At 50.0% G+C, this 57671-nt stretch carries 57 protein-coding genes, 1 tRNA gene and 1 riboswitch (2 of these 59 cut by a window edge); of the genes, 45 read left to right on the forward strand and 13 right to left on the reverse strand.

The genetic code is table 11. The features are described from left to right. From PGL02S_RS04000 to PGL02S_RS04050, 11 genes are all read left to right on the forward strand, one after another. A protein-coding gene (locus tag PGL02S_RS04000; protein ID WP_036641498.1) for a glycine C-acetyltransferase crosses the window boundary here: on the forward strand, nt 1-207 show its 3' portion. Its footprint begins 984 nt before the window's first position; 207 of the gene's 1191 nt are visible here — the last part of the coding sequence; its start codon lies beyond the left edge, outside the window; it ends in the stop codon at nt 205-207. An 18-nt stretch (nt 208-225) separates the two neighbouring features. Beyond that, on the forward strand, nt 226-1194 hold the full coding sequence (locus PGL02S_RS04005) for an NAD-dependent epimerase/dehydratase family protein (protein ID WP_036641500.1): 969 nt from the start codon (nt 226-228) through the stop codon (nt 1192-1194). 33 nt (nt 1195-1227) lie between these two features. Then, nucleotides 1228-1797 carry a helix-turn-helix domain-containing protein gene (locus PGL02S_RS04010; RefSeq protein WP_006211849.1) on the forward strand — a complete coding sequence of 190 codons (570 nt, stop codon included), beginning with the start codon at nt 1228-1230 and terminating at the stop codon, nt 1795-1797. Between the two features lie 1264 nt (nt 1798-3061). After that, the gene (locus PGL02S_RS04015; protein ID WP_006211778.1) at nt 3062-3709 is read left to right on the forward strand and encodes a TetR/AcrR family transcriptional regulator; all 648 of its coding nucleotides are present in this window, start codon (nt 3062-3064) and stop codon (nt 3707-3709) included. 9 nt (nt 3710-3718) lie between these two features. Further along, entirely contained in the window at nt 3719-4237 is a 519-nt protein-coding gene (locus PGL02S_RS04020) for a DUF4188 domain-containing protein (RefSeq protein WP_036641513.1), read from the forward strand. A 229-nt stretch (nt 4238-4466) separates the two neighbouring features. After that, nucleotides 4467-6725 (forward strand): helix-turn-helix domain-containing protein, encoded by a 2259-nt coding sequence (locus PGL02S_RS04025; RefSeq protein WP_036641514.1) that lies wholly within the window; start codon nt 4467-4469, stop codon nt 6723-6725. Nucleotides 6726-6969: 244 nt separating this feature from the next. Continuing rightward, nucleotides 6970-7938, forward strand: coding sequence for an ABC transporter permease (locus PGL02S_RS04030; RefSeq protein WP_006211775.1), 969 nt, complete (start codon nt 6970-6972; stop codon nt 7936-7938). Between the two features lie 10 nt (nt 7939-7948). Beyond that, nucleotides 7949-8845, forward strand: a complete 897-nt coding sequence (locus tag PGL02S_RS04035; RefSeq protein ID WP_036641517.1) for a carbohydrate ABC transporter permease — start codon at nt 7949-7951, stop codon at nt 8843-8845. Nucleotides 8846-8991: 146 nt separating this feature from the next. Beyond that, on the forward strand, nt 8992-10620 hold the full coding sequence (locus tag PGL02S_RS04040; RefSeq protein ID WP_036641518.1) for an ABC transporter substrate-binding protein: 1629 nt from the start codon (nt 8992-8994) through the stop codon (nt 10618-10620). Nucleotides 10621-10642: 22 nt separating this feature from the next. Further along, nucleotides 10643-12067, forward strand: coding sequence for an alpha-L-fucosidase (locus tag PGL02S_RS04045; RefSeq protein ID WP_036641519.1), 1425 nt, complete (start codon nt 10643-10645; stop codon nt 12065-12067). A gap of 127 nt (nt 12068-12194) precedes the next feature. Further along, on the forward strand, nt 12195-13859 hold the full coding sequence (locus PGL02S_RS04050; RefSeq protein WP_036641521.1) for a DUF4091 domain-containing protein: 1665 nt from the start codon (nt 12195-12197) through the stop codon (nt 13857-13859). A 93-nt stretch (nt 13860-13952) separates the two neighbouring features. Here the strand turns inward: PGL02S_RS04050 and PGL02S_RS04055 are convergent, their stop codons facing one another. Further along, nucleotides 13953-15239: an acyl-CoA thioesterase/bile acid-CoA:amino acid N-acyltransferase family protein gene (locus tag PGL02S_RS04055; RefSeq protein ID WP_235187418.1), complete on the reverse strand. Its 1287-nt coding sequence runs from the start codon at nt 15237-15239 to the stop codon at nt 13953-13955. A 197-nt stretch (nt 15240-15436) separates the two neighbouring features. Here PGL02S_RS04055 and PGL02S_RS04060 point away from each other — a divergent pair, with 197 nt between their 5' ends. From PGL02S_RS04060 to PGL02S_RS04070, 3 genes are read left to right on the forward strand one after another with little or no spacing between them, the layout of a single operon-like run. Then, entirely contained in the window at nt 15437-16894 is a 1458-nt protein-coding gene (locus PGL02S_RS04060) for an aminotransferase-like domain-containing protein (RefSeq protein WP_006211769.1), read from the forward strand. Between the two features lie 48 nt (nt 16895-16942). Further along, complete coding sequence (locus PGL02S_RS04065; protein WP_036641523.1) at nt 16943-17941, forward strand: D-alanine--D-alanine ligase; 999 nt, start codon at nt 16943-16945, stop codon at nt 17939-17941. After that, complete coding sequence (locus PGL02S_RS04070; RefSeq protein WP_036641524.1) at nt 17868-19076, forward strand: aminotransferase class I/II-fold pyridoxal phosphate-dependent enzyme; 1209 nt, start codon at nt 17868-17870, stop codon at nt 19074-19076. The genes PGL02S_RS04065 and PGL02S_RS04070 overlap by 74 nt, the downstream gene beginning before the upstream one ends. Here the strand turns inward: PGL02S_RS04070 and PGL02S_RS04075 are convergent. Next, complete coding sequence (locus tag PGL02S_RS04075; protein ID WP_036641525.1) at nt 19062-19967, reverse strand: AraC family transcriptional regulator; 906 nt, start codon at nt 19965-19967, stop codon at nt 19062-19064. The two genes, PGL02S_RS04070 and PGL02S_RS04075, sit on opposite strands and share 15 nt — an antisense overlap. Nucleotides 19968-20225: 258 nt before the next feature. On the opposite strand from PGL02S_RS04075, the gene PGL02S_RS04080 reads away from it, so the two are divergent. Both PGL02S_RS04080 and PGL02S_RS04085 read left to right on the forward strand, forming a co-directional pair. Further along, nucleotides 20226-21113 carry a sugar phosphate isomerase/epimerase family protein gene (locus PGL02S_RS04080; protein WP_036641527.1) on the forward strand — a complete coding sequence of 296 codons (888 nt, stop codon included), beginning with the start codon at nt 20226-20228 and terminating at the stop codon, nt 21111-21113. A gap of 24 nt (nt 21114-21137) precedes the next feature. Next, nucleotides 21138-22169 (forward strand): Gfo/Idh/MocA family protein, encoded by a 1032-nt coding sequence (locus PGL02S_RS04085; RefSeq protein WP_036641528.1) that lies wholly within the window; start codon nt 21138-21140, stop codon nt 22167-22169. Between the two features lie 148 nt (nt 22170-22317). Here the strand turns inward: PGL02S_RS04085 and PGL02S_RS04090 are convergent, their stop codons facing one another. Genes PGL02S_RS04090 through PGL02S_RS04100 form a run of 3 tightly spaced genes read right to left on the reverse strand, consistent with a single transcriptional unit; the run spans nt 22318 to nt 25165 of the window. Then, the gene (locus tag PGL02S_RS04090; protein WP_006211763.1) at nt 22318-23214 is read right to left on the reverse strand and encodes a sugar phosphate isomerase/epimerase family protein; all 897 of its coding nucleotides are present in this window, start codon (nt 23212-23214) and stop codon (nt 22318-22320) included. A gap of 38 nt (nt 23215-23252) precedes the next feature. Further along, nucleotides 23253-24110 (reverse strand): sugar phosphate isomerase/epimerase family protein, encoded by an 858-nt coding sequence (locus PGL02S_RS04095; RefSeq protein ID WP_036641529.1) that lies wholly within the window; start codon nt 24108-24110, stop codon nt 23253-23255. Then, entirely contained in the window at nt 24107-25165 is a 1059-nt protein-coding gene (locus PGL02S_RS04100; RefSeq protein ID WP_006211761.1) for a Gfo/Idh/MocA family protein, read from the reverse strand. The genes PGL02S_RS04095 and PGL02S_RS04100 overlap by 4 nt, the downstream gene beginning before the upstream one ends. A gap of 126 nt (nt 25166-25291) precedes the next feature. Here PGL02S_RS04100 and PGL02S_RS04105 point away from each other — a divergent pair, with 126 nt between their 5' ends. From PGL02S_RS04105 to PGL02S_RS04125, 5 genes are all read left to right on the forward strand, one after another. Further along, nucleotides 25292-26149: a helix-turn-helix domain-containing protein gene (locus tag PGL02S_RS04105; protein WP_036641530.1), complete on the forward strand. Its 858-nt coding sequence runs from the start codon at nt 25292-25294 to the stop codon at nt 26147-26149. Nucleotides 26150-26363: 214 nt separating this feature from the next. Continuing rightward, nucleotides 26364-28127 (forward strand): glycerol-3-phosphate dehydrogenase/oxidase, encoded by a 1764-nt coding sequence (locus PGL02S_RS04110; protein ID WP_006211759.1) that lies wholly within the window; start codon nt 26364-26366, stop codon nt 28125-28127. A 335-nt stretch (nt 28128-28462) separates the two neighbouring features. Next, a complete protein-coding gene (locus PGL02S_RS04115) occupies nt 28463-29275 on the forward strand; it encodes an HAD-IIA family hydrolase (protein WP_006211758.1) in 813 nt (270 codons plus the stop codon). A 66-nt stretch (nt 29276-29341) separates the two neighbouring features. Next, nucleotides 29342-29947: a glycerol-3-phosphate responsive antiterminator gene (locus tag PGL02S_RS04120; protein ID WP_036641597.1), complete on the forward strand. Its 606-nt coding sequence runs from the start codon at nt 29342-29344 to the stop codon at nt 29945-29947. 42 nt (nt 29948-29989) lie between these two features. Then, nucleotides 29990-30703: an MgtC/SapB family protein gene (locus PGL02S_RS04125; RefSeq protein ID WP_006211755.1), complete on the forward strand. Its 714-nt coding sequence runs from the start codon at nt 29990-29992 to the stop codon at nt 30701-30703. Nucleotides 30704-30806: 103 nt separating this feature from the next. Here PGL02S_RS04125 and PGL02S_RS04130 read toward each other — a convergent pair whose 3' ends face one another. Then, the gene (locus tag PGL02S_RS04130) at nt 30807-31490 is read right to left on the reverse strand and encodes a lysoplasmalogenase (protein WP_036641532.1); all 684 of its coding nucleotides are present in this window, start codon (nt 31488-31490) and stop codon (nt 30807-30809) included. A 144-nt stretch (nt 31491-31634) separates the two neighbouring features. Here PGL02S_RS04130 and PGL02S_RS04135 point away from each other — a divergent pair, with 144 nt between their 5' ends. Genes PGL02S_RS04135 through PGL02S_RS04145 form a run of 3 tightly spaced genes read left to right on the forward strand, consistent with a single transcriptional unit; the run spans nt 31635 to nt 35716 of the window. Then, the gene (locus tag PGL02S_RS04135) at nt 31635-33320 is read left to right on the forward strand and encodes a spore germination protein (RefSeq protein WP_036641599.1); all 1686 of its coding nucleotides are present in this window, start codon (nt 31635-31637) and stop codon (nt 33318-33320) included. A gap of 15 nt (nt 33321-33335) precedes the next feature. Next, complete coding sequence (locus PGL02S_RS04140; protein ID WP_006211752.1) at nt 33336-34550, forward strand: Ger(x)C family spore germination protein; 1215 nt, start codon at nt 33336-33338, stop codon at nt 34548-34550. 17 nt (nt 34551-34567) lie between these two features. Further along, complete coding sequence (locus PGL02S_RS04145) at nt 34568-35716, forward strand: GerAB/ArcD/ProY family transporter (protein WP_051449250.1); 1149 nt, start codon at nt 34568-34570, stop codon at nt 35714-35716. Between the two features lie 22 nt (nt 35717-35738). Here PGL02S_RS04145 and PGL02S_RS04150 read toward each other — a convergent pair whose 3' ends face one another. Beyond that, complete coding sequence (locus PGL02S_RS04150; RefSeq protein WP_006211749.1) at nt 35739-35975, reverse strand: hypothetical protein; 237 nt, start codon at nt 35973-35975, stop codon at nt 35739-35741. Between the two features lie 253 nt (nt 35976-36228). On the opposite strand from PGL02S_RS04150, the gene PGL02S_RS04155 reads away from it, so the two are divergent. Next, nucleotides 36229-36312 (forward strand) — tRNA-Leu (locus PGL02S_RS04155). 202 nt (nt 36313-36514) lie between these two features. Then, nucleotides 36515-37213, forward strand: a complete 699-nt coding sequence (locus PGL02S_RS04160; protein ID WP_051449251.1) for a WD40/YVTN/BNR-like repeat-containing protein — start codon at nt 36515-36517, stop codon at nt 37211-37213. Between the two features lie 144 nt (nt 37214-37357). Here PGL02S_RS04160 and PGL02S_RS28670 read toward each other — a convergent pair whose 3' ends face one another. Both PGL02S_RS28670 and PGL02S_RS04170 read right to left on the reverse strand, forming a co-directional pair. Then, nucleotides 37358-37687: a hypothetical protein gene (locus PGL02S_RS28670; protein ID WP_231888225.1), complete on the reverse strand. Its 330-nt coding sequence runs from the start codon at nt 37685-37687 to the stop codon at nt 37358-37360. A 32-nt stretch (nt 37688-37719) separates the two neighbouring features. Next, entirely contained in the window at nt 37720-38322 is a 603-nt protein-coding gene (locus PGL02S_RS04170) for a helix-turn-helix domain-containing protein (RefSeq protein ID WP_036641533.1), read from the reverse strand. A 285-nt stretch (nt 38323-38607) separates the two neighbouring features. Continuing rightward, nucleotides 38608-38707: riboswitch (purine riboswitch) on the forward strand. Between the two features lie 74 nt (nt 38708-38781). Here PGL02S_RS04170 and PGL02S_RS04175 point away from each other — a divergent pair. The 6 genes from PGL02S_RS04175 to PGL02S_RS04195 all read left to right on the forward strand — a co-directional run bounded on the left by PGL02S_RS04175 (nt 38782) and on the right by PGL02S_RS04195 (nt 42292). Then, nucleotides 38782-40218, forward strand: a complete 1437-nt coding sequence (locus tag PGL02S_RS04175; protein WP_036641534.1) for an NAD(P)/FAD-dependent oxidoreductase — start codon at nt 38782-38784, stop codon at nt 40216-40218. Nucleotides 40219-40223: 5 nt separating this feature from the next. Continuing rightward, complete coding sequence (locus tag PGL02S_RS28050) at nt 40224-40379, forward strand: hypothetical protein (RefSeq protein WP_155984616.1); 156 nt, start codon at nt 40224-40226, stop codon at nt 40377-40379. A gap of 46 nt (nt 40380-40425) precedes the next feature. Next, a complete protein-coding gene (locus tag PGL02S_RS04180) occupies nt 40426-40713 on the forward strand; it encodes a Dabb family protein (RefSeq protein WP_006211743.1) in 288 nt (95 codons plus the stop codon). 45 nt (nt 40714-40758) lie between these two features. Next, complete coding sequence (locus tag PGL02S_RS04185) at nt 40759-41181, forward strand: DUF86 domain-containing protein (protein ID WP_036641536.1); 423 nt, start codon at nt 40759-40761, stop codon at nt 41179-41181. A gap of 277 nt (nt 41182-41458) precedes the next feature. Continuing rightward, nucleotides 41459-41911, forward strand: coding sequence for a DUF948 domain-containing protein (locus PGL02S_RS04190; RefSeq protein WP_036641537.1), 453 nt, complete (start codon nt 41459-41461; stop codon nt 41909-41911). 15 nt (nt 41912-41926) lie between these two features. Next, nucleotides 41927-42292, forward strand: coding sequence for a YtxH domain-containing protein (locus tag PGL02S_RS04195; protein ID WP_006211740.1), 366 nt, complete (start codon nt 41927-41929; stop codon nt 42290-42292). Nucleotides 42293-42416: 124 nt separating this feature from the next. On the opposite strand, the gene PGL02S_RS04200 is transcribed toward PGL02S_RS04195, so the two are convergent. Continuing rightward, nucleotides 42417-43544 carry a nitric oxide synthase oxygenase gene (locus PGL02S_RS04200; protein WP_051449252.1) on the reverse strand — a complete coding sequence of 376 codons (1128 nt, stop codon included), beginning with the start codon at nt 43542-43544 and terminating at the stop codon, nt 42417-42419. A gap of 199 nt (nt 43545-43743) precedes the next feature. Between PGL02S_RS04200 and racE the strand changes: the two genes are divergently transcribed. From racE to PGL02S_RS28515, 10 genes are all read left to right on the forward strand, one after another. After that, a complete protein-coding gene (racE, locus tag PGL02S_RS04205) occupies nt 43744-44550 on the forward strand; it encodes a glutamate racemase (protein ID WP_006211738.1) in 807 nt (268 codons plus the stop codon). 186 nt (nt 44551-44736) lie between these two features. After that, complete coding sequence (locus tag PGL02S_RS04210) at nt 44737-45939, forward strand: M14 family metallopeptidase (RefSeq protein WP_036641539.1); 1203 nt, start codon at nt 44737-44739, stop codon at nt 45937-45939. Nucleotides 45940-46140: 201 nt separating this feature from the next. Continuing rightward, entirely contained in the window at nt 46141-46389 is a 249-nt protein-coding gene (locus PGL02S_RS04215) for a hypothetical protein (protein WP_036641541.1), read from the forward strand. A 127-nt stretch (nt 46390-46516) separates the two neighbouring features. Continuing rightward, nucleotides 46517-46819 carry a hypothetical protein gene (locus PGL02S_RS04220; protein ID WP_006211735.1) on the forward strand — a complete coding sequence of 101 codons (303 nt, stop codon included), beginning with the start codon at nt 46517-46519 and terminating at the stop codon, nt 46817-46819. 30 nt (nt 46820-46849) lie between these two features. Further along, nucleotides 46850-47071 (forward strand): YuzB family protein, encoded by a 222-nt coding sequence (locus tag PGL02S_RS04225; RefSeq protein WP_036641544.1) that lies wholly within the window; start codon nt 46850-46852, stop codon nt 47069-47071. 124 nt (nt 47072-47195) lie between these two features. Next, nucleotides 47196-47462, forward strand: a complete 267-nt coding sequence (locus PGL02S_RS04230; RefSeq protein ID WP_006211733.1) for a hypothetical protein — start codon at nt 47196-47198, stop codon at nt 47460-47462. 130 nt (nt 47463-47592) lie between these two features. Further along, nucleotides 47593-47958: a PadR family transcriptional regulator gene (locus PGL02S_RS04235; RefSeq protein WP_051449253.1), complete on the forward strand. Its 366-nt coding sequence runs from the start codon at nt 47593-47595 to the stop codon at nt 47956-47958. Beyond that, on the forward strand, nt 47955-48509 hold the full coding sequence (locus PGL02S_RS04240; RefSeq protein WP_006211731.1) for a hypothetical protein: 555 nt from the start codon (nt 47955-47957) through the stop codon (nt 48507-48509). The genes PGL02S_RS04235 and PGL02S_RS04240 overlap by 4 nt, the downstream gene beginning before the upstream one ends. Next, nucleotides 48506-49966 carry a serine hydrolase domain-containing protein gene (locus PGL02S_RS04245; protein ID WP_051449254.1) on the forward strand — a complete coding sequence of 487 codons (1461 nt, stop codon included), beginning with the start codon at nt 48506-48508 and terminating at the stop codon, nt 49964-49966. The genes PGL02S_RS04240 and PGL02S_RS04245 overlap by 4 nt, the downstream gene beginning before the upstream one ends. 52 nt (nt 49967-50018) lie before the next feature. Further along, nucleotides 50019-50249: a hypothetical protein gene (locus PGL02S_RS28515; RefSeq protein WP_155984617.1), complete on the forward strand. Its 231-nt coding sequence runs from the start codon at nt 50019-50021 to the stop codon at nt 50247-50249. A gap of 67 nt (nt 50250-50316) precedes the next feature. Here the strand turns inward: PGL02S_RS28515 and PGL02S_RS04250 are convergent, their stop codons facing one another. Then, on the reverse strand, nt 50317-52302 hold the full coding sequence (locus PGL02S_RS04250; RefSeq protein ID WP_036641546.1) for an LTA synthase family protein: 1986 nt from the start codon (nt 52300-52302) through the stop codon (nt 50317-50319). A gap of 119 nt (nt 52303-52421) precedes the next feature. Further along, a complete protein-coding gene (locus PGL02S_RS04255; RefSeq protein ID WP_006211727.1) occupies nt 52422-53570 on the reverse strand; it encodes a THUMP domain-containing class I SAM-dependent RNA methyltransferase in 1149 nt (382 codons plus the stop codon). Nucleotides 53571-53732: 162 nt separating this feature from the next. Here PGL02S_RS04255 and PGL02S_RS04260 point away from each other — a divergent pair, with 162 nt between their 5' ends. Next, the gene (locus PGL02S_RS04260) at nt 53733-54365 is read left to right on the forward strand and encodes an O-methyltransferase (protein WP_036641548.1); all 633 of its coding nucleotides are present in this window, start codon (nt 53733-53735) and stop codon (nt 54363-54365) included. A 311-nt stretch (nt 54366-54676) separates the two neighbouring features. On the opposite strand, the gene PGL02S_RS04265 is transcribed toward PGL02S_RS04260, so the two are convergent. After that, nucleotides 54677-55888, reverse strand: a complete 1212-nt coding sequence (locus PGL02S_RS04265; protein ID WP_036641549.1) for an MFS transporter — start codon at nt 55886-55888, stop codon at nt 54677-54679. A 236-nt stretch (nt 55889-56124) separates the two neighbouring features. On the opposite strand from PGL02S_RS04265, the gene hemE reads away from it, so the two are divergent. Further along, the gene (gene hemE, locus PGL02S_RS04270; RefSeq protein WP_036641552.1) at nt 56125-57183 is read left to right on the forward strand and encodes a uroporphyrinogen decarboxylase; all 1059 of its coding nucleotides are present in this window, start codon (nt 56125-56127) and stop codon (nt 57181-57183) included. 35 nt (nt 57184-57218) lie between these two features. Next, nucleotides 57219-57671, forward strand: the start of a protein-coding gene (gene hemH / locus PGL02S_RS04275; protein ID WP_036641555.1) for a ferrochelatase. Its footprint extends 489 nt past the window's final position; 453 of the gene's 942 nt are visible here — the first part of the coding sequence; its start codon is at nt 57219-57221; its stop codon lies beyond the right edge, outside the window.

Genomic DNA, 57671 nt, shown 5'->3' on the forward strand with positions numbered 1-57671 from the left:
TGCATCATTGGAGATGAAGCAACGACACAGAAATTCAGCACTAGATTGTACGAAGAAGGCGTGTATGCCAAAGCGATTGTATTCCCGACGGTGCCAAAGGGCACGGGAAGAGTTCGCAACATGCCGACCGCTATCCATACACGGGAGATGCTGGACCGTGCACTTTCGGCATATGAAACCATCGGACGCGAACTGGGTCTGATCTAACTTAAGGGGGCACGAACAATGAAACGAATTATGGTAACGGGTGCACTCGGTCAGATTGGTTCAGACCTGGTAGCAACATTGCGGCAGATTTACGGCGAAGAGGCGGTTCTTGCAACAGACATACGACAGATCCAGCATGAAACGGTACAGTCAGGACCGTTCCGAATACTGGATGTGACCGATCATCATGCATTTCACGAGGCGGCTCAAGCGCATCGGGCCGATACGATCATTCATCTCGCAGCCCTGTTGTCGGCTAAAGCCGAATCCAATCCGGCGCTTGCCTGGAACTTGAACATGGGCGGACTGTTAAGTGCCCTGGAGACGGCTCGCGCATTATCCTGCCAATTCTTTACGCCTAGCTCTATCGCGGCATTCGGGGCAGATACCCCAAAAAGCGCAACACCGCAAGACACCCTGCAGCGTCCGCACACGATGTATGGAGTCAGCAAGGTGTCAGGTGAACTACTGTGTGACTACTATTATCACAAATATGGAGTGGACACCCGGGGGTTGCGTTTTCCGGGACTGATCTCCCACTCCGCGCCTCCGGGAGGAGGTACCACGGATTATGCGGTTGAGATGTTTGGTGCCGCCATCCATAAAGGCAGCTATATCTCCTACATTAATCAAGGGACGTACCTTGATATGATGTATATGCCGGATGCGATTCGGGCTGTCATTGCATTAATGGAGGCCGATCCGGCAAAATTAAAGCACCGCAATGCCTTCAACGTAACGGCGATGAGTGTCGATCCTGAAGGTATTGCGGCCAGCATCCGCCGTCATATACCGAATTTTAGCCTTGGCTATGAGGTGGATCCTGTCCGCCAAGCGATTGCAAACGAGTGGCCGGATTCAATCGATGCAACTGCAGCACGCGAAGAATGGGGTTTTGATGTACAATATGATTTGAACCATATGACCGATGATATGGTGTCAAAGCTTATGGAGAAGTCGCAGGCTGATCAGAGCAAGATCAGTTAACGGCTTAGCATCAGAAGGAGGATATTGTTACACTTGGAACCCATTCATAAAAAGGTAGGGAGAAATCTGCAAGCCATTCGTAAATCCCGAGGCCTCAGCCTCGATAACGTAGCCGAGTTGACCGGCGTAAGCAAAGCCATGCTGGGACAGATCGAGCGCGGTGATTCCAACCCAACGATCTCCGTGCTGTGGCGTATCGTTAGCGGTCTTGGCATTTCATTCACCACACTCATTGAAGAGACGGAAACCGAGGTGACCGTGGTATCTCCGGATGACCTGGAGCCTTTTCACGAGGCAGAGGGCGCGTACCGGGTGTACCCGCTGTTCTCTTACAACCTGCGCACTAAATTCGAGTCGTATATGGTTATGATGGATCCGGGCTGCGACCATGGATCTGAAGCACATAATGAAGGCGTGGAGGAGTATATTTTTGTCCACCAGGGAGAGTTGGAACTCTGGCGCGAAGACGAGAGCTATACCGTTCCTGCCGGAAGTTCCGTTCACTTCTCTGCCAACCGGCCGCATCGTTACGTCAATCCAGGCAAAGAGACAACGAAGTTCTACACCATTATTTTCTACGCGGATGCCGCAGCCCGGGGGTGATCACCACGTGCTGCTTGGGGTAGCCGTTCCTTCGGGGGCGGTGAATGACCAAGCGGACCCGCAGGGTGCTGTTCAACCTTTTGGTGGCTCAACTGGTAGGCGAGTGTCCAAGCATGTTGCTGGGTCAGGATAGTGGACGAGTGTCCGGGTAGCGGGATGGGTCAGAAGGTAGGCAATTGTCCGAGCAGTGCGCGGGGTCAGAAGGTAATTGAGTGTTGAAGTAGCGTGCTGGGATCAGAAGATAGACGAGTGTTGAAGTAGCGTGCTGGGTTATAAGGCAATCGAGTGTCCGAGCAGTGCGCGGGGGTAGCAGGTAATCGGATGACTCCAGCAGTTTAACGGACCCAGGATACCCTATTTCCTGAAAAAAGGGGTTTTGGCGAATCCAATGGACATGAGAGCCGTTATTCTCTATAACAGACGACTTTTTGGTCGCTTTCAAGCTGAATAGCGGCTGTGGAGTCCGTTAGATAGTCGGATGGGCATAAATCGGGTGAATAACGTACCTGAGGTCCGTTAAGCCTCGGAGGTATGTTCATCCACCGTCGTCAAGGTGACTACCGTGGCAGCAACGGTTGCCAACAGTGGCTGGAACCGCCGAATCTTGAGAATTTTCGAGAATTATAAAGGCACCTGTTTGTGCCATACCAAAAATGTACTGAGGTAAGTACAGGAATATGTCCTGAACTTGCCTTTTTGTTTGTTCTTAAGCATTCCCATTCAACGTGTTTCCCGCCTTCACCAAGCGAGTGGTCCAAGCAGCGTGCGGGTTCAGAAGGTAAGCGAGTGGTCCAAGCAGCGTGCTGGGATCAGAAGGTAATCGAGTGACGAAGCAGCGTGCTGGGTTAGAAGATAGACGAGCGTTCAAGCAGTGTGCTGGATCGGATAAGGTAATCGAGTGTCCGAGCAGTGCGCGGGGGCAGCAGGTAATCGGATGACTCCAGCAGTTTAGCGGACTGAGGATACCCTATTTCCTGAAAAAAGGGGTTTCGGCGAATCTATCGGACATGAGAGCCGTTATTCTCTATAACAGACGACTTTTTGGTCGCTTTCAAGCTGAATAGCGGCTGTGGAGTCCGTTAGAAAGTGTGATGAGCATAAATCGGGTGAATAACGTACCTGAGGTCCGTTAAGCCCCGGTGGTATGAACATCGACACGTCTGCTGGCACATTAAGCAAATAGCCCCTCTCACTTTACTTTGACAAAATAAATTAACTTATGTTAATTTATTTACATAGGTTAATCTAAAAGGTGGTGCGAGCATTGACAACACATTCAGATATCCCATTAAGAGAATTAAAAAAAGCCAAAAACAAAATCACGCTGTATGAAGCGGGATTGTCCCTGATGCAGGGGCGGATGTTCAGCCAAGTCATGCTGGAGGACATCTGCCGGAGGGCAGAGCTATCAAAGGTTACCTTTTTCAAGTTCTACCAGCGCAAAGAGGATATCCTGGTTTATTTCATGCGGATATGGCTGACCGAGCGGATCATTGAGATTGAGACGGAAGGTAAAAAGGGATTTCAGGCATTTCGCCATCTGTTGTCCCAGGTGGCGAAGGAACATCAGGTGAGGCCGGGGATGATGCCGAGCCTGATCTCCTTTCTGGCCGAGCAGAACATGCAGCCCAGCATGCCTGAGCTTAGCCCGGCGGAGGTGACGCTGCTCTTTCCCGGCCAAGAGGAAGCCGGTAGCTTATCGCCCAATATGTACGAATTGTTCCAGCAATTCATGAAGGAAGAAGCCCAGGCCGGTAACCTCAATAAAGCCTTGACCTTGGAGCAGGCCGTGCAGATAGGTTTCACGGTTTTTTACGGCGCATTTCTAACGGCACAGCTGTACAATTCAACAGACATAGAACGTTTTTACGAGACCCATCTGGGCCTGCTGGAAACGAAAAAAGAGGAGTGATACACACGTATGAGCAAGGTAATCCCAGGGCGTTATACCGCACACATAGATGGACCCTTCGTTGTATTTGTGATCGGGATGCGGATTAATAAATGGTGGTCGGTGCATAAATGGCTGCCTGTGGTGAACGCCATGTCCCCCATGATTCAGGAGCTGTACCGGAACAAAGAGGAGCTTGGATTTTTGGATGGCACTTTTCATTTGTCGTGGCGGGGAGTTACCCTCATTCAATATTGGAGAAGTTTCGAACACCTGGAGCATTATGCCCGTCATGGAGCCAAACATCTGACCGCCTGGAGGGACTTCAACCGCAAGGTTGGAACGGGTGGGGACGTTGGTATTTTTCACGAATCCTACCTCATCGATCAAGGTCAATACGAATGTGTATATAACAATATGCCGAGGTTCGGTCTGGCGAAAGCCGGAGCCCATGTTCCAGCAACGGGACGCAGGGAAACGGCAAGCCGGCGGCTGGGCCGCGAGGGAGAACCCGCTGTGCCCACTCCTCCCAATCCTCCCAATCCGTAGTCTCCGAATATCGGCGGTGGGCGGATCCTCTGAATTACCACACAGCTAAGGGTAAGGATAAATACCATAGGATTAAGATCCAGTCCATGCTATGCAAGTAGTGATGCTTTAGATGTGTTTTTCATGACTTGTCCAAAAAAGTGTTGGTAAACCCCGGGCGTTCTTCTATGATGAAATTACTTCCAATCGATGAATCGGATTAGGAATTCTATCACTCAGGGGGATGCCTATGGGAAGAAAAGCGTGGTTTTACCGACAGCTTTTATCGTATATGCCGGTCTTCTTTATCGTGATTTCCTTTGTGTTTTTTGTATTTTTCCAAATGCTCGGCGAACAGTCGCGGCAAGGCGCGATTCAGGCCAATGAGATGATGATTCAGCAGGCGATGCGCTCGGTGGATAATTCGCTGAAAGCGATTGACCAGATGCTGGTGCAGGAACTGTTATTCAACCCGGATATGTCCGAGTTTTTCAATCATGAAGATCAGGATAATGTTTATTTAAACATGCAGGCGCTGAAGGCGATGAAGCAGTTCAAGGTCTCCAACCCGCTCGTGGATTCTATGGTGCTTGTTCGGGCACAGGACGAGTTTGTCTTAAGCACTTCATCCACCTTCAAATTACAGGATTATGCTGATTATAGCTTTCTCAGGCCCTATTTAAGTCAGGCCAACAGCGAAGCCAAGTGGAGTGGCGTCAGGGATTTTCATGAATTCAGCTTTCATAACGCATCGAAGGTGCTGACCCTTGTACGTGAAGCGCCCTTCGTTACGCATGGCAAAGGCATCATAACGATTAATATCAAGGCAGATGCCATACATCAAATGATACGCAGCATGGTTAATCCCGAGGTGAGTTTTATTCATGTGTTGGATGCGGCAGGTCATGCCATGAATGCAAGCACCTCCGCCTCGGAGGATGGGGAAATGGTCTCCCGTGCGGTGTCTCCGTATACCAATTGGGTTTATGAGGGAGGATTAACCCGGGGCAAGATGGCGGATTTCGTCAGCCAACTATACAATGTATGGTTTATGGTCGGCCTACTCATGTGCGCAGCCGGTATCGTCTGGATTATATGGGTGACCCGTAGAAATTATAAACCCATTGAGGCCATCGTGTCCCGGATTCAGAAATATTCGCAGTCCAAGACAAGCTCCTTGCTCCATGGCAGTAAACAGGATGAATTTGCTTTTATCGAATCTGCGCTGGAGAGCATTCTGGAGCAGTCGAACAGCTTCCAACAGCAGCATCGGGAGGATTTGCATCTGCGAAAAGCGTATTTGTTTCAGCAGTTGATGGAAGGGCAGTACCCGTCCAGCCTGGAGCAATGGAACGTGCAGCACGATGTCATGGGATTGCCTGACTTGTCCAAACCGCTAACGGTTCAAGTGATCGAGATCGACAAATACACACTGTTCTGCGATCAATACCTGCAGCAGGACCAATATTTGATGAAGTTTGCCCTGAAAAGCGCAGTCCAGGAAATTGCTGCAGGACAGGGAGCGGTCATATGGACAGAATGGATATCTGCCTCCAAGCTGGGCGTCATAACGGAAGCACGGGAGCAGAACGCTGAACAGCAGATGGTTGCGCTGTTTGAGCATGCCCGCCTGTGGACGGAAGAGTATCTTAAACTGACCATTACAATTGGCATTGGGGAGATAGCAGAGCGGTACACGGACATCACGGAGTCCTACGAGCAGGCACTTACCGCATTGAAGTACAAAATGATCCTCGGCGAGAACCGAATCATTCATTATACACAAGTAACCGGCGAGGAGCGGGGCCATGCCTTTGATTTTCTGAACCTGATCCGGTCCATGGCTCAATCTTTCCGGCTTGTTAACGGGGACTGGCAGGCGAAATACGATACCCTCATCCATAACATTGAACAGAATATGCTGGACCGGGACGGCGTGGTGAGTTTGGCCGATTACATGATGTATTCGCTGGGTCGGGAAATGTCGTGCATGGCCAAAGAGTTTCAGGATTTGTGGATACAGGAGGGACAGCCGGCCTTAAGGAGGGCTCTTCAATCTTCCGAGACGCTGGAGCAGCTGGAGCATAGCTATGGGGAAGCTTTATCCAGCCTGTTCAAGAGGATGTCAGCCCTGATGCAAGGGCGCAATCATGCGGATGCGATTTTGAAAATACGCTTGTTTATGGAGCAGAACTCGAGCAACCCGGACCTATCACTCCATTATTTGAGCGAACGCTTCGATATAAACTGGAAGACGCTGAGCAAGCTGTTTCGCGAGGAGACTGGACAGAAATTTGTGGATTATTTAATCGAGCTGCGGATGAATCATGCCCGGAAACTGCTTCAAGAGACATTGCTTCCCGTGCAGGATATAGCCACCGAAGTCGGATATTCGAATGCCATCTCGTTTGGGCGGATGTTCAAAAAAATGACGGGAATGTCGCCGGGTGACTACCGGGAGCAAGCGGCTTCAGACACTCGGACTACGGGTGCCGACCGTTCGATCTAACCCTTCTAATACATGACCTTGCCATTTAGAAAGTCCTGCGGATTTTGCGGTCCTGCCGGGCTTTTTTGCTATAACGCGAGATTGGTTTAGTGGAGAAAAAGGTTTATCGCTCGACGTTACATGTATGGATTGTGCTGCGTCTCTTTTAGCGGAAATACGTTGATCCGGAGAATCTTGTTTATTGAACGGGGCGAGGCGTTCCCTCTAAACTTGAGGTCATCACGAAGTGAAGGAGGGTGACCTGATGGCTCGTATGAGCAAAGTCATGACATTACCTGCAGGTGCATCTGCACCACCGAACAAGCCCGTAAACCGAACGAAGAAGAAGCTGATGAGGCACTGGCAGTTTTACCTGCTGATATTCTTCCCGCTGCTCTATATCATCCTCTTCAAATACGTTCCGATGTTCGGCGTCTTGATTGCGTTTAAGGAATACAACGTGGTGCAAGGCATATTCGGCAGCCCCTGGATCGGTTTCGATTATTTCAGTCAGCTGTTTGAGGCACCGTTCTTCTGGCAGTATGTCCGCAACACGCTGGAAATCTCCCTGTACGGTCTCCTAGTCGGTTTCCCTGCCCCCATTCTGTTGGCGCTGGCGCTGAATGAGATCAGGAACGGCCGATTCAAGAAAACCGTCCAGATGGTTACGTATGCCCCATACTTCATATCAACAGTTGTGATCGTCTCCATTCTGATTGTGAATCTCTCGCCAAATACCGGGCTGATGAGCAATCTATACCGGGCGTTGGGGCTTGAGACTGTGGATTTCCTAGGCATTCCAGGGCTGTTCAAATCGATTTATGTCTGGTCTGATGTATGGCAGTTCACCGGATATGGCGCCATCATCTATATTGCGGCCTTGGCTGGAGTTAACCCCGATTTGTATGAGGCAGCAAGGGTGGATGGTGCAACCCGCCTCCAAAAAATCATCCATATCGATATTCCCAGCTTGGTTCCCGTCATCGTCATCCTGTTGATTCTGAATCTTGGCAACCTGATGAGCCTCGGCTTTGAGAAAATTTATCTCATGCAAAATCCGCTCAATCAGAATACGTCCGAGGTCATCTCCACTTATGTGTACAAGGTCGGATTGCTTGGAGCAAACTTCAGTTTCTCGGCCGCAATCGGCTTGTTCAACTCGTTGATCAATTTTATTTTGCTGGTTATTGTCAATTACGTATCCCGAAGAGTCTCATCCACAAGTCTATGGTAGGAGGAATCGCATGAGCAGAACCACAGTACGGGAGTCCGCTGCAGACCGGATATTTCTTGGCATCGTATATCTGTTCTTAGCCATCATTCTGATCGTTATTCTGTTTCCGCTGCTGCATATTGTAAGCGCATCCTTCAGCTCTCCTTCGGCAGTGTCCTCTGGCAAAGTGTGGCTGTGGCCCGTGGATATTACGCTGATGGGGTATAAAGCTGTATTTCAGAATTCCAACATTCTGATCGGGTTTGGCAACTCCTTGTTCTATGCTGTCGTCGGCACAGTGGTTAATGTTGCGCTCACGGTGATGCTTGCTTATCCGCTGGCCCGAAAGACGTTTTACATTCGAAATATGGTGATGATGCTGCTGGTGTTCACGATGTTTTTCGACGGGGGATTGATTCCTAACTATTTGCTCGTGAAGTCGCTGGGCATGCTCGATACGCGCTGGGCCATGATTATACCGGGCGCGCTCGCCGTATTTCAGGTCATCATTGCCAGAACCTTTTTTCAGACCACCATTCCAGAGGAACTGGCCGAGGCTGCGGAGATGGATGGGAGCAGCGACATTACCTTTTTTATTAAAATCGTCCTGCCGCTTTCCAAGCCGATCCTGGCTGTGCTCGCACTTATGTATGCGGTCGGTCATTGGAATTCTTATTTCAACGCCTTGATTTATCTCAAGGACAGCAGCCTGTTTCCGCTTCAGATATTCCTGAGGGACATTTTGATTCTGAATTCCGTCAGCTCGGAGATGGTGACCAATGTGAATGAGCTTCTGGCTCGTGAGGGACTGAAGGACTTGCTGAAATATTCGCTGATTGTGGTTGCAAGCGCGCCGGTGTTGATCATCTATCCGTTTGTGCAGAAGTATTTTGTCAAGGGTGTCATGATCGGCTCCTTGAAAGGATGAACCTTAGTTAACCGGATGTTATGGAGGGGGTGAGGCCGACATTGCAGAATAGGGTATTTCTGATGTTCAGACAAACTGGGGGTCGTTGCTAAAGCGGTTTCATACAAGATCAATGGGCGGGTATTCCATATTAAGGAGGAATTGATTTGAGAAGGTTCACTGGATTATGTTTAAGTCTGATTCTGGCCGTTGTACTGGTACTATCAGCTTGCGGTAAGGCGAGTGAAACAGGAACTGAAGGTTCGGCAAGTTCCCCGGGGTCAGGCGCACCTGTTGAATTATCGGTGTTTGCTCCTCAGACAGCGGGGATTGAAAGTCTGGATGTCAATCCGTTCTCTAAGCATATTGAAGATAAGCTGGGCATTACATTTAAATGGAATACAACGCCCGACGCGGTATTCAACGATAAGAAACTGTTGATGCTGGCAAGCGGGGATTATCCGGCCCTCATCATGAATGCCGGCATATCCAAGGCGGATCAGATCAAATATGGCATGCAGGGGGCTTTCATTCCGTTAAATGACTTAATTGACCAGCACGCACCCAACATCAAAAAAGCGCTGGAGGAAGTTTCCTATTTAAAACCGGCCATAACTGCGCCGGACGGGAATATTTATGCACTTCCCAAGGTGAATGAGTGCCTGCACTGCACATATGGTCAGCGGATGTGGGTCAATACGACCTGGCTTGATAAGTTGGGGCTGGAGATGCCCACAACAACCGATGAGTTCTATGAAGTGCTGAAAGCCTTCAAGGAGCAGGATCCGAATGGCAATGGCAAAGCGGATGAAATTCCGATGACAACCTCCCTTGATGTGTGGGGTGGAGGTGTAGATGCTTTTTTGATGAATGCCTTCATCTACAATAACGGCACAACCTATTTAAGTGTCAAGGATGGCAGGGTGATCTTGTCCGCGGCTGAGCCCGAATGGAAGGAAGGGATGAAGTATCTCCGCAAGCTGTACAGCGAAGGACTGATCGACAAGGGAGCCTTTACGCAAAATGGGGATGCCGTGAAGCAGCTCGGGAACAAAACGGACAATGTAGTCGGTACCGTTGGGTACGCACTGATCAGCAGTGTGCTGGAACCGACGGAAGCGAAGCCGCGTCATAAGGAATACGATGTCGTGCCTCCGCTGAAAGGTCCGGGCGGGGTACAGCTTGCAGGGTACAGCGTAGGTGCTGGAGACGGATCGTTTGTCATTACAAACAAAGCGACAGAGGAGCAGCGGGTGGCAGCGATTAAGCTGGCGGATTACCTGTTCTCCGAGGAAGGCACCGTGATGACCTCGTGGGGTTTTGAAGGAGACGGCTGGCGGAAGGCGGAGTCCGGGGCTCTCGATTACAATGGCAAGCCAGCCGTATACGAAGCGCTGAAACGGGATGTGCCCGATGGATCGCTTGACGTGACCTGGTGGCAGCTCGGCACGATGCTGATGGTGAACTCGCTTCGGGAATCCTTTGTGGCACCGGCGGATCCGCTCGGCAACGGAGCCTATGAATATCGCCTATGGCTTGCCGCGAAGAAATACGAGCCATTTGCGAAGCCGGATGCGGTCTACCCGACGGACGTATTTATCGACCCCACCGATGCAACCTTTATCGCTCAGATTCAGAAGACTATTCAAGATTACGTGAAATCGAACCTGGCCCAATTCGTGACCGGCAGTAAGGATATTGAGAAGGATTGGGATGCATATGTTAGCGGGTTTAAAGGACTGCAGCTGGATAAGTATCTGGAAATTCACCAGAAGGCATTAGACAACCAAGGATAGATAGGAATGGGAGGTTTATCGCGTGCACAATTTCATTGAATACGCTGCCAACATTAAGCCCTCGGAGCGCCAACTGGCCGTACAGGAGATGGAGTTTTATGCTTTCTTTCATTTTACAATCAATACGTTCACGGATATGGAATGGGGCACCGGAAAAGAGGATCCCGCATGGTTTAATCCCGAGCAGCTGGATGCTGACCAGTGGGTTGAAGCCTGTATCAGTGCCGGCATGCGCGGCTTGATCCTCACATGCAAGCATCATGACGGGTTCTGTCTCTGGCCAAGCCGCTATACGGAGCATACCGTGAGGAACAGCCCTTGGCGAAGCGGGCTCGGCGATGTGGTGAAGGAGGTTGCCGATGCTTGCAGAAGAGGCGGAATCAAATTCGGGATTTACCTGTCCCCTTGGGATCGGCATGAACCGTCATATGGAGATTCAGCGCGATACAATCAATTCTTCCTGAATCAATTACGAGAGCTGCTGACCGGCTATGGCGATCTATTCTGCGTCTGGTTTGACGGTGCCTGCGGTGAAGGACCGAACGGCAAGCGTCAGGAATACGACTGGGAGGCGTATTACTCGCTGATTCGCGAGCTGCAGCCGAACGCCGCCATCTCGGTATGCGGGCCGGATATCCGCTGGTGCGGGAATGAGGCGGGACACTGCAGAGAATCCGAATGGAGCGTAGTTCCTTCGTCATTGCGCCAGAATGAAGCCATCCAGGAAAAATCGCAGCAAGCCGACGATCGGGAGTTTGCGCGCCGTTATGAGTCGGATGAAGAGGATCTGGGCAGCCGTGATGTCATTCAGGGCGAGCAGGAGCTGGTGTGGTATCCGGCTGAAGTCAACACGTCCATCCGTCCGGGGTGGTTCTACCATGCTTCCGAGGACGGTAAGGTTAGATCTCTGAAGGAACTGCTCCATATCTATTACGGATCGGTTGGCGGCAACGCGACTTTTCTGCTCAATATTCCGCCGGATACCCGGGGACTGGTTCATGAGCATGACATGCAGCGGCTGCGGGAGCTTGGAGATGCCATTCGCAATACGTTCAGGACCAATCTCGCAGCGGATGCGCATATAACGGCATCGGAAAGCAAGCAGGGATGGGACGCGCGTCATATGCTGGATGGCAGCAGAGATACGTATTGGAGTCCGGAGGACGGTACCGAGTATGCCGTGATTGAGCTGGACTTCGGACGTGAGATCGATTTCGATCATATTGTACTGGCTGAATACCGGTATGGACAACGAATCGAGAGGTTTGAGCTTGAATATATCGCAAATGGAACCTGGCATCCGATTCAATCCGGCACCGTTGTTGGTCACAAGCGCATCTGTCGATTTTCTGCCGTGCGTTCTCAGTATATTCGGCTGACCATTATGGAATCGAGATGGTGCCCGCGCCTGTCCAGCTTTGAAGTGTACAGGGGCGCTGGGGATTGATAGGCTGATTACGAAACCGAATCATATTTTTCCAAAAAAAGATTCGTTCACCTTCCGCTCCCTCCAGATTAGTGTAAGATGTATGTGAGACCAGACCTTACTCCACAGTAGAGAGGATGTATCGCGCATGAGCCAATCCGTAACGTTCCAGACCCGGCTTCTGAGCTCCTTGTCCAAAGTGTTTGCCGATGAAGAACTGTTGCAAGGTTCGTATAACAACGGGTCCGCATTTTGTAATGAGACGTTTTCGTTTCAGGTCGCTTACCGTTCCAATCGCTTGTTGAAAAACATCCGTGTCATGCTTCAGTCGGAGATAAGCCCGCACATTATCGTCCGTTCCGTTGGTCTGGTTCCATCAGAGCTGCCAGCGTACCATGATCATGACGAATTTGTCTTAAGATCCACGTCGGGCCTGTATCCGGACCCGCTGCTGCCCTTGACCGCAGAATCTGTTGTGACAGGATACCCGAACCAGTGGAGAAGTCTATGGATTACGGTGCAGCCTGAGGATGAGGTAAAGGGCGGTACATATGAAATAGGAATCCGCTTTGAAGCCGATTCGGGGGAGTCGCTTGGTGAAGAGGTCTTCACACTGGAAGTCATTCCGGCATCATTACCTGCCCAAACGCTGATTCATACAGAATGGTTTCATGCCGATTGTCTGGCTGCCTATTACGGTGTCGAGATTTTTAGTGAGCGTCACTGGGTCTTGATGGGACAATTTATGGGGACTGCTGCCCGGCATGGGATCAATATGATCCTTACGCCTTTGTTTACGCCTCCGCTGGATACGGAAGTGGGCGGGGAGCGCCCCACGGTACAACTGGTTGATGTGGCTGTTAGCGAAGATGGAACGTATGCGTTTGCATTCGATAAACTCGACCGCTGGGCGGACTTATGCGATACTCATGGGATTCAATACCTGGAGTTCTCGCATCTCTTCACGCAATGGGGAGCCCGGCATGCGCCGAAGATTATGGGCAACGTGAACGGCAAGAGCGAGAAGCTGTTCGGGTGGGATACGGATGCGATGGGATCTTCGTACCATGCCTTCATCAGACAATTCATTCCGGCGCTGACCGGCTGGATCGAAAGCCGGGGACTGAAACAGCGCTGCTATTTCCATGTATCCGACGAGCCGTCTGTCTCCCATCTGGAGGCATATGGTCATGCGAGCCGATTGATGAATGAACTGCTGCCGGATTATCCAATTATTGATGCCTTATCCGATATTTCGTTCTATGAGCAAGGACTGGTGAAGCGACCGATTCCAGGCAGCAACCACATCGAGCCTTTTCTGGACCAACAAGTAACGCCATTGTGGACCTATTATTGCTGTTCCCAGTACAAAGAGGTATCGAACCGCTTCTTCAATCTGCCGTCGGCAAGAAACCGGATTCTCGGCATTCAGCTGTATAAGTACAACATCGAGGGGTTCCTGCACTGGGGATACAACTTTTGGAACTCGCAATACTCGCGCCGCGCCATTGATCCATTCCAGGTGACGGATGCGGACGGCGGTTTTCCTTCCGGGGATGCTTTTGTGGTATACCCTGGCGAAGAAGGGCCTATCGAATCCATTCGGCTGAAGGTATTTCAGGAGGCACTGCAGGATTTGAGAGCGCTTCAGCTGCTCGAGACGCTGATCGGTCGAGAAGCCGTCATGCAGTCGCTGGAGGAAGGGCTGGAGGAGCCGATCACCTTTAAGTGCTACCCCAGGGATATGGAATGGCTGCTGTCGAAGCGGCAGTGGATGAATGAGGAGATCAAGGCGAATATGGTTGTGAAGTAAACGGGAGGGCAAGTGCAGCTCCATCCAAACCCGTGTGAATATATTGAAAATGCCCCGCATTCACCGTTTAACGGTGAATGTGGGGCATTCGTTTTATGTACATAACCTCTGCTTAAAGAATTCGATTGTTTTTTTCCACGAGTCCACACTGGCTTCCGCAAGTTGCTGCTTGGTTCCCGGATCGGGGGAAATCGCACGCAAGTAAGGTATGCCGATGTAATGGCCTGCCCCATCATAGATTAGATGCTTGGATATCGCTGCTGGATCGTTTTGTGTTTTTCTCCGTAATCCTTGCTCCGATAGAGCAGCAGAATCCCAGCTTTCATCGGCTGATCCCGATATCATTAAGACTTCGCCGTTTATTTTTTCTAAAGGGATGGTTGCCCTCTCCAGCCAATCGATGTTAGCGGACAACCCGTCGTGCCATTTACGGAAAGGATTTCCCTTTTGGCTAATCCACATTTCTTTGCATTCATTCGCCAATTGGACTGGATTATCTGGCTGCAGATAGGGGAGCGGCTGGCCTTGGTAAGTCCATGCAGGTGGAAGCGTTGGATCATTACTCCATGGGACAATTCCGCTGAACGATACGGCTGATCCGTTCAAGGAGACAACGGCTGTGATTTCAGGAAACAAGGCGGCTGACCACAGAGCAAGTTCACTGCCCCTTGACGTACCGTGAATTCCGAATCCTCCTGCCTGAACTTCAGATCGCTTCTGCAGCCATTTTATGGCCGATTCAACGTATTCAAGTGGTATATCCCTTAGCTGCTTTTGGAGATTCTCCACGCCGAAATAGGCAAGCGCGAATACCGAGAATCCGTGCGAGGCCAGAAGGGCAGCAGTTTTCTCGTTCATTCCTCCCTCGGATCCGCCCACAACGATAATGCCGGGTCTGGGTTTCAAATCCTTGTTATAAAAAAAGTTCCCAATCAGACCTGCTTCCCGCACGGTTTGCTTCACAGTATCATTGCTTGTCCAATGGCGGGTTACAGCTTGATGTGCCACAATCTCATCATGAGTTTCCAACAGCATTAGCGAGGTTTGTGGCGACAGTTCATCACGAGTGTCGGGTTGATTATATTTTTCGTCCAGAACATGCGTCAGTGCATTCTTTACGGTAGGCTCCATGGACCAAAACAAGGCCATTCCATCCACGCCGCAGTATGTGCCATGGATGGGTGCTTGATGGTCCAGCTCTACTTTACCTTCAGGGTCTGCAACAAAACTCGCCTGTGAGGCTAAATATCGTTCCTCATTTATTTTTTTGATCAGATGGAATGTTACGGTTTCTTGCGGCTGCATCCCAGCGGCAGATATCTTTATAGAAGCATCTACCATGGAATGAGGATCACTGATTATAATTTTAGATCGGTTCACAAGCAACAATCGCCTCCTTATTTGAGTGAAGATGATATAGTTCTGCTTATCAACGTAAAAGTCCTTTTTTAACCCATAGAGGTGGTTGAGGGATTCATGGGCGATTAAGGCCAACCACGCCTTCGGCGAAAGAGGTCTGCTGTGGTTCTAGTGGTGCAGCTGAATTTATGCCATCATAGAGGCAAGGGGGTAATACGATGTATTTGGATTTCAAGTTTGCGGATGACCGTCCGGCGTATATTCAAGTCAAGGATTACATGAAGCGCTTGATGACAACCGGTGCGCTGCAAGCGGATCAGAAGCTTCCCTCCACGCGAGAGCTGAGTGTTTTACTTCGGGTTAGCCGTAATACGGTGCTCAGCGCTTACTCGGATTTGGAGGACGAAGGTTATATCTACGCGGTCAAAGGGCAGGGACATTTCGTTGTCCCGTCGGTAAGTGGGGTATCTGTACAGCTAGAAGGTAAGCGGCTGGATTGGGCTCCGCGTCTGAATGATTACGCCCGGCTCGCGGAAGAGAATGATCTGATGAAGCATGGCATCCGCGCCGAGAAGGGCGCCATATCTTTTACAAGCATCGCTCCCGATGAGAAGCTGTTTGATCTGCAAAATGTAAAGCGTGCATTTCTGGACCGGATGTCGCTTGAAGGGGAGGTTCTCCTTAACTACGGTTATGCCAAGGGTTATAAACCGCTCATCGATTATCTTCTCCGTTATATGGAGAACAAGGGCGTGAATATCCAGGGCAAGGATCTGCTTATCACAAGCGGTTTTACAGAAGCGCTGAGCCTGGTCTTATCGACCTTGAACCAGGGGCATGGACGCATTCTGTGTGAGAATCCAACCCACCATACAGCCATAAAAAATTTTAAAATGCACGGGTACGACATCACCGGCGTCGAGATGGAGCCGGACGGCATCAGCCTGACAGGGCTTGCACGCGAGCTGTCGAAGCGCCCTTACGATCTGGCGTACCTTGTGCCTTCCTATCATAATCCTACAGGAATTGTTATGTCTCACCAGAAGAGGCTTGAAGCTCTGCGATTGCTGAATGAGTATCAGATTCCCGTTATTGAAGATGGTTTCAATGAGGAGCTGCGTTATTCGGGCTCGCATATTGCCCCTCTCGTTGCATGTGCAGGCGGGGAGAACAACAGCGTGATCTATTTGGGCAGTTTCTCGAAAATTTTGTTCCCTGGCCTGCGCGTCGGTTGGGTGCTTGCCGACAAGACGCTGATCCATTATCTGGAAAGCGTGAAGCGTGCCCGCAGTATCCATACGTCGACGCTGGATCAATCCCTGCTCTATCAATATCTGTACAACGGCAACTTCGAGAAATATTTGAAACGGGCCAAGGCGGAGTATAAGCGAAAATATGAGCTTGCGATCCGCTGCTGCGAGGAATGGATTCCGATGGAGCGCTTGTCCGGAGACGGTGGACTTCATCTGTTTGTTGAATTTGGTCCGGATTTCCGGACGCGGGAGCTGCTTGCTGCCTGCTCCGCCCAGGGCGTCGTATTCACGCCGGGTGATATTTTCCATACCGATGGCGGAGGTCATCACACGATGCGCCTCGGCTTCTCCCGCGTCTCGGACGAGAACATCGAGAAGGGGATCCGCATTATCGGTGAAACGGCGAGGAAGCTGCTCAACTAGCAGGGCAAAAAAGAGATCGGAAGAATAACAGTTTAGGAGGACAGCATCATGAAGGTTGGTGTCATCATGGGAGGCGTATCATCAGAAAGGGAGGTTTCGCTGGCTACCGGCAGGGAGATGCTCGCCCATCTGGATAAAAACCGCTACGAGGTTTGCCCGATCGAGATTGATGACAAACGCGAGCTGATCAGCAAAACCGAAGGCATCGACATCGCCCTGCTCGCGCTGCACGGCAAATACGGGGAGGACGGCACGGTGCAAGGCACGCTGGACTCTCTCGGAATACCGTACACCGGCAGCGATGTCCTGTCCAGCAGTGTCTGCATGGATAAAGACCTGAGCAAGAAGCTGCTGCGCTGCGAAGGTTTGTTTACCGCAGACTGGGTCGTGGTGGGCAGTATGCAGGAGCTGGCCGCCGCGGATGTGGAAGGGCTGGGCTTCCCCGTTGTTGTGAAGCCGAATGCAGGCGGGTCCAGCATTGGCACCCGGATTGTCCGTATCCAAGATGAGCTGGCATCCGCTGTCGAGGAAGCGCTCCAATGGGATCGCGCCGTGATGATTGAACAATTCATCGATGGTGAGGAGATCACTTGCCCGATCCTGAACGGGGAAATGCTTCCGATTGTGTCGATTAAACCGAACTCCGAATTTTTTGACTACACGTCCAAATATGTGGAAGGCGAAGCGGATGAGCAGGTGATCGAGCTGCCCCCCGAACTTCGGAAGGCAGTGAACGCGGCGGCGATTCAATGTTACAAGGCACTGAAGTGCAGTGTGTATGCCAGAATCGATATCATCCTGAAGGATAATATTCCTTATATTTTGGAGGTTAACACCCTCCCGGGTTTAACGCGGACCAGTCTGCTGCCAAGAAGCGCGGAAGCAGCGGGATTTTCGTTCAGCAGTTTGCTCGATGCCATTATTGAATTCTCATTAACGGAACGAAAAAGCGAAAAACAAGGAGTAGAAGGATATGAATACAACGAGCAGCTTTATATCGCCGACTGTGCAAGATATGCCCCCATCCGGAATTCGACAGTTTTTTAATGCGGCCGAAGCGGACGATGATGTCATTTCTCTGGGCGTAGGTGAGCCGGATTTTGTGACACCTCAGTGTGCGATAGAAGCCTGCAAGCGCGCTTTGGAGCATGGGCGTACGATGTATACGCCAAACGAGGGTCTTCTGGAGTTAAGAGAAGCAATTGCGGAATACCTGCACAAGGGCTTTCAGCTGGAATATGAACCGTCACGAGAGGTTCTGGTCACCGTTGGCGGCAGTGAAGCGATTGATCTTGCCCTGCGGGCGCTCATCTCGCCGGGAGACGAAATCATCATTCCGGTACCCGGGTACATTGCCTATGCTCCGCTTGTTCAGCTGAATGGGGGGAAGGTGGTAGAACTGGAGCTATCGGCAGAGGAGGGCTTCAAATTAACCGCGGATGAACTTCAGAAGGTAATTACACCCCGGACCAAAGCGATCGTTGTTAATTTTCCGACCAATCCGACAGGTGCCGTCATGACTTATGAGGATTGGCTCCCGATTGCCCGCCTGGCCGTTTCGCACAATTTGGTGGTCATCTCCGACGAGATGTACGCGGATCTTACCTATGGCCGCACACATACCAGCATCGCTTCACTGCCTGGAATGCGGGAACGCACCATTGTCATCAGCGGCTTCTCCAAAGCGTTTGCGATGACGGGCTGGCGTGTCGGCTACCTCTGCGGAGATCGGGACTTGGTGAGCGCCATGGTCAAGATTCATCAGTACACCGCCCTATGCGCACCCATCATGGGACAGATTGCCGCTATCGAATGTCTGCGGAACGGACTCGGGGATCGGGATGCCATGAAGCTGGCTTATGATGAACGCAGAAGGATGTTTGTGCAGGGTCTGAGCGATATCGGCCTGACCTGCCGCGATCCGCAAGGTGCTTTCTATGCCTTTCCCAGCATTGCAGAAACCGGCCTTGGGTCGCAGCAGTTCGCAGAGCGGCTGCTTCGGGAAGCGAAAGTCGCTGTTGTACCGGGTCATGTGTTCGGCGCTGGCGGCGAAGGTTTCATCCGCTGCTCGTATGCCGCTTCCTCCGCTCGGCTGACAGAAGCGCTTGATCGAATAGATCTTTGGCTTAGGGCACACTCATCCCGTGCAGCCCAGGATCTGCACATCCTACAGAATTCTTGAGAGTTTACGGTAATCCGTAGCGGTGATCCCCTCTAACCTGCGGAAAATCCGGCTGAAATAATGAATATCCGGGTATCCGACGCCTTCGCCAACCGCCTCGATCGAAATATCGGATTCCCGGAGGAGCCGCCTTGCTTCCCGGTGACGAACGGATTGCACAAATTCACTGGGTGGCATTCCGGCAAATCGTTTGAATAATTTCGCGGTATGATCGGCACTTAACATTAAATGCTCGGCTATTATTTTATTGCTCCAGTCTTTGGCTGGAGTTTTTTCGATTTGGCTCATCAGATCAATCAGTTTGGCATCATGCGGTGACGTTTCCGTCAGGGCCTGGAAAGGATGCGTCCGACACAATTGAACCAGCACGTCCAGCATCAGTCCTTTGCAGGCGAGTTCATATCCGGCAGGACGGTAGGTGAACTCTTCAACGATGCGTTCCATCATCTGAACACAAGGCAATGGAGGCGTGTAGATGGTCCGTGAGGACAGCGGAAGGAAAGCGGATGAAACCGCTTCTTGAGCAAATTTATCCGGAGCCAGCACGGATTCGTTCACAATCATGTCCGCTTCGGTCTGAATGTCCAGTTCATCAAAAAAATCAAAATGAATTCCCAAAAATCGCGCATCAGGCTCAGATATCACCTCATTCTGATGGTAAACACCGGAGGGCAGGAAAATGAGCTGCCCGGCTTCGATGACATACCGATTCCCGTTCATCGTTGTGGCGGCTGCGCCATGGCATACGTAGAGCAGCTCGAAATCGTACAATCTTCGCCTCGGGAGAGCCCCCGTCGCCATGCGTTGGAATTGAGCATAATGAATGCTGGGCGACCATTCCCGGAAGGACGCTTCACGCTTTATCGGGTAATCCGAGTTTGTATCGTTCATAGATAAATCACTCCAGAAAGGGATGAAATAAAATTTTTGAAGAGAACGGAATTGTCCAAATAATCACTTTTCTATCTAAATCATTTGATGGAATATTTATTTATTATATAAGTATTATTACATCCTGATGGTTTATTTACAACTTGACGGAAAAAGTCAAATGCTGCGTTACATGAATCTTTCAATTTATTTTCAAAGACTTCCATGTGAAAGCGGAAGCTGCATCAATCAACCTATTGATTTGAGGAGGGATTCGTCATGAAGAAAGGGATTAACATTTGGTCATTCCAAGGGGATGCGGCCATCTCCGACTGCATCCGATTGGCAAAAGAAGCTGGGTTTGACGGAATCGAATTGTCATTAAACCAAACGGGCGAGCTTGGGCTCCAAGCCGGTGATAAGGAAGTGCAGAACATCGCTGCACAGCTGAAAGACGCGGACCTGGAAATTGCAGGACTGGCAACAGGCCTTTATTGGGATTATCCAATGACAAGCGAAGACCCGGTTGTCCGTGAAAAAGCGATGGATGTTTGCAAGAAGCAGCTGGAACTGGCTGCCGCATTCGGCGTGGACGCCATTTTGGTTATCCCCGGCGCGGTCGGCGTCGATTTCATCCCTGGCTCCGCCGTGATTGATTACGAATATGCATACGATCGCGCTCAAGAATCCATTCGTAAGCTGGTGCCGTTTGCAGAGAGTGCCGGTGTTGCCATCGCGCTTGAGAATGTGTGGAACAAATTTCTGCTGTCGCCGCTGGAATTGCGAAATTTCATTGACGAGATCGGTTCCGATTATGTCGGCTCCTATTTTGACGTAGGGAATGTTGTTCATAACGGTTATCCCGAGCAGTGGATTCGGATTCTGGGTCAGCGGATCAAAAAAGTCCATTTCAAGGACTACCGCAGGCAAGCTGGCGGGCTGCACGGCTTTGTTGATTTGCTGGCAGGAGACGTTGATTACCCGGCCGTGGTGGAAGCACTGCGTTTAATCGGCTATGACAACTATGTTACGGCAGAGATGATCCCGGCCTATACCCACTATTCGGAGCAGATCATTTTTAATACATCCAATGCAATGGATGCGATTCTCGGACGTACACCGTCATTGCGCCAGCCTGACGCGCGCCAGCGTCAAGGCCAATCATAATAAGGGATACGGAGGGAATATAGGATGCTGAAAATCGGAATATTGGGTTTTGGTTTCATGGGACGCATGCATTTCGACAATTATGTCCGTCTCATGGAAGAAGGTGCCGACATTAAGCTGGTTGCCATCTGCGATCTGCGTATCGATGAGCTGAAAGACAGCAAAGCCAATGGCAATATGGCCACTGAGCGTGATGTATATGATCTGGAGCCCTATCATCTCTACGATCATGTAGACAGTATGCTGGAGAATGAAGAGCTTGATATCGTGGACGTATGTCTGCCGACTTATTTACATGCGGATATGACCTGCATGCTGCTGGAGAAGGGGATTCACGTCATGTGTGAGAAGCCGATGGCAGGCAGTGCAGAAGAAGCCTGGCGCATGGTGAAAACAGCAGAGCGTACAGGCAAAACGTTGATGATCGGACAATGCCTGCGTTTCTGGCCCGCTTATGAATATTTAAAAGCCTGCGTGGAGGACGGACGATACGGAAGCATCGTAGCAGGGGAGTTCTTCCGCGGCTCCGAACCGCCGAAGGGCTGGTTTCTGGAAGGGGACAAAAGCGGAGGCTGCATCACCGACATGCATGTCCATGACGTGGATATGATCCACTGGCTGATGGGCAAGCCGGAACGGGTATCCACATTCGCCAAGACCATCATTGAAGGCAGCCTGTATGATATCGTGTCCACTCATTACAGCTATCCGGATGGTAAGGTGATTAACGCCCATGCGGACTGGACACTGAGCGGTGAACACGGATTCCATATGGGATACCGGGTGAATCTGGAGCAGGCTACGCTTGTGTTCCAGAATAATGAATTGAAGGTTTATCCTGAAGATGCTCCGGGCTTTACGGCTGAGCTGTCCGGTGATTCCGGTTACTATCGCGAACTCCAGTATTTCCTTGAGCATGTTGCACAAGGGACACCCGTAACGGTATGCACACCGGAAAGCGCTGCCGGATCACTGGAAATTATCGAGGCCGAGATCCGTTCCGCGAATGCGAACGGCTCCTTGGAGACATTGCCTGGGAAGCAGACCGTATCTTAACTAAGTTCATCAACATGGCATGAATAAAAAAAGCAGGCAGATCGGGAAATATCCTTGATCTGCCTGCTTTTGCATATGGAGCCCGCTGCGTGAGGCTCTTATTAGGCCCAGACCCGTTGCAGCGAGACTCTGTATGGTAATGAATCGGTTAGGCTCTGAACGTCTTCAGAAAATCTACGGCGAGTTTGATGTCAGCCTCCGGATTTGCTTTCACTTCGCGTTCGATCGTCAGATATCCGGTGTAGCCAATGTCTTTGAGGGCTTGCAGATATGCCGACCAGTTCACGCCGCCTTCGCCGAGCGGAACCTCACGGAACTTCTCGCCGGATTCTGCCATATCGGCGATTAAGTCATGGTCCAGCGGCGGCGCTTCGTATCCGAAATCGCCGTATACATCGCGAGGATCGATATAGTCGGCGAGCTTGATTCCGTCCTTCGCATGCGTATGGACGATATAATCCTTCAGGTTGTACACGCCCTGTACCGGATCATCCCCTGTAACCATGACCATATTTGCCGGGTCGAAGTTAACCGATACGCCGTTGGAACCCAAACCGTCGAGGAATGCCTTCAAGTGGGCGGAAGGCTCGGGGCCCGTCTCGATGGCAAAGAATGCGTTCATGGAATTTGCGAAGGTGCTGAGCTCCACGCAGGCATTGTGCATCGTTTCGTATACGCGGCCGTTGTGGTCCTGCGGAACGATACCGATATGGGTTGTGATAATATTCGTTCCAAGCTCCAAACCAAGCTCCATGATCCGTTTGGATTTTTCGATCTTGGCCGCATTTTCAGCAGGGTCCTGGAAGCCGTGTCCGCCAAGGTCACCCACGAGTGCGGAGATTTCAAGTCCGAGTGATTCGATATAATCCTTCAATTCTTTGCGAGCGGAAGCAGACAGGTTGGCTGGGTCCATTTCGCCATGAACGGCATAAATCTGAACACCATCGGCACCAACATCCCGAGCCTTGATAAGACCTTCTCTTACGCCAACACGAAAGCTGTCCACAATAACGCCAATTTTGTTAGGCATGATAGGCTTCGACATCGTTATATCCTCCTTATATCATCCATCGTCCGTCTGAATTAAACTTCATTCCATGCTTTGCGGACATATTCCAATCCAAATTTGGCTCCCGTACGGCAATCTTCCAATCCTTCGAATTCGATCGAGATGTAGCCGTCATAACCGGATTCTTTCACGATGCGAACGACTTCCGGCATATCGATATCGCCTTGGCCGACAATCGCGCCCCGGAGCCAATTGCCGCTCGAGGTGTTGAACCAGCCGGATCCAGGCACACGCTTGGCCGGGCGATAATAGAAGTCCTTGAAGTGAACCATCGAGGCCAAGCCGATATTGTTGGCTACAGCCACGGTGGATACCTCATCCGCACAGAGGAAATTCCCGATATCCAGGGTTGTTTTGAAGTTTGGATGATTTACGGTTTGGACAAGTGTTTTTACACGGTCGCTCTGCTGTATGAAATATCCGTGGTTCTCCACGCTGGTGGTGATGCCGTGTTCTGCCGCGTAATCGGCAATGATACGGCAAGCATTGGCCAGACGCGGGAGTTCCTCCAGAAAATGAGTAATGGACAAGTCCTTGGAAGAAGCAACGTCATGGCGCATCAGCTTAACGCCAAGGGCCGCCGCTATGTCCACTTCGCCTTTAACTCTTTCAATTTCCGCTTCATAGGCAGCGTCATCCAATTCCGCAAAATTGGCGCCGATGGCATAATTGGAAATCTCAAGCCCTTTGGATGCAGCATGGGATTTGATGGTATCGATCAGCTCCGGCGTTTCCTTCAGGTTAAAGCCGAGCGGAACGATCTCGATATGCTCTCCGCCGATCTCTGCAACGTAGTCGATGACATCGGTAATGGTCATCTCGCCTTTGTTCATGGCCTGATACAGGCTGTATGAGCTCACTCCAAGTTTCATAGCAGAACTTCAGCTCCTTTCTCAGCGGATTCATAGATACCGCACAGAATCTTCATGATCTCAACGCCGTCTTCAACCGGGCTGAGCGGTGTCGTGCCGTTCTCGATACAGGAAATGAAGTGATTGACTTCGCTTTGGAAAGCGGCATCGAAGTCGAATCCTTTGTTGTCTGTTTGCGGCTGGATATTGATGATGGTATCGTGTTTCTCGGTTACGATGGAAACCTCAGGATCAATCTCGAATCCGCCCTTGTCTCCATACAACTTAACGGATTGCAGGTTTTCCTTGGAGTGCAGGGTGAAGCTCACGTCCACCAGCAAAGAGGCACCGTTTTCAAAACGGATCATCGCATTTGCCATATCTTCAACCGTATTCTTCTCCGCGTCGTAATCAGCTGCCTTGTAGAAGGACAGGTTGCGAACATTGGAGCGGTTGCCCAGTTTCCGGTATGTATTTGCACTGACGGCAACTGGCTTTGGACGTCCCATCATATACCAGCACAGGTCAATGACATGCACGCCGATATCGATGAGGGGGCCGCCGCCGGAACGTTCGATGTCGGAGAACCAGCCGCCTGGATTACCGAGACGACGGATGGAGGACGCCTTCGCGAAGTAAATATCCCCGAATTCCCCCTTGTCTGCAAACTCACGCAGCATCTGGGCGTTAGGGTCGTAACGTCTTACGAATCCGACCTGAAGCAGCTTGCCCGAGGATTTCACGGCTTCCTGTACTTGAAGCGCTTCCTCAACCGTACGGCAGAGAGGTTTCTCAACCAGAACGTGTTTGCCGGCATTCAGTGCCGCGATGCTGATTTCGGCATGGGTATTGTTCCAGGTACAGATGCTAACCGCATCGATATCGGGATCAGCCAGAAGTTCGTTATAGTCTGTATAGACTTTGGTAGCGCCGTATTTTTCAGCTGCACGCTGTGCTCTTTCTTCATTTAAATCACACACGGCGAGCAAATTCGCGTTCGCATGTTTTTGATAGGATTGCAAATGCATAGCAGAGATCGATCCAGTGCCAATGACGCCAACATTAATAGATTTCATGATTTCACTCCTCTGAATTTACTGCATTACACTTTCGTATTATAATCCTTTTAGAGGAAGACACCATGATAAACCGTGCTGTTTGTTTGTACAATTGTGCTGTCTTACGGGAAGGAGATCAGAGCATTGGACAAAACACTGCGAGAACCGATGACGATGCCGGATCCTCAGTTTCCAATCAAGGTTCATCGTTGCGAGTTTGATGGCCGGGGACAGGTTTTATTTAACCATCATTGGCATGAGCATCTTGAAATTCTGTATTTTGTTTCGGGGGAAGCGACGCTGGAATGCGGATCGTCCACCTTCACCGCCAAGGAAGGCGATATGATCGTCATTAACCGGAATGAACTGCATTACGGGCTCAGCCAGTCGGAACATTTGTTTTATTATGCGTTAATCGCTGATTTCTCGCTGCTGCAGAGCCATTCCCTGGATGCGCCCGAGATGAAATTCATCACACCGATCACCCAGAACCGTCTGATCTTCGAGAACCGAATCAACGGGGATGATGCGCTGGCACCCATGCTATCCATTATCAAGGAGCTGGAACGGCAGGAATTCGGCTATGAGCTGGCCATCAAATCGGAGCTGTACCGGCTGCTTACGCTGCTGCTGCGAGGTTATGTCGCCACGGTTCTCACACAGGACGAATACGTGGAGCGAATGAAAAATGTGGAGCGGTTTGCGCCGATATTCAAATACATTGAAGAGCATTACCGGGACGATCTGTCCGTGGAGCTGTTATCCGGCATGGCCGGTCTCAGCCGTTTTCATTTCAGCCGGTTGTTCAAGGAGATCAGCGGCCGGACCGTGACGGAGTACGTGAATGAAACCAGGCTTAACCGGGCGGATTACCTGCTCCGCGAAAGTCCGCTTACGGTATCAGAAATTGCGGCGGCTACCGGATTCAACGATATTTATTATTTCAGCCGGACCTTCAAGAAATATAAGCGAATGGCTCCATCGGCTTTACGAAAAAAATGACATTAGACCTGCAAAGTTCTAATAACAGGTTCTATGTAGACATAAGCATAAAAGCAACATATAATGAATAATCATATTTATTGCATAAACGGGCAGAGATCATGGAGAACCCTTTTGCTTCAATGCGTACTGTATTTCAGTATGCATTCAGCAGATGCGGTTCTTTTTTAGATTTATACGTTTTTCTTAATAGATTCAGGGAGGGGAATGTCAGGTGGGCACAAGCTTATCCGCTAGGATGCGGACCCAATATTTGCAGGACATGTCGGCTAGCAAGCTGGATGTGCTGGTGATTGGCGGCGGTATCACGGGTGCGGGAATTGCTTGGGACGCCAGCTGCAGGGGGATGGCTGTCGGCTTGGTCGAGATGGGCGATTTGGCTTCGGGAACAAGCAGCAGATCGACGAAGCTGATCCATGCCGGTCTCCGGTATTTGCGGCAGGGAGAGCTTGGCTTGGTACGTGAAGCAGGCTACGAGCGGGCGCTGCTTCACCGGAGCGCTCCGCATCTTGTGGAGCCGATTCCGATGCTAATGCCTATTTATAAGAAAGGCACCTACGGTTATTTGGCCAGAGCCATCGGACTGTATCTGCATGACTGGCTGGCGGGGGTCAAGGGCAGTGAGCGGGGGACCATGTTCCGACGCGAGGGAACCCTAGCGCTGGAGCCGCTCCTTCGTAAGGAGGGGTTACGAGGCTGCGGTTATTATTATGAATATCGCACCGATGATGCACGGCTAACGGTTGAAGTGATGAAGTCTGCACGGGCCAGGGGAGCACTGATCGCGAATTACGCTAAAGTATGCGCATTTATTTATCGCGGGGGAAGAGTGGTAGGCGCTCACGTGGAGGATCAATGGAGCGGGGAAACCTATGAGGTATTCGCCAAAAAAATCGTGAATGCAACCGGTCTATGGGCAGATCAGGTCAGGCAGAAGGACAATTCGCTGAAAGGCAGGTCATTATTATTCACCAAGGGCGTTCACCTGGTGGTGGATCATGCGAAGCTCCCGATACGACAAGCTGCTTATTTTGATGTGCCCGGTGGCCGAATGATATTCGTTATTCCCAGGGAGGGCAAGACCTACATCGGAACAACCGATACCGTATACGAAGGTGCAACGGAGACGCCGGGCGTTACCGCTGAAGATCGGCGGTATCTCCTTGATGCGGTTCGTCATGCTTTCCCGGATGTCCATTTGAAGATAAGCGATATCGAAGCGGGCTGGTCTGGACTTCGTCCTCTCGTGCGCGAGGAAGGGAAGGGGCCCTCGGAGATATCCGGAAAGGACGAAATGGTTGTATCCGATTCTGGATTGATTACCATTGCAGGCGGAAAGCTGACCGGATTTCGGAAAATGGCCGAGAAGGTTGTGAACCTGGCTGCCAGACAGCTTCAAGAGGCAGATGGCACCATCTATCCTCCTTGTACAACAGACCGGGTACCGATAAGCGGCGGAGAGTTGAATGGTCTTACTTATGAGGAATTGCGAGAAATGCTGGTTAAGCAGGGGAAATCGCTTGGCATCCCGTCGGAGCTCATGCTGGGCTTGATGACCCGATACGGCTCTAATACAAAAGAGCTGCTTCATCGGATTCATGCTGCTTCGCAGGCGTCGGAATCGATGGAAATTAGAGTGCTGCGAGCAGAAATCCAGTACTCCATAGAACATGAGATGACAATAACCGCTGTTGATTTTCTGCTAAGAAGAACGGGCTGGGTGCTGTTTGACCGGCCAAGGGCCGAGAGGTTAATCGCTCCCGTAATCGAGATGATGAGGGATTATTTAGAATGGAGTCAAGAGGAAGTTGACAGACAGCTGGAGCTGCTGCAGGATCAATTGCAGTTGGCATGGGGGGCTCCTGCAGGCGACAGGACGGAGCTGTTTCCGTATCCTTTGGGTAGGGAACATGTAGAAATGGTGGACACCCAAGAGAAAGAGGAGGATTCTCCCACCATCTCAGCCATGATTCGATAATTCTGAATTATTATCATCTTGTCAAATGTAAAAGCTGGATGTAGTATAACCATATGAAGTTATAGAGCTGGGCAGAGATGATGAGAAGCCCTTTGCATAACGAACCTTTCATTTGTCATGGATGAAAGCGTTTTTAATGCGAAGTGTTTCTCTTTTTTTTGTATCCGTATGATCGCTTGTCCAAGGACTAAAGGGAATGGTGCTGTCATATGTATACATACGGATGGGGGCTGTGATTGCATAACAGAACTGATCTAACCAGAACATGTCCCATTTACGTCCCATTTACGTTTGCAGGCGGAAGTTACAGATTGAACATGCAGAGGAGAACGACAATGGATCATTTTTCAGGTTATATTTTTGATTTGGATGGTACGATCTATCTGGGGGCCGAGGCGATTGATGGGGCTGTTGAGACCATTCACTATTTGCAGGGGCTGGATAAGAAGCTGTTGTTTTTAACTAACAAAACGATTGATTCCAGAGAAAATTATTTGAAGAAATTAGCGAAGCTTGGCATTGAGGTAGAACTGAAGCATATATTGAACCCTGCACTCGTTACGATCCATTATCTTCAGAAGCATCATCCGGGTGCACAGGTCTACGTGATCGGTGAGGACATATTGAAGAATGAACTGCTGGATAACGGAATTTCATTCGCATCTACGCCGGAGGAAACCGATGTTGTGGTCGTTTCGTGGGATCGGGAGTTTCACTATCGGCATCTGGATTTCGCATATCAGGCAATTAAACACGGCGCCGATGTTATTGCAACCCATCCGGATCGAACATGTCCCATGCCCGGCGGGGATATTCCCGATTGTGGCGGCATGATTGGTGCCATCGAAGGTACAGCGGGCATCCGAATTACGACCGTCATGGGCAAGCCCTCCGTCTTGACGGCATTGACGGCACTTGATATTTTGGGAGTGAAAGCGGAAGCATGCCTGATGTCAGGGGATCGGCTGGATACGGATATTCGGATGGGAAACGAGGCGGGAATGAGTACGGCATTGGTGCTGACTGGCGTGTCGGGCAGGGATGACCTGATCGGCAGCAGCGTTACGCCTACCTACGTCCTGAATTCGGTCCACGATATTTATCTCGCAGGTCATGCCTTGGAGCAGGCAGATGAAGCAAAGTCATGATGGATATAAAAATATGCCGGGGCAACGGGAGAATTGGAGATGCTGCTGCGGCAACGAGGTGAAGACATGAGAACCAGTGTAGAAGGTGCACAGCGAATTTCGTATTGTTTGAAGCGAAGGCCCATTATCACATCATTAATGCATGCCGAAGAACTGCCCGCCGTGCTGGCAACCGAATCGAATATCGTTTTTATTCTCAAGACCGATATCTTTATGATTGAATCGATTGTCGAGCAGATTTCTGAGGCTGGCAAGCTCTCATTTGTTCATTTTGATCTCATTGAAGGAATCGGCAAAGACAAGACGGGAGTCAGGTATTTAGCCGAGAAGGCAGGTATTGACGGAATCGTTACAACAAAAAACACAGCGATCGTGGAAGCAAAAAAATTGGGCTTGTTGACAGTTCAGCGTCTGTTTGTATTTGACTCCGTCTCACTGGATAACGGAATCAAGATGATTAAGGCCTCCAATCCGGACGCAATCGAAGTTCTGCCGGGCATGGTATGTCAGCGTATTATGGACCGTATTCGTGCCGAGGTGGACGTGCCTGTCATCGCGGGAGGACTCATGATCGATTTGGAGGATTTTGATACAGCTCTGAAGAGCGGTGTAATCGGCATATCCACCTCCAGCAAAGAGTTATGGCGCTGGCAGGATGAACATATGGCATAACGAAGAGCCGCCTTAAATGACAAGGATGGGTGGAGATTAGGAATGGATGTGTTTCAACTGGATACAGGGACCATGCTGATGCGGCTGTTATTTGCTGCGCTGCTTGGCGGTTTAATCGGTTGGGAGCGCGAACGCAGAAACAAGCAGGCCGGTCTAAAAACGCATCTCTTGGTAGCCGTCGGATCAACGCTGATTATGCTGACTTCCATTTACGGGTTTGATTCAGCCCTGATCAATCATCCCAATGCGAGGTTTGATCCTGCCCGGCTGGCCGCACAAGTTGTAAGCGGTATCGGTTTTCTTGGAGCCGGGGCTATCCTGCGGCGTTCGAATCATATCATTTCAGGTCTCACCACGGCGGCAACCTTATGGGTAGCGGCGGCTATTGGTTTAAGTGTTGGTTCCGGGTTTTATTGGCCAGCGATCATAACAACGGCGATTGTTCTGGTCAGCACGCTGGTGCTGAATAAACTGGAATCGAGGTTTCTCTTTATTAAGAAATCCGGCAGCCTAAAAATCATGATTGAGACCGGGGACCGTCCGGTTCATGTCAGCACCATTACCGATTTGCTGCAAAGGGCGAACATGACCGTTGAGGGCATGATCGTCAACAACGATACATTGGAAGATGATTCAACCAAGGTGACGATGGAATTTCGGGTCTATTCGTTTAACAGCAAGGGAATTAACGGATTGTTCGAGCAGCTGTGGCAGGTTGAGGGAATTAAGCAGGTACGCATGAATTGGCGGGATTAAAGAGGGGCCGGTACCAGTTAGGTCCTTAATAGGATAAAGCAATGAATGATAACAGGGCTGAGCCCGGGTGCAAGATGGACCCGGGCGCAGCTTGTTTTGTGTTCTATTTAAAAACCGATGTGTTAAGGGCTGCGTTGCTTGCGGATTGCATGTGAGGACTATCGAAGGCTGCAATGCTGCGTGCAATGAGAAATTGGGCGGCGTAATAGGTTGTCATGATCCACACGCCGGAGTAGCGAATATCTGAAACAAACATGTTCCAGGACAGGATCGAATCCGAGATGACAAACAGCAGGCTCCCGAGCATCGCCCACCGGTTCCCGGTCATGATGGCCGACCAGAGCATAAGTGAAATGACCGTGATATAAGCGATAACCGGAATAATCAAACCGTGATCTCCATTGGCCTTAATCGAAGACACCAATTCGCTGCCCATGAATAACGAGTAGATTGCGATTGGAACGATGCTGAGGAAACGGAGGAGCGAGTAGCGCCATTGTGTGAGGAAGCCGGCCGCATAGAACAGATGTCCAATCAGAAAGGCGGTGAGACCGACCACGAACCAGATCAGTGTTCCATCACCAATCATACAGAAGAACAGCCCTATCACCAGAAGATAATGAACCTTTGATTTATATGGCGGGAATTGCCAATAAGCAAAGAGTATGATGAGCCACATCGGAATCAGCTTGAACAGCAGTTTGACCGCTAATGGCTCAGATGGAATCAAGAAAATGTAAATGACGCTCATGATCAGGATGACCAATGGCAACCCGTAACGCTTCAAAATAGTATCCTCCCTGTGAATATAGTCTTCATGCATAGACAATTCTTCGCTCCGTATCTGAATTCCTCTTTGCTCTCCGCATGAAATAGGAATGTAAAGCAAATAATGGAGATAACTTGAGTTTTGAAGGATGAGGATACCAACATGATAGGCTACCGATCTCGTAACCGCCGTAAAGCTCCAAAGAAGGATTCAGAGGAACTGGAGCTATCCTCGAAGACGAGGCCATCCGTAATTTCGGGCAATATGGAAGAACAACTGGCTCGTATACGAACTGAATCCGGAGACAGCCCGGATATCGTTATCCGCCGTTTGAAACTGGGCGGTAAGGATAATTGCGCCATCGTTTATCTGAACGGGCTTAGCGATCCCCAAATGGTCAACCATTTTGTGATGGAATCCCTGCTGCATGTAAATCCTGACCTATTGAATAAAGAAGACCCTGAAGCCATGCTGAAGCGGATCATGGAGGATGGGCTCGCGATGGGTGAATCCAGGGCCATGACCGAGTGGAATGATATTATGCTTGCCATACTGTCTGGCGATACCGCCATCCTGATCGAAGGGTCGGAAAAAGCCATCGTAGCTGGTACGCAGGGTGGCGAGTGGCGGTCTGTGACGGAGCCGACTTCACAGCTTGTTGTCCGGGGCCCGAAAGACAGCTTTGTAGAGTCCATTGCCACGAATATATCCTTGATCCGGCGGCGGATGAAATCTCCTGATCTGTGGCTGGAGACGATGAAGATCGGGTCGGTAACCCATACGCATGTGGCGATTATGTACGTTAAGGGGAAGGCAGATCCTGAGATTGTGAAAGAAATCAAAGAACGGATACACGGAATCAAAATTGAAGGGATTCTGGAGTCCGCATACATTGAAGAATTTATTCAGGACAAAACGGTGACGCCGTTTCCGACGATCTATAATACGGAGCGTCCCGATGACGCAGCTGGCAAATTGCTGGAGGGACGCATTATCGTTTTGGTTGACGGAACGCCATTTGTCCTGGTGCTCCCAACGGTATTCGTTCATTTCTTTCAGTCGCCGGAAGACTATGCACAGCGATTTGATATTGCCATTGTGATGCGGATTGTCCGCTATCTTTGCTTCATTATTTTGATCTTGGGCCCGTCGGTGTACATTGCACTCACTACGTTTCACTATGAGATGGTACCAACCTTATTGCTGATTAGTTTGGTGGCTCAGCGGGAAGGTGTGCCTTTCCCTGCCTTTGTTGAAGCAATGCTCATGGAGATTGTTTTTGAAATACTGCGGGAAGCCGGCGTGAGGATGCCGAGAGCCATCGGGCAAACCGTTTCGGTTGTGGGTGCTTTGATCCTGGGACAGGCAGTGGTAGAGGCTGGACTGATCACGCCTGCGATGGTCATCGTTGTCGCCCTGACCGGTATCGCAAGCTTTGCGATACCGGCGTACAACTTGTCCATTGCAGGCCGATTGATCCGGTTTGGATTTATGGTGCTCTCAGGCATGTTTGGCTTTTATGGGCTCACCTTGGGATTAATCGTGCTTGTTGCGCATATGAACAGTCTCCGTTCCTTCGGTGAACCTTACCTGGCGCCCATAAGCCCGTTTCGGTACAAGAGCCAGAAGGATGCCGTCCTGCGGATGCCCTTTAAAACGCTTCAGTCTGCCACTCTCACCGCTTCGGCTTCCGGATCCGGCAAGCAGGGAAACCGTTCATCGACACAGCAAGGCATCGGGGCCGGTTCGGGCACTGCAGAACAGAACAACGGCAGCGAGAGAGGGGACGGGGGCAGCAATCAGCATGCCGTCGCTCCCAGTGCCGAGGGGAATCGTAACTCAGGTTAGGAGCGATCATGAGATATGTTGAAACACAGATGGTTTGCCTTCCTTGTGCTTGGCTGCTGCCTTGCCATGATGACCGGCTGCTGGGATGCGGTGGAGTTAAACCGGCGGGCGATCGTATCCGGCATCGGTATCGATTGGATGGAGAGCAAGAGTCAGTACTTGATCTCTTTTCAAACAGTGGTTGCCGATGAGATCTCCGGAAAAGCAGGAAGAGGGGCCACACCGACATCAGTCTACCAAGCATCCGGTAAAACCGTTATTGAAGCGATGCGCAATACATCCCGAAAAGTACCGCGAATTATATCGCTGGCGCATACGGGCTTAATTGTCATATCTGATGATGTCGCGAGGAACGGCATCGTCGATTTATTTGATTATCTGGATCGGGATTCCGATATCAGGTTGACAGCTGAAATTCTGGTTGCCGGGAAGGGGCAGCGGGCCGAGGAGGTTGTCGCTGTATTGACTCCTATCGGGAAGATTACAGCCTTCGCATTGGCACAGAAGATCGATTTGACCTCCAGACAGTTAAGCGAGAACTTTCGGGTTGAAGTGGATGATGTTATCCGGGGGATGCTTACGCCTGGAGGTGGACCGATTATTAATGGTGTCATTATCGAAGGGAGCAAAGAGGGGGCAGCTAAGAAATCGAATTTGGAGAGTGCGAAGAGCGACGGGTTAGCCGTCATCTCCAATCTGGCTGTTTTCAAAGGCGGAAAACTCAAGGGCTGGATGACGAAGGAAGAGAGCCGCGGGACCGTGTGGATCAGGGATAAAATGCAAAAAACGCCATTGCATATCAAACTTGAAAATGGACAAGGTGAAGTCGCTTTCGATGTCATGCGCTCCAAGACCCGAATTGAAGCCGAACTTCAGGATCCGCTGCAGCCAATCATTCGAATTTTTGTTGAGCCGAACCTCTCGATCCGGGAAGTGAACAGCAGTATTGATCTGAGGGACCCTCATACGATGAAGATTCTTGAAGAGGCTGTCAACAAAGAGGTTGTGCGAATTTTGAAAAAAGCAGTAGAAAAAAGCAAGAGATTGGATAGTGACATTTTGGGATTCAGTCACGTAATCGAACGGACCAAACCGGCGGTCTGGCGGGAATTGAAAGACCGCTGGGATGTGATTTATCCGCGAATTCAGGTTGAATACCAAGTAAACTCAGTCGTGCGAAATTCACAGATGAGAGATCGTTCCTTTAAACACGACATCCACATCGAGTAACGAAAAGGAGGAGCCGTATGGAGAAGGTGAGAATTAGTCCGCTCCAATTCTTCTCACTGTTGGTCCTGTTTCAATTTGGAACCACGCTTGTCGTGAATCTTGGATTGCAAGCCGGTAAGGATTCATGGATCGCGATGCTGATCGGCATGATCATGGGTCTGCTGCTTTTCTCAATGAACGCTTTTCTCTACTCCCTGTTTCCCGATAAACTTCCGACTGTATATTACCGAATATTGCTCGGGAAATATTTAGGGGGATTTGTCGGATTGTCGTACGGTGTGTTCTACTTGCATACGGCTTCCAGAGATGTTGTTGACGGAGGACTTCTGGTGATGGCATCGGCAGCGCTGAAGGAGACTCCCCTGCTTATCGTAAATCTTATCATGGTGATGACGGTTGCGTACGTGCTGGGCAAAGGGATTGAGGTGCTCGCCCGTACTGCGCTGATCTTCTTAGCCGTCGTATTGATTATCGGAGGGTTTAGCTTGTTGGTCATCCTGTTTGCCGGGATTGTGGACCTGCAGCGTTTGCTGCCTGTGATGGGAGAAGGCACGGGGCCGATCTTGAAATCCGTAGTGGAGAAAAACATTCACTTTCCATTCGCGGAGCTTATTGTTGCTACAGTCTTAATGCCTGCCTTGAATCAGAAGAAAACAGGGATTAAGGCCGGTTATTTGGCGATATTATTTTGCGGTGTCATGCTGGCGCAGACCTCAGCCATTACCATTTCAGTGCTGGGAACGAATATTACCGAGCGTTCGGTATTTCCGCTGCTTACCATGGTCGGCAAGGCCAATATTTCCGAGTTTATCGAGCGAACAGAAATACTCGTGGTGATGGTATTAATCATTGGCGTGTTTTTCAAAATAAGTTTGTATTATTATGCGGCGCTGATGTGCACATCGGAGCTGTTTAAGATTCCGTACAAAAAACTAATCTATCCCTATGCTGTAATCATACTGGGGAATTCGATGGTTCTGTCGCGCTCCTATAGCGAACATCTTATGAAAGGGAGCAAGTATCTGTATACCGTGCTCCCTGTATTCACGATTGTCATTCCTGCTGTCTTGGTTATTCTGGTGATGATCCGCATCCTGGTACGGAGGATGAAATCCAAATCCAAATCCAGATCCGAACCTAATTCCAATTCAAGTCCCGCTTCGTGAGCCACATCCTATTATAAGAGGATTAGGATTGGCTTGCATGTCGGGACTTTTTCTTTTTGAAGAATTGATATACATCCGGAACGAACAATAAGATCAGCAGCAGGATAACAGTCCATTTTTCTACAATGGAGAACAGCGTGAATTTCCAATTGATGATAAAGTTAGTCCATGGGAAACCGAACAGGATGTCGGTGATTACGGTGAAGGCAAGACAGAGTGAGCCCATCAGGAAGGTGATTCCATATTTCTTCATATACATCGTTATGTCCTCGCGCTTCGTAAAGTATATACTACAGGTTCCAGAGCTTGGTTGTTTTAGTATGAGGGGTTTCTTGAATAAACATACCCTGTGGAGGATGAGTAAATGGACGATCTGGCGTCGGGTTGAAATGTTGAAATTATGCGGAATATCCGGTTTCGACATTTTCTCAAAAAATAATGCTTGCTTTTTAACTTCTGGCGTAATATACTCTTAATTACGGTGATCAACACAACACCGGCTTACATAATACGCGGTCGTGGCGGAATTGGCAGACGCGCACGGTTCAGGTCCGTGTGGGCTAACCCCCGTGGAGGTTCGAGTCCTCTCGACCGCATCCAAGAACTTAAGCTGTTTTTCAAGTGAATTTCTACTTGAAGAGCAGCTTTTTTCGTTCCTATTCAGAGAGAAATCGCGTTATACTAAAGATGAGAGTGTGTTCTTCATTTGGGTGAAATTGATGGAGTTGGATATATAGTATAGAGGACCCGTTAACCGTTGTAGCCGATTAATACTTTGAATGCAAGGGGTGTGATCATATGATAAAACCTCGAATTGGGTTTGGCTTTATTTTACTGCTGCTTATCGTTGTGGGCCTGGTTGCAGGCTGCCAGCCATCGGATGGAGGGGATGGGGCCCAAGCTCCGGTGCCGGAGCAATCCCCGAATGCTCCGAACAGAGCTAACCCTGAGGGAGAATCTCCTGCCAACTCGAATCATGCTGCGGGTGAAGCTGATGACGCCGGAGATCATAGTGCCGATGCAGAACAGAATCATACGAATGACCAGCAAGCTTCGGCCTTACAGCCCGATGTGGATTTAGCGGATGTGACGGCAGTCAGGCTGGTTAATCATAAAACGGGATGGATAGGCGGAGAAGGCTGGATTGCATATAGTGATAACGGTGGTACGGAATGGGAGGTTCAAGCTCAGCTGAAGGGAACCGTGCGTCAAATCTTTGCACTGAACGGCAAGCAGGCTTGGACCGTTATGGAGAATAACGATCTCTACCGCACAACCAATGGCGGGCAGACATGGGACCGGATTGGAAGCACGCCGAATGGGGATTTTCTCCATTTCATATCACCAGAAAGTGGATTCAGTGGTCAGGCCATAACAGAGGATGGAGGAAAGACCTGGAGCGAAATGGATATACCGGATACAACCTTAGGCGAGGATTATTTTCATGAGTATTCAACGGGCTATGCAGGGGAGCCGATGGATGATAAATCGCTTTGAATTGTGAAAAACCGCCGGTGAGGGTTTTCTCAAAATGAGAAAAAGCAGACGGGGAAGCGAATGGTTTCCTTGTCTGCTTTTTTGCTGCACTGCATCTTGGGCAGGGGGTTGTAGAATGTGGAGCTTGGCAATTGATTTTTACGTTTACGGAAACTCTTTGAATACAATGCGGGAGCCAGCCCACCGCCCGGCTGTAATTCCGAATAAACCGAAGAAGGCAACCAGAACTATCAGATCGTAAGAGTGCCAGCCTATCAGAAATCCGATGCCGCTGCCCATCGTAGTTCCGGCCAATAATCCCAATGCCCCGCCAATTTCCTTATGGCGCAACTTCATGCGTGAGTCACCTCCATTCTGGATGCCGCGATTCTCGATGTTACTTGTATTCCCTGATCTCTTCCAAATATGCCATAACAAAAAATAAGCCCAGCCAAGCCGGATCAAATCCGGCCTGCTGGGCGTTTGGTTCGTCATCTTAAGTATGGTTATTAAAAATCATGATAACTTCATTTAGGAGAATCTTGCTTCAATGCGCAATCTGCGAACAGAACAGATTTAGGGATACGGAAGAACTGTTCCGCTTTTTCCTGAAATGCCGCGGATGGTACGGTGCCTTGATGCAGCCATTTGCGGAACGTGCCGGGATGGACGCCGATCCAGCGGCTGACATCGCTTACCGACAAATCATGAACCATGCACAGGCCTGTCAGAATCCGATTGCTAACCGGAGAACGTGTCAGGGTGCGTTTCATGAAGCGGGAAGGTGCAGGCTGACAGATCAATGGTGATTTCTCCAGCAGTTCTTCTCTGAAGAGGATATGACGGGGATAACCCAAGTAGCTGCAGGCTTTCTCCAGGTTGTTTTTTCCGGGAACGCGTCCCTCATACACCCAGGCACTGACACTACGGGAGGATACTCCCAGTTCTTCGGCCAATTGTGACAGCTTGATGTCGTTGGCCATAAGTATGGCTAGCAGGACGCGGTTACGAATTTGGCAGCGGGTCGGCCGGCGAAAGCGCTTGACTCGCACACCTTTCCCCAAATATTTACGATTGATCAGGGACCACGCCTCTATGGAGTGTTTTTCTTGCTGCAGTTGTGTAGGCATAATTCCTCCGATTTTTTTAACACAATACTACAATATTCGACACTCACTTTTCAATAGCCAATCGTTAAACATTTGTTTCCATTTCGTTGTTACGTGATTTGTAAGGGCAGTGTAATAGTCTGAAAGTCCTGGTTTAACAATTTGTTTACAGATGTTATTGTTCGTCTTTTAGCCATTATATTATTTTATATCAGTATTTATTATTTGTTTATGCTTAAAACACGAACGATAAACATGATTGTGTTTGACATATTCGTAATTAGAGTTTATATTAACTGTGGTTGTTGAAGTTGAATGATGCTTATTCGTATATCCCTGATAATAAGGTTCAGGGGTTTCTACAAGGGACCTTAAATTCCTGACTACGAGCAGGATGCGCAAGCATACCTATTCGAAGCAGGATTTTTTTGTGCCTGGAGTCGGTGTGCAAGAGTACAGTCAAACACACAGGGGGATATGATGAGCAAATATGATGTTATCGTGGTTGGCGCCGGACCGGCGGGAATATTCGCGTGTTATGAACTGACATTGAAATCACCGGGCAGCAAGGTGCTGCTGGTGGACAAGGGGCATGATATTTACCGGAGAAGCTGCCCGATTCTGGAGGAGAAAATCAAGCTCTGTCCGCCAGCCATAGGGCGCAAAGAATTTGCCGGATGTCTGCCGGCTTGCTCGATTACGGCTGGTTTTGGCGGAGCTGGGGCATACAGTGACGGCAAATTCAACATAACGACAGAGTTTGGCGGCTGGATGACTGATTATTTGCCTGGCTCCAAGGTAATGGAGCTTATTCAATATGTGGATGCCATTAATCTGGAGCATGGAGCGACACCGGCGATTACGGATCCAACCACGAATGCGATTCGGGATATTGAGCAGCGAGGATATGCGGCCGGACTTAAGCTGCTTCGCGCTCAGGTAAGACATCTTGGAACCGAACAAAATTTGGAGATTCTGAAATCGATCTACGAATATTTGAAGACCAGGGTCGATATGGCCTTCCGGGCAGAGGTCGAGGATCTGGTTACCGTCAAAGAAGACGGAACGTACCGCGTTACCGGCATTGCAATGAAGGGCGGAGAGGTTCATGAGGCGAATTTGGTTATGGTTGCCCCGGGACGAGACGGCTCTGCCTGGTTGACCAGCATATTAAAAAAACGCAGATTGAAAATGCATAACAACCAAGTGGATGTGGGCGTGCGTGTTGAAACCTCCGACGTAGTCATGAGAGAAATTAATGAGCACTTGTATGAAGGCAAATTCATCTTTAATACCTCGGTTGGAACCCGCGTGAGAACGTTCTGCAGCAATCCTTCGGGTCATGTTGTCGTTGAGAACCACAGCGGTGTGATGGCAGCCAACGGCCATTCCTATAAGGATCCGGCATTAGGCTCGGCCAATACGAACTTTGCGCTGCTGGTGTCCCATAAGTTCACGGAGCCGTTTGACAAGCCTAACGAATACGCGCGGGAAATCTGCAAGCGGGCTAACGATTTATCCAGCGGCGGTGTTATTGTACAGAAATACGGAGACGTGCTGCGCGGCCGAAGATCAACCGAAGGGAGAATCCGCGAAGGTTTTCTGGAGCCGACTCTTAAGGAAGCAGTCCCCGGAGATCTGGGCTTGGTTCTGCCCTACAACACGATGAAGAGCCTGATTGAGATGGTTGAAGCGCTGGATAAAGTCACGCCGGGCATTGCATCCGAGCACACACTGTTCTACGGGGTAGAGGCGAAGTTCTACTCCGCTCGGCCGAAGCTGACGGAGTCCTTCGAGACGGAGATCAAGGGTCTATTCTGTGGTGGCGATGGAGCCGGAATTACGAGGGGACTTGCTCAAGCCGGGGCGGCGGGCATATGGATTGCCCAGAACATGCTGAGCCGTCTAAGTTCATGATATCAATGACAATTATCAATAACAGGAAGTTCTATCAGGAGCGCGTTCCGGCAGCAGCCGGACGATGCTCCTGTTTTGTTTTCTCGGGCTCCGTATCGGGACGGTTTACCGGCCTGCATGTAGGTGAGAGCGATTTCTTTTTTTGGACGAACGGGTTATGATAGATACGGGAGAATTACATAAACGCGAGAGATGGAGGAACGGGCGATGATTAAACATATTGTGTTTTTTAAATTGAAGGAGCCGACGGCTGAGAATATTGAGAAAACGGTTCAGGTGCTGCGCGACATGGATGGGAAGATCCCGATGCTCAGATCCATAGAAGCGGGGGCTGATGTTATTCGCTCCGAGCGCTCTTATGATTTGGCTTTAATAGTTGAAGTGGATAACCTTGAAGATCTGCAGGCTTATGCCGTTCATCCTGTTCATCAGGAAGTCATCCGTTACATTAATACGGTGAAAGATCATACGCTTAGCGTCGATTTTGAAGTGTAGGCGGTTTACAATAGACATACAACAACAGGCTGGAGGAGATTTGCCGTGTATTATGTGAATCAAGAGCAAATTGAACGGCGGCTGAAAGCGATCCCTGAAATAGCTGAAGGATTGCGGACTGCGGCGCAATCATGGGATGGGGGCCTGGTGCTTGGCTTGGTACAGGAGCGCGGGCTTCATCTGGCGATTGAGGTCGTTACGGATGTCGGAAGTTATCTGATTGATGGGTTTATTATGCGGGATGCCAGCAGCTATGAGGATATTATGGACATCAACCATGAGGAAAAGGTGTTCCCTCATGAGGTTCATACCGTGCTGCTGGAGCTGGTCAGACTGCGTAAACCGCTCGTTCAGGACTACTATGAATGGGACAGGCATACACTTCATCCTTTAACTGCCGCTCTGCCTGATGTGCTGGAGCAGTTTGCTGAGAACGTACGCCATTATCTGAAAAATGAAATGTATTAACTGCTTGCTGTATCTCTTTAGAAGCAGTTCCCATGTTAGTTAATATAGGCTCGACTCTATAACTATTTGCAGCAGACCGCCAAGAATCCCTTGAGCGGTCTGTTTCTATGTGGGGATCCATCCATAAACACACGTTGTCTGAAGCCCTGCGGATTCCGGTTTTGTTCCTTGCCGGAAATAAAAAAACTTGTGATGTTGTGTCAATACAAGCCCATCCTGCTTATAATGCATCAAGCGACTAGGCATTCGCCCGGTCGGACGAAAGGAGGAGTTCCCTATGACAGAGTGGAGTGCGCTGGTGGCTGGCGTCGGCATCGTTCTGATTGCGGTAGCAGCGATCATCGTGATGCTGTCGATGAAGAAACTGCTGAACCGGACCGAGGCCATGCTGAGCAGGCTTGAGGAAGACAGTACTCAATTAGCACAGGAGGCCTCGCAGGTGCTCCGGCAAACGTCTGTCTCTTTAGAGATGATTCAGCGTCAGCTGGCAGCTGGCGAGGCTTTTGCCGCTTCCATGACTGATGCTGCATCGGCGGTAGCCAAGACGGCAGATACCGTTCACGCCGTAGGGAAAAAAGCCTCCATCACCGCCATTGAGCATTTGGAACGTGCACGCCTCGATAATGAACGTCAAATCGGGGAGATGTTCCGATGGGTTGATGCCGGGATGACACTCTGGCATTCATGGAGCAGGTACACCTCCAAGTCCGGCGAAGGGCAGGCCAAATAGAAGGAGAGATGGGATATGAAAGAGAAGGGCAAAGGACTCCTCTGGGGAGTATTGATCGGCAGTGTTGCAGGTTCCGTTACAGCGCTTCTTCTGGCTCCGAAATCCGGCAAAGAGCTTCGAGGGGATATTGCTGACGGCGCCCGGGGTATCGGCAGCAAGGTTCAGGAGGTAGCGGAGAAGGTAGGAGAGCAAGGTGTTAATCTGATTGGGATCATGACCGATCGGGCAGAGAACGTAATCTCCGACATTCAGTCATGGCGTAACCGGCAAGAGAGCTGGCTGGCTGAAGAAGAAGTTGCGCAGGTCTCTTCATTTGATGACGAGGATTTTGAAGAAGAGCCGTTTGCGTCCTACACTTCGGATGTGAAGGTCAACGATTAATAAGAGTTTAGCATTCGGTATCTAGCGCATCATTCATGAGGATAAGCAATATGCCAAAATACATGAAAGCCGGTGTCTCATTTGAGACCCCGGCTTTGCTGTGAATTGGAGATGAGAGATGATATTAATGCCCCTTGTTCCTGTAATGAAAATACGGCGAACGGATTTCGTTATTATAGGATTTATGAAAAATATGCGTTGTCGCTGGTGAGACTGGAGGGATCAACCAGCTCCAATCCCCGGTAAGCTCACGCTTCGCCTGCTCTTCCCGTCGTTCAAACAAGCCGAACTGGGTTGCCGCCGTATGGTGATCTACGATGCTGACGCCTGCTTTTTTGAAGGAATAGAGCACGGCATAATTCAGTTCAACCAGTGCGCGATCCCGCCACAAGGTGGATTCGCTGGACGTATCCTGCCCCATAAGCTCGGCAATAAGCGGAAGTTTGTTGTAACGTTCCTTATCTGCCAAGTTGCGTGCTCCAATCTCGGTTCCCATATACCAGCCATTAAACGGGGCGGCCGTATACATAATTCCGCCGATCTCCAGCAGCATATCCGATATGATGGGCACCCCGTACCATTTTAACCCCTGGTCGATAAGGTCCGGCAGTTCCGGATGCTCCAAGGAAACCTCCAGTACAGAGGAGTGTGGAATCGACAGCCATTCCGGCGGTTCGTTGCCTTGCTGAACAACGAGCGGCAGGACATCATGATGGGTCAAATCACCTTGCCACCCAAGCTCCATGCATTCCTTCGTGAAGGATATGGAAGCCGGGTCACCTACTGTACCGTCAGGCGTTTCGTAGCCCGCATATCGTATTAATTGATGGTTTTTGATCGTGAGCGGGGGTTCACCTGGACGGGATGGTCGGAAAATCGTAATGGTCGGTACGATCTTTCCGCCATTGGTGGCATTCTCGATATGCCGGATAAGCTCCGAAAAGATGTCAGAAGTCTTGCTCAAGTGTCTGGCATCGGTTACTTTGAGCCGATCCCAGAATAATCTGCCGATGCAGCGGTTGCTGTTTCGCCAGGCCATTTTAGCTCCGTGCGTCAGCTCCTCTGACGTATGCTCATATGTACCTGTGAGCTCGATCTGTGAGCGGATGTCCATGAGCCGGGATTCCGCTTCTTCCTGAGTCCGGTTTAGTTCTGCATAACAGAGCCCGATAAATTGTTCCGCCGACTTCATAAGTTCGGATGGATGTATGTTGTCATTCACGTGATATTCTCCTTTACTATGCGCACTCATTATAGTATAAACTACCCACGTTTGACGAATAGCACAAGAGTCCTACAATTGCATGAACAAAGTAAGAGGAGGGCTCTACAGCGGCGTCCTCATTGAAGACAAAGGTAAATTGGGGTAAGATTTAAGGTACATTTCGATCCGAAATGACATATGGTATCACTGTAAACCATGAATTTGATAAGAAGGAAGCGGTGGGTTCGTGCAGCAAGCAATCGCAATACTAGACTCGGGTGTGGGCGGGCTGACTGTCGCTAAAGAAGTGATGAGACAGCTCCCGAGAGAGAAGATTATTTATTTCGGAGATACAGCCCGCGCACCCTACGGACCCCGTACGCCGGAAGAAGTCCGATTATTTACGGAGCAAATTGTAGATTATTTAATTCAATATGATCCCAAAATGATTGTTATCGCCTGTAATACAGCAACGGCGGCGGCGCTCGATTATATTTCGTCTAAAGTGTCTGTTCCGGTAATCGGTGTTATTCACCCCGGTGCCAGAGCCGCAATCAGTGCAACCAAGACCGGTAATGTCGGCGTGATCGGCACAACGGGTACCATTGGCAGTGGAGCGTATACAGCGGCTCTGAAACAGCTGTCACCTTATGTCGAGGTGCAGAGCCAAGCCTGCCCTAAGCTGGTGCCGCTCGTCGAACATGGATTATTTCGCTCTAAGGAATCCTTGCAGGTTGTGCAAGAATCCCTGAGAGGCATCAAGGACACGTCCATAGATTGCCTTATCCTGGGCTGCACACATTATCCGTTTCTCAGGAATACCATTCAGACCGTCATGGGTCCGGCTGTCAAGCTGATCAGCTCCGCCGATGAGACAGCACGTGAAGTCAGTACCATTCTGTACGATAAAGGCCAACTCGCAAGCAGTGAGGAAAGCCCGGTGCATCAATTCTTCTGTACAGGAGATCCGGTGATTTTCCAGAGCATCGCTACGGAATGGCTCGGGGATCATATCAAGCGGACGCCGGTTGTTTGGCAAATTACGAAGCTATAATCTATGGTTCATTTCCTTGGGCTTATCAGGAACGATGAAGGTCATCAACATAAGCAGGCCGGACAAGGGATATCACCTTAGCGGTCTGCTTATTCAATTTCACAGCATACATGTTGGACAACCAGCTGCTCATATACATGGAATGGACGCTAATCGAAGCGGCCTTGCCGCGGAAAGGAATCCATTATGCAGCAATATGTCGTACAGAAAGGCGATACGCTTAGGCGCGTGGCGGCCAGATACAGTCTGGCGTTTGAACAGCTGATTACGGCGAATCCATGGGCGGCGCAGCAGCCGTACCTCCAGCAGGGACAAATGTTATATCTTCCTACTTCATTGCGGCGACGGTATGTTATTCAGGAACATGATACCTTTGATAGTATTGCCGCGACCTTTCGTTTTCGGAAGGAAGCTCTGGAAGAGCTGAACCCCGGGTTATCGGCGAACCATCTGCCACAGGGAAAAACGATTGTCCTTCCGGCAACAACGCATAAACATTGGATACGATTATCCGGCGAATATGGACCGCGGGATTTGGAGCGGGATATACAAGAGATGCAGCTGCATTATCCTGCAATCGAGTGGAGTATCATCGGCAGGAGTGTTATGGGCAAACCGATTTATGCAGCTAAAATCGGTAGAGGCCCTAAAAACCTTCACATCAATGCCGCTTTGCATGCCAATGAATGGATGACGAGCCCCTGCCTGATGCGGTTTCTGGAGGAATACGCCCAAGCCTTGACGGAAGGTTCATCGGTCTATTCTAATGAGCCGGATGAGTGGTACCGAAACTATACATTATGGATTGTGCCGATGGCGAATCCGGACGGCGTAGAGCTTGTACAAGAAGGGGTTACGCCTTCTCATCCATATTACGAGCGTCTTATTGAATGGAATAGCGGGCGTGAGGATTTTCGCCGCTGGAAAGCCAATATTAACGGTGTAGATCTGGGAGACCAATTCCCTGCCCACTGGGATGAGGAAGTGGCGCGTAGGGGGAAGGTCAGGCCTTCGCCGCAGGATTATGCGGGAAGCGCACCGTTATGCGAGGCGGAAGCCATCGTGTTGTATCAGCATACCCTGGACATCTCACCGGATCGTGCGATCTCGCTTCATAGTCAGGGGAAAGAGATCTATTGGAATTATCGGGATTACGAGCCGCCGGAAAGCGAGGGTATGGCCAGAACATTGGGTCAGGCAAGCGGTTATCGTCCGGTTAAGCTGCAGGGCAGTGATGCGGGTTACAAAGATTGGTTTATTCAGCATTTTCGGAAGCCGGGTTTCACCGTGGAGATTGGTTATGGCATTAATCCGCTGCCGCTCGAAGATTTCGAAGATCTGTGTGTAGAGGTGGGATCCGTCCTGGCTGCGTTCATGTCTTTGAGATAGGCTGTTTTGAAACGAAAAAGGCACTGCAACGTATAGCATATACAGAGAAAGACGGCCGCTGCTATAATGGATCATGGCAGTGGTCTCTTTTCGCCTATACCGAATGTAAGGGTCTCGAATACCGTGATGCTAAGGTTTTCTTAGAGATTCGTGAATTGGGTAATGATATATAGACATGCAGTTGAAATGGAGGGAAACACCATGAAGTGGAGAAGATTATGGTCGCTTCGGCGCTGGTCGCACGTATTCCAGCGGATATTCGGTTACTTGACCTCTTCCCAGGTTGCGCTAGGGGACAAGCTGTTATTCCTGATTCCGGTTGCGCTGTACTGGGTGCTGCCGGACTTGATGCCTCTGCTGCCGATTGATGATATCGGATTTACGATGCTGCTGATGAACTGGTTTGTATCCCGTGTCGAGCGCAATACCCGAGTCTGCCCAGCTAGATAACAAGGTACCTGCAAGCGTGCCCGATAGGCGGAATTCAGGCTCCGGAATAGACAGGGCCCTTGCGAAAAAGTCGGCTGGGGTCTACAATAACATATTGAATGAACCATCCGTGAGGAGATGAATATACGTGAAATGTAAAATTACCCGCAATGCGGCCAAGGTTATAAAGCGAGAGCTGGACAAGGAAGAGAACACGGGCAAGAAACTTCGCGTCGTGGTTACCCACGCGCATGGAGATCATGCCCATTACGGGCTCGACATGGATACACCTAAGGAAACGGATGTCGTTGTCTCCACAGATAAAGAGATCGACGTCATCTTGGAGGCTGGACAACCCTTCCTGGACGGTGTCAAAATCGACTATCTTTATTTCCCTGAGGAAGGTTTTGTGATTACAAATCCGACCCAAGGCAATCACGGCGACCACTAGGTCACTTCAGAATGAAGAAGGTAATATTCCATGGCTAACGATATCCGCGTTTGCGAGAAATGCAGACACACAAGGTTGAAAACAATGATCCCGAAGATTCAGAAATTGGCCCCGGATGCCGATATTAAGATCGGCTGTAAATCCTATTGCGGTCCATGCGGCAAACGCGCGTTTATTTATATTAACGGCCGCTATGTCAGCGCACCAACAGAGGATGAGGTGCTGGCGAAGGCGTTAGCGTTTGTCAAATAATGATCCATATGCATTCAAGTTGAAGTATTCACGGAAATTCCCATCCTGCGGGTATAGTTCCTGACTCAGCCATCCATGCTAAGAGGGCAACAGGAACCAACAACTATTGAAGGGAGTTTCCGTCATGAACAGTCACGATTCCAGTCTTCATTCCAACAGTCCCAGCAACAGTGCGCTTGATTCCGTGGAGAAGCTGCACCGTGCCGTATCTTCGGCATTGTCGCATCCGACGGACCAGTTAATTCAGCAAGCGGAGAATTCGTTGTCCCACACAGAACGCGCGGTCGATCAGGTGATCGAACAAGGGAATCCGAACGCCGTTGAATTGGCGGAAGAGTTGTTAGGTGAGGAGCAGGAGCGTCTGTCCAAGCTTCGTTCAGCTAAAAAGTAGTTATAAATCCTGTGCAGCCCGTTTAAGAGCCTGTAAGCTCTTGAACGGGTTTTTTAAATTTTTATGAATCAAATATATATCTTAGAAATATATACTTGATTCCGATATATATTTCTGTTAAATTCATGTCATGGATAGAACAAGTCTAATTAAAGGACATTTGGAGATGTGTGTGTTGGCCATTCTGAGCAATGGCAAGAGTTACGGTTACGAGATTATGAAGGAGCTTGAGAAACATCAACTGAAATTGAAGGGAGTAGGCAGCATTTATCCGATCTTGTCGAAGCTGAAAGACCAGAGGTGGGTCACGGATACAAGAGAATTTAGTGATAGTGGTAAGGCCAGAGTGTATTATGAAATAACGCCAAATGGAAGGGTATTTCTGGACAACAAGATTCAGGAATGGCAGGAGCTGCAACAGGATATTCGGTCACTGTTATCAGCGAATGTGCAGCTATATGCAAACGGCGAGGAACGGGAGAGCGGGAGATCATGACACTATCCTATGAAGAAGAACAATTTATAACCATAGTCCGTCAAGAATTGAAAAACTACGATATTACGCCTCATCAGATGGAAGAAATGGTAGCCCAAATTCAGGAACACTTGGAGGCATGCAGGGAGCACGGAGAGATGGGACTTCAAGATTTGGACTCTCCCATTATTTATGTCAGAGACTATGCAGAGGTACAAGGCTTTTCAAGAGTAAGTGACCCCAGTCAATCCACCCCTGCTCCGAAAGACTCCGGAGAGCGAACCAGCACAGGAAGGTTGTGGGGATTTCTGAAGTATCCGCTTATTTTTGCTGCGGTATACGTCATTTGCCAGTTGGCATTTTCCTTCTCATTAACAACGGCATGGGTAAATGGGTATGAGATTACGGGCTTCCATTTACTATATCGGATATCTGATCAGACGTGGTGGAATATGCTTCTGATATTATTCAGCCTTTTGATATCTTCTGTTATTACGCTGGTGGCCTATGTTTATGACAAAAGAAAACATCGACGTCCTTTCCCGGAAACGGAAGCTGGGAGCGTAACATGAGAAAGAAGTGGATGTTTACGATCTTGTCCGTACTGGTATTCCTGTTTCCAACATTCGATCATGCAGTTGAAGCGGAAGATGCACGATTTGGAAAGATTGATCTGTATATGAAAGAGATGATGGAGGAATACAAGATTCCTGGTCTTTCTGTTGCAGTCGTGCAGGATGAGGATATTGTGTTTACGAACAGCTATGGTGTAACTGGGGAGGGCAACGCTGTCAGTTCCAAGACCCCGTTCTTACTCGGATCAATTTCTAAATCCATGACGGCTTTGGGGATTGTTCAACTTTTGGAGTCCGGTCAGGTGGATCTGGATGGGTCTGTTGGAGATTATCTTCCGTGGTTTACGGAGGAAACTTCTCCCGAGGTATCATCGATAACGATAAGACAATTGCTGGCACAAACGAGCGGCTACAGTACATTTACGGGCTTGGAGTATTCCGATGTGGCTGCCAAGGAGGCTTCTACCTTGAAAGAGAATGTTCGTAATCTCTCCAGGGAGAAGCTTAGCAAGGCGCCTGGGGAAGAGCATCAATACAGTAATGCCAATTATATGATTCTGGGTGCTATTCTGGAGGAAGTGTCCGGGCAATCCTATGCTGATTACATGGAGAAGCATGTGTTTGGACCGCTGGGTATGAGCATGGCTGCGGCGGATGAGAAGCGGGCTGCCCAGACCGGATTTGAGAAGGGGTTTCAATCCTGGTTTGGTTATCCTAGAGTAAGCAGTATACCGTATGATAACAGCGGTGCTTCATATGGTTACATCACAGCCAGCATTGACGATATGGCGCGTTATCTCCAGTTTCTGCTTCAGGAGAACGAAGGCTTGATCCGCCGTGAATACAAGGAGCTGTTCCTGTCACCACTGGTCCAGTATAGGACTGATCGTGCCTATGGATTAGGCTGGAGAATAAGTGAGACAGACCAAGGGGAGGCCATGTTATGGCATTCAGGATCAACACCTGAGGCTCGCGCGGAGATCTTTTTTATCCCGGATCGGGGTATGGGTGCCGTCATTCTGAGCAACAAGGACCATATTCTTGAGGAAGCCAGACTAATACAGGTATCAAAAGATCTGAGGAGCATAATTGATGGGCAAGACCCGAAGCCGCTTTCCGTGGGGACCCATCCATTGATTTGGCTGTTAGCAGGAATATGGATCATCTTGATGATCATCGTTGTATGGATGCTTATCATAACGAATAAACGTAGCTTTAAGCTACACCTTGCTCTTCCGTTTAGCTTGATTCTCTTTGTTATTTCAGGTGGTATCATTCCACTGTTTACGAGTTTGTCAAGTTCGCCGTGGAACTCCATCCGTCTTTTTGCACCCGACATTGCCTACTTGACGCTGGGGATCGTTGCCTGCGTTGCAATCATGGGACTCTTGCTCTTGTACGGAGCGCTTGTCAGCTGGAGAAGACGTCAGAAGTCAATATCCCATCGGGCTTGAATTGTGAGCTGTATGGAGCAGCTAGAATAAATGACTTTATGCGCGTGATCAGTTGCTGCAGCATAATAAAAATACCGGCAAAAGTAATACAATTCAAATAAACCATAGCGGTGCTCAGGATGTTACTCACGCCGTTATGGTTTATTTTTTATTGTGGACGCTTGATAAAAGATATGGGCGAGCGAAATCGTTCTGGCTTCCGGGCTTTCTTGCGATCAACCAGCAGGAACGATTCGTACATGGAGCGGCTTCAAACGCAAAAAGGGCTTCCCGCAAGATCTAAGATCTTTTGAGAAACCCTCGTTTTTGCAAAGAGAACAAAGGTAAGGATGCCTGGTCTGGCTGCCTTGTTACTTCGTTTCTACTCCGCCCTGTGTTTTGAATTGCTTCAGCAAATCATACGTTATGACTTGATCCGATATCTTAAGCTGCTTTTGCGTCTCATCATATCCATCACGACATGCCTGGATGTCGGTTGGCTGACGCGTCACCAGATCATAACAGGTTCCACCTTCAAGCCCGGCCGTTTCGGAAGGCAGGTAGAACACCTTTTCATCGGAAAAAGCGCCGCTGCGAAGCGGAATCAGACGCGGCTCCTCATCAAACAAATGACTTCCGATCCAGTAATACGGCTCGCTAGGCACACCCAGCAGATGCAGGATGCTCGGCGTCACGTTCATCATGCCGGCGGCATCTGAATATACTCCCGCATTTTCGCCGTCCGGCAAGCGGATCAGCAGGGGAACCTGGTTCATGATTTGTTCCATGTCGAGCGCGTTCAGCTCCCGTCCGAGGAACTTCTCGTAGTCCGCTTTGTCCTTGATCGAATTGTCGTGGTCGCCGTAGATGATCAGCATGGTGTTATCCCATAATCCTTGCTCTTTCATCTGGTCCACGAACTGGCCGAAAGCTTCGTCAACATAATGGATCGACTGTAAATAATCCCCGAACATCGTGCCTTCAAAAGCACCTGTATCCAGCTTCCGGGCATCCTTCGGCACATAATACGGATGATGGCTCGTTAACGTGATCAGGAAGGAGTAGAAGGGCTGCTTGATGCTGTCCATCTCATTCAGCGATTGCTCCAAAAACGCTTTGTCACTGAGTGACCATCCCAGCACATCGGTCATATCAAAATCTTTTTTGCTGTAAAACCGATCATACTTCATTTCCCGATACATCGTCGTCCGGTTCCAGAAGCTGCTGTCATAGGCGTGGAAAACATTTGCGGCATAGCCCTGTTCCTTCAGAATCTCCGGAAGGGTATCGTATTCACGATCGGCATACCGCGTAAACACGGAACCCGTGGGCAGCGGCAGCAGGGAACTGTGTGTGACAAAGTCCGCATCGGACGTTCTTCCCTGCCCGGTTTGATGATAAAAATTGCTGAAATACATGCTCTCTTTCATCAATCGGTTGAAGTTCGGCGTGATTTCCTGACCCTCGACGGACTGGCCAACGACAAAATTCATGAAGGCTTCCGTCTGAATCGTAATAACATTACTGTTTTTATACTTGCCAAACCAAGCGTCAGAACCGGATGGCTTCATACGTTTGGCATCAAACCAGGCCTTGACCTGATTGACCTCCTCCTCAGCCAGCTTGGGCTGGCCAATCAGGTGATCCCGGCCATATCGGTAAATATCATATCCGTGGAAGCCGATCAGCCCCGTCACGTTATAAAGCGTGATATTCCACCAATTGCCCTCAAACAAGCCTACCGCCCATGTATCCGAAGCTCTTTTGATAGGAACAAAAGTCATGACAAGACCAAGGATGAGAACGAGCGTACCTGTTACCAAACGGCGATTGATCCGCTTGTGACGCTGCTGGCGTTGTTCACCAGGGAACAGGTAACCATTCGTGGTCGATCTCCGTTTGCGGAATACCATGACTGCCGTAAACGGAACGATGATCAGCCAATCCAGGAAAAAGAACAGGTCATACCCGTGAATAAGAGAACGGATGCTGTCTCCGAGGGAGCCGACTTGCCCGGCCTGCAGGAGCACCGGTACCGTGATGAAATCATCGAAGTAACGGTAGTAGATCAAATCGGCGTACAGGATGCCTGTCCACAGCAGATTCAGTAAAGTTAGCGATACAAGCCTGCCTCTTGGCGGAAGCCAAAAGGTCCAGAAGGAGACCAGCAGAAGCGAGCCCACGGCTATGATATAGTCTGCTTGATCGAGCTTCATATTGGAAATATGGAGATGATGATCCAGCAGGATGAGCTTGTACATCATAAGGACAAGGAATAATAAATATCCGGTATATCGGTAATGGAGCCCTTTGGAGGCCCGTCTTCGGATATCAATCCATGAATGGGATGAGAGCAATGGCATATCCTCCTTCACCAGCATTATTCTTTAGATTATAGTTTGGGCCGGCATGAATTCAAACGGAGCCCTCGCAAAAAAAGCCGCCCGTGGGCGGCGATGGAAGTAGGATCATTATATTATTCTGCCGGTTTATTACGCGGCGGCAGGGGACCCAGATATTGATAGTACTGGCATTCAATCCGGCCATTGAACAGCTTGCGGCGCTTGTCTGCCTTGCGGCCGAAGTAATGCTCGAACTGTTTGGTCGGGCTCAGTGCGAAGAAGGACCAGGTCGGAAGCGAGTGCGTCACAGATCCGAGCTGGCGGATCAGACGTTCAACCTCCTCTTTCTCGCTCAATCGTTCCCCATAGGGCGGATTGGTTATAATACATCCGAATTCACCTTCAGGAATGGCCTTGGCTGCAGGAAGAACGTTGAACTCGATTTCTCCGGCGAGACCGGCACTCTTGGCAGACGCCCTGGCGACTTCGATGGCTTTCGGATCGATATCGCTCCCAGCAATCTGCAGCGGAATATCGTCCTTCACAGCGTCAAATGCTTCCTCGCGCGCATCTTCCCAGAGGTCGTTCCCGATGATATCCCAATGCTCGGACGGGAACGAGCGGCGCATGCCGGGAGCGATGTTCCAGGCCAGCATAGCGGCTTCAATCAGAATGGTGCCTGAACCGCAGCACGGGTCATACAGCGGGCGATGCGGTCCCCAGCGGCTCAGCTGCAGCAGAGCGGAAGCCATAGTTTCCTTCAGTGGAGCTTCCGTTACCAGCTTGCGGTAACCGCGTTTATGAAGGGCAGGTCCCGTCGTATCGAGCGTCAGTATGGCGCGATCCTTCAGCAAGGACACTTCAACTACATAACGGGGACCGTCCTCGGGGAACCATTCCGTACGATGCGAGAGCTTCAGCTTCTCCACGATCGCTTTTTTCACGATACCTTGGCAAGCAGGAACGCTGCTAAGCTGCGATTTATGGGATCGGCCTTCCACAGGGAACTCACCATCCGCCGGAATCCATTCTTCCCACGGAAGGGCCTTCGTTCCTTCAAACAGCTCATCAAAGGTGAAAGCCTTGAACTCACCCATTTTGACGAGGATACGATCTGACGTACGGAGCCACAGATTACAGCGGCAAATATCAATCAGGTCACCCGTAAAGGTAACTCTACCATTCTCTACTTCCATGTCCGTGTACCCGAGCTCTTTCAGCTCGCGGGCAACAACGGCTTCAAGCCCCATCGGGGCTGTCGCGATCAATTGTAATCGAGGCATTAACGATGTCAACTCCATTTAACATGTGTACGGCGATAGTCGCCGCCGGTTCAATCTATATAGTATAGGCGATTGCATTGACTAAGACAATTATCATATGATAGATCTCGTTAGGTTTAACGGGAAATAAGGTATGCTACTAAGAAAAAGGAGGCAGCGTCATTGCTTACGACCCCTGATGATTATGTTAACCAATTATATCCTGAAGATGAAGAGCTTCAGCTTGTGATAGAGGCCATTCGCGAACATGGCATGCCCGAGGTTTCGGTGGCACCGGCTTACGGCCGGCTGCTGACCCTGCTCGTACAGACAGCCGGCGCACGGAATATTCTTGAGATCGGTGCGCTTGGCGGATACAGCGGAATCTGTCTGTGCCGCGGGCTTCCTGCTGACGGTAAACTCACTTCACTGGAATTGAAGGAGGAGTACGCGGCGCTTGCGGGCGCTCATCTGGAGAAGGCCGGCTTCAAGGATCGGGTGGAATACCGGATCGGTCCGGCTGCGGATAGCCTGGCGGCTCTGAAGCGGGAAGGGCGGACATTTGATTTTTTCTTTATTGATGCGGATAAGGAGAATTATCCTCTGTACTTGGAATATGCGATGGAGCTTGCAAATCCGGGTGCCCTCATCGCCGGGGATAACTGCTTTTTGCGGGGAAGAACGTTGAATTCGGAGAAAAACGGACCTTCGGTTCAGGCGGTACGCCGTTTTAATGAAATCATTGCCACCGACGAGAGGCTGGTTAGCACGCTGCTGCCTGCCTATGACGGGTTGATCCTTGCACGCGTTAAATGATTAAACACACCATGATGTTGTGTACTGAACGATAAGATGAGCATGGGAAGGAGTGCAGCCATTGGACTGTCGACTGGAAGTCAGATTTGGGCCAGTGTATGAATTCTTTAACAGTATCCACACCTATATGTGTCCGTATGCCGTATGCAAACAGCAGATCCCTGATTTCAGGGAGGTTTCCACAGGTCATTTTGCTGCTTGCCATCTGATCTGATTCATAACAAAGGGGCTGTCCTCGGGTCGATTGTGACCACGGACAGCCCCTTGCAATTTGGAGCGATATTGGAGCGGTGCCATCAGGAATTGTATATCTAACGGTACTTGGGCGAGGGTTTGTCTGAGAACAGCTTCCGCCTCACCCAGATCATGTTGATGATCAGCAGGCAGCCTGAAGTAATAAACAGCCCCTCAATTCCGATGAATCCGGACAAGAACCCGCCGATCACTGCTCCGAGCATGTTGCCAAGCGCAAGTGAGCTTGTGTTGAAGCCGAAGGAGCGGCTTTCCATGCCGTCCGGGGTATAGGAGCGAATCAGCGCGTTGACACTCGGCAATAATCCGCCCATAAAGACCCCCATCATAAACCGTACGATGATGAGCTGCCATACGGACTGCACAAAAGCCTGCGGGATCAGCGTAAGTCCCGTTCCGATCAAGGCATACGTCAAGATCCGGTGTGCCCCGACCTTGTCGCTGAGCTTGCCGAGAATCGGCGAGGCGATCATGTTCGAGAGCCCTGTCACCGCTACAACGAACCCGGCCCATATGGCGATATCAACCGCCGACCCATGCAGCTTCTGAACATACAGCGGAAGCAGCGCCATCGGACTGATCATGGCGAATTGAAGCAGGAACGTGACCGCGAACAAGGACGGCAGCTGCGGAATGTGGCTCAGCTCCTTCAGTCCGGCGATAACCGAAGTCTGAGGTGCCCGGGCCGCCTGCTCACGGTTGAAATTCTCTTCGACGAGGAACAAAGCGAGCAGCGAAGCTGCAAATATCAGTCCGCCCGTAATATAGAAGATTGGCCGGAACCCGACCCAACTGGCCATGAGTCCGCCAATTAATGGACCGAGTATCGTGCCGGCAACTTGTCCGGACTGCATGATGCCCATGGCAAATCCCATCCGGTTCTTTGGCGTGGTCCCCGATACGAGGGAGATAGCCGCCGGGTTAAATCCCGATATGGTACCGTTCAGAAGACGGAGAACGAGCAAATGCCACGGATGGGTGGCAAAGCCCATACACGCAATGACAAGCGCCATGCCGAATCCGGAACGCAGCAGCATCAGTTTACGACCGTACTTGTCCGCGACTTTTCCCCAGATCGGCTGAAAAATGAATGATGTCAGGAAGTTGGCTGCGAATATCAATCCTGCCCATAGTCCTATTTCCCGGTCCCCTACAACATTCAGGTCCTGCGCCAAATACAATGTCAGGAACGGGGTGATCATCGTCATCCCGGAGTTGACCAAAAACTGTCCGAACCAAAGCACAATGAGATTGATTTTCCAATTGGTCAATGTGCCCGTCACTTCCTTTCTAAGCTGTCGAGTCCGGAATGAACCGGACGAATGGAGTCTTACCCTAAAATTGCCGTTCTTCCAGTATAACATATTTGAAAAATGCCAAAAGCTAACAATGTCATAAGATTGTCATGCGATTTTCATAGGATGTCCATGTAAGACGGTTGTTACTTACTTTTAAAAAGGGCATAATGTTCTATAGGAAACTTTATACACTGATGGGGGCCGTAATCATGACCTATAACGATCAATTTATCCGCGCTTGCCGTAAGCAGGAAGTAAGCCATGTTCCTGTGTGGTACATGCGACAAGCGGGACGCTATGACCCGGAGTATCGAAAGATCAAAGAAAAGTACTCCCTTCTGGAAATATGCAGTCAACCGGAGCTGGCGGCTGAAGTAACCTTGATGCCGGTACGGAAGCTCGGTGTGGACGCAGCTATTTTATATTCCGATATTATGAATCCCGTTGCATCGATCGGGGTAGACTTCGATATTGTGAAAAATATCGGGCCTGTGATCGACAATCCGATCCGATCTGCAGCGGACGTAGAGAAGCTTCGCCCTATTGATGTGGAAGGCGATCTTGGACATGTGCTGGAAACAATCCGCATCTTGGACAAGGAGCTTGAAGTACCGCTGATTACATTTGCCGGTGCTCCGTTTACAATTGCCAGCTATCTGATCGAAGGAAGACCATCCAAGAACTATCTGCGTACGAAAGAGCTCATGTACAGCGAGCCGAAGGTATGGTTCTCCCTGATGGATAAACTCGGAGACATGGTGATTGCTTATTTGCGCGCCCACGTAGCGAACGGAGGGAAAGCGTTTCAATTGTTCGACAGCTGGGTGGGGGCCTTGTCCCCGCAGGATTTCCAAACCTTCGTGCTTCCTACCATCAAGCGTATTTTTGCAGAGCTTCAGGATCTGCACGTTCCGAAAATTTATTTTCCTGGCGTAAGCTCAGGAGAGCTGCTGCCTACGCTAACGGATCTCAGCGTTGATGTGATCGGCCTGGATTGGAGAGTGTCAATTGCAGAAGGACGCCGCCGTTTAGAGCATAAATATGCTGTTCAGGGTAACCTGGACCCGACCGTGCTGACCGGACCGATGCCGGTCATTCAGCAGTATGCGAAGGAGATCATCGATCAAGGGATTCAGGAGCCGGGCTTTGTGTTTAATCTAGGGCACGGTTTATTTCCGGAGGCTTCCCTGGAGAAGCTGCGTGAGCTGACATCCTACATCCATGAGTATTCGGCACAGGCACTACAGGCAGGTGCACAACGTTCTTAAAAGGTGAATATTTTATTAGTCAGAGGTGAGATGGTATGAAGAACAAGATTGGTGTATTGGTTATGTCCTACGGCACACCTGAGAACATGGAAGGAATCGAGAGTTATTATACCCATATCCGTCGCGGAAACAAGCCGACGGAGGAGCAGCTTAAGGAGCTGACCGACCGCTATGAGGCGATTGTGGGAGGTGTGTTTCCGCTCCGTGAGAACACAGATCGTCAGGTTCGGACGCTGCAGGATACGTTAAATGTAGATCCGCGCAGTGCCGACCTTGAATTTGTATGCTATCAGGGATTGAAGCACGCTGCCCCGTACATTGAAGACGGTGTTGAGCAAATGGTGCAGGACGGCATTAAGGAAGCTGTCGGCATCGTGCTTGCTCCCCATTATTCCACGATGAGTGTGGGTTCCTATGTGAAGCGTGCTCAAGCCAAAGCGGATGAGCTGGGACTTCAGATTTCGTTCGTGGAGAGTTATCACATGCAC

This window comes from Paenibacillus glucanolyticus NBRC 15330, assembly GCF_004000885.1.
Taxonomy (GTDB): Bacteria; Bacillota; Bacilli; order Paenibacillales; family Paenibacillaceae; genus Paenibacillus_AQ; species Paenibacillus_AQ glucanolyticus.

Bases quoted from the DNA above. Each gene is read 5' to 3' on its own strand.
- PGL02S_RS04005 (WP_036641500.1), top strand. From the start codon at position 226: ATGAAACGAATTATGGTAACGGGTGCACTCGGTCAGATTGGTTCAGAC.
- PGL02S_RS04020 (WP_036641513.1), top strand. From the start codon at position 3,719: ATGAGCAAGGTAATCCCAGGGCGTTATACCGCACACATAGATGGACCC.
- PGL02S_RS04025 (WP_036641514.1), top strand. From the start codon at position 4,467: ATGGGAAGAAAAGCGTGGTTTTACCGACAGCTTTTATCGTATATGCCG.
- PGL02S_RS04030 (WP_006211775.1), top strand. From the start codon at position 6,970: ATGGCTCGTATGAGCAAAGTCATGACATTACCTGCAGGTGCATCTGCA.
- PGL02S_RS04035 (WP_036641517.1), top strand. From the start codon at position 7,949: ATGAGCAGAACCACAGTACGGGAGTCCGCTGCAGACCGGATATTTCTT.
- PGL02S_RS04050 (WP_036641521.1), top strand. From the start codon at position 12,195: ATGAGCCAATCCGTAACGTTCCAGACCCGGCTTCTGAGCTCCTTGTCC.
- PGL02S_RS04060 (WP_006211769.1), top strand. From the start codon at position 15,437: ATGTATTTGGATTTCAAGTTTGCGGATGACCGTCCGGCGTATATTCAA.
- PGL02S_RS04065 (WP_036641523.1), top strand. From the start codon at position 16,943: ATGAAGGTTGGTGTCATCATGGGAGGCGTATCATCAGAAAGGGAGGTT.
- PGL02S_RS04070 (WP_036641524.1), top strand. From the start codon at position 17,868: ATGAATACAACGAGCAGCTTTATATCGCCGACTGTGCAAGATATGCCC.
- PGL02S_RS04075 (WP_036641525.1), bottom strand. From the start codon at position 19,967: ATGAACGATACAAACTCGGATTACCCGATAAAGCGTGAAGCGTCCTTC.
- PGL02S_RS04080 (WP_036641527.1), top strand. From the start codon at position 20,226: ATGAAGAAAGGGATTAACATTTGGTCATTCCAAGGGGATGCGGCCATC.
- PGL02S_RS04085 (WP_036641528.1), top strand. From the start codon at position 21,138: ATGCTGAAAATCGGAATATTGGGTTTTGGTTTCATGGGACGCATGCAT.
- PGL02S_RS04090 (WP_006211763.1), bottom strand. From the start codon at position 23,214: ATGTCGAAGCCTATCATGCCTAACAAAATTGGCGTTATTGTGGACAGC.
- PGL02S_RS04095 (WP_036641529.1), bottom strand. From the start codon at position 24,110: ATGAAACTTGGAGTGAGCTCATACAGCCTGTATCAGGCCATGAACAAA.
- PGL02S_RS04100 (WP_006211761.1), bottom strand. From the start codon at position 25,165: ATGAAATCTATTAATGTTGGCGTCATTGGCACTGGATCGATCTCTGCT.
- PGL02S_RS04115 (WP_006211758.1), top strand. From the start codon at position 28,463: ATGGATCATTTTTCAGGTTATATTTTTGATTTGGATGGTACGATCTAT.
- PGL02S_RS04120 (WP_036641597.1), top strand. From the start codon at position 29,342: ATGAGAACCAGTGTAGAAGGTGCACAGCGAATTTCGTATTGTTTGAAG.
- PGL02S_RS04125 (WP_006211755.1), top strand. From the start codon at position 29,990: ATGGATGTGTTTCAACTGGATACAGGGACCATGCTGATGCGGCTGTTA.
- PGL02S_RS04135 (WP_036641599.1), top strand. From the start codon at position 31,635: ATGATAGGCTACCGATCTCGTAACCGCCGTAAAGCTCCAAAGAAGGAT.
- PGL02S_RS04140 (WP_006211752.1), top strand. From the start codon at position 33,336: ATGTTGAAACACAGATGGTTTGCCTTCCTTGTGCTTGGCTGCTGCCTT.
- PGL02S_RS04145 (WP_051449250.1), top strand. From the start codon at position 34,568: ATGGAGAAGGTGAGAATTAGTCCGCTCCAATTCTTCTCACTGTTGGTC.
- PGL02S_RS04150 (WP_006211749.1), bottom strand. From the start codon at position 35,975: ATGTATATGAAGAAATATGGAATCACCTTCCTGATGGGCTCACTCTGT.
- PGL02S_RS04160 (WP_051449251.1), top strand. From the start codon at position 36,515: ATGATAAAACCTCGAATTGGGTTTGGCTTTATTTTACTGCTGCTTATC.
- PGL02S_RS28670 (WP_231888225.1), bottom strand. From the start codon at position 37,687: ATGACGAACCAAACGCCCAGCAGGCCGGATTTGATCCGGCTTGGCTGG.
- PGL02S_RS04170 (WP_036641533.1), bottom strand. From the start codon at position 38,322: ATGCCTACACAACTGCAGCAAGAAAAACACTCCATAGAGGCGTGGTCC.
- PGL02S_RS04175 (WP_036641534.1), top strand. From the start codon at position 38,782: ATGAGCAAATATGATGTTATCGTGGTTGGCGCCGGACCGGCGGGAATA.
- PGL02S_RS28050 (WP_155984616.1), top strand. From the start codon at position 40,224: ATGACAATTATCAATAACAGGAAGTTCTATCAGGAGCGCGTTCCGGCA.
- PGL02S_RS04180 (WP_006211743.1), top strand. From the start codon at position 40,426: ATGATTAAACATATTGTGTTTTTTAAATTGAAGGAGCCGACGGCTGAG.
- PGL02S_RS04190 (WP_036641537.1), top strand. From the start codon at position 41,459: ATGACAGAGTGGAGTGCGCTGGTGGCTGGCGTCGGCATCGTTCTGATT.
- PGL02S_RS04195 (WP_006211740.1), top strand. From the start codon at position 41,927: ATGAAAGAGAAGGGCAAAGGACTCCTCTGGGGAGTATTGATCGGCAGT.
- PGL02S_RS04200 (WP_051449252.1), bottom strand. From the start codon at position 43,544: ATGAGTGCGCATAGTAAAGGAGAATATCACGTGAATGACAACATACAT.
- PGL02S_RS04210 (WP_036641539.1), top strand. From the start codon at position 44,737: ATGCAGCAATATGTCGTACAGAAAGGCGATACGCTTAGGCGCGTGGCG.
- PGL02S_RS04215 (WP_036641541.1), top strand. From the start codon at position 46,141: ATGAAGTGGAGAAGATTATGGTCGCTTCGGCGCTGGTCGCACGTATTC.
- PGL02S_RS04225 (WP_036641544.1), top strand. From the start codon at position 46,850: ATGGCTAACGATATCCGCGTTTGCGAGAAATGCAGACACACAAGGTTG.
- PGL02S_RS04230 (WP_006211733.1), top strand. From the start codon at position 47,196: ATGAACAGTCACGATTCCAGTCTTCATTCCAACAGTCCCAGCAACAGT.
- PGL02S_RS04235 (WP_051449253.1), top strand. From the start codon at position 47,593: ATGGATAGAACAAGTCTAATTAAAGGACATTTGGAGATGTGTGTGTTG.
- PGL02S_RS04240 (WP_006211731.1), top strand. From the start codon at position 47,955: ATGACACTATCCTATGAAGAAGAACAATTTATAACCATAGTCCGTCAA.
- PGL02S_RS04245 (WP_051449254.1), top strand. From the start codon at position 48,506: ATGAGAAAGAAGTGGATGTTTACGATCTTGTCCGTACTGGTATTCCTG.
- PGL02S_RS04255 (WP_006211727.1), bottom strand. From the start codon at position 53,570: ATGCCTCGATTACAATTGATCGCGACAGCCCCGATGGGGCTTGAAGCC.
- hemE (WP_036641552.1), top strand. From the start codon at position 56,125: ATGACCTATAACGATCAATTTATCCGCGCTTGCCGTAAGCAGGAAGTA.